Below are 55,018 nucleotides of genomic sequence, written 5' to 3'. Positions count from 1 at the left end.
GTGCTGGCCACCCGTTTCGGCTGGCACGCCGTGGAGGCCGCGCACCGGGGCGAGTTCGGCATGCTGACCGCGCTGCGCGGCACGGACATCGTGATGGTGCCGCTCGCCGAGGCGACCTCGACCCTCAAGACGGTCCCGGCGCAGCGCTACGACGAGGCCCAGACGGTTCTGTGACGCCCTTTCGGGCGCCCGTTTTGCCCTGATGCCGCCCCCGCGCGCAGCTGCGTCCGGGGGCGGCACTACTGTGGTGGGGCACCACGGTCAAGGGAGTGAACAGATGGATCACAGCGGGCACGGCATGGACATGAACATGGACCTGCCGCCCTTCACTCTCGGACGCGGGCTGGAGTTCTCCTTCGACTCCTTCTTCCTGTTCGGCTCGCTGCTCGGGCTCGCCCTGTACGGGTGGGGCGTGCTGCGACTGCGCCGCCGCGGGGACTCCTGGCCGCTCGGGCGGACGATCGCCTTCACGATCGGCGTGCTGACCGTGGTCCTGGTGATGTGCACCAAGTTGAACGACTACGGCATGGTCATGTTCAGCGTGCACATGGTCCAGCACATGGTGATCAGCATGATCACTCCGATCCTGCTGCTGCTCGGGGCGCCGATGACGCTGGCGCTGCGTGCCCTGCCGCCCGCCGCGCGCGGCCACAAGGGTCCGCGCGAGTTGCTGCTGATGCTGCTGCACAGCCGGTACATGCGGATCATCACGCACCCGGCCTTCACGATCCCGATGTTCATCGCGAGCCTTTACGCCCTGTACTTCACCCCGCTCTTCGACTTCCTGATGGGCAGCCGGACCGGGCACATCGCGATGATGGTCCACTTCCTCGCGGTGGGCATCGTCTTCTTCTGGCCGATCATGGGCGTCGACCCGGGCCCGCACCGTCCCGGCTACGTGATGCGGATGCTGGAGCTGTTCGCGGGCATGCCCTTCCACGCCTTCTTCGGCATCGCCCTGATGATGGCGAGCGAGCCGATGATCACGACGTACGCGAACCCGCCGGCCTCGCTCCGGATCGACCCGCTGCTCGACCAGCAGTGGGGCGGCGGCATCGCCTGGGCCTTCAGCGAGATCCCCTCGGTGCTCGTACTGATCGCGCTGATGTACCAGTGGTACCACTCCGAGCAGCGGGCGGCGAAGCGCTCCGATCGGGCCGCCGACCGGGACGGCGATCAGGAGCTGGCGGCGTACAACTCGTATCTCGCCTCGCTTCGCGCGCGTGGCCAGTAGCGCGGGAGCACCTTCGCGCGCCACCATGGGGCATGACCGGATCCGTGAAGGCGATGGCCGTCCTGACCTTCGCCGCCCTGGTGGCCGTCGCCACGTACTCCGTGGCCCTCGGCAGCAATGGTTGGCTGTGGTTCGGCTGGGTGGTGCTGGGGCTGCTGACCGCCGGCATGGCGGCTTCTCGCAACACCTGACGAAGACCGTTTCGATCAAGACAGTGTGCGATCAAGGTGTCCCCGAGCTGCCGCCGCGGCACTGACTGTCCGTACGATGACCATGACAACGGGACATCGACGGGAGCGGCCTGGTGTTCTACCACTTGCTCAAGCACGTCTTGCTCGGCCCACTGCTGAGGCTGCTGTTCCGGCCCCGGATCGAGGGCCTGGAGAACATCCCCACCGAGGGGGCCGCGATCGTCGCGGGCAACCACCTGTCGTTCTCCGACCACTTCCTGATGCCCGCGATCCTCAAGCGGCGGATCACCTTCCTCGCGAAGGCCGAGTACTTCACCGGCCCCGGGGTCAAGGGGCGGCTGACCGCCGCCTTCTTCCGCAGCGCCGGGCAGATCCCGGTGGACCGCTCCGGCAAGGACGCCGGGCAGGCCGCCCTGCGGGAGGGGTTGGGGGTACTGGCCAAGGACGAGCTGCTGGGCATCTACCCGGAGGGCACGCGCTCCCACGACGGGCGGCTCTACAAGGGCAAGGTGGGCGTGGCCGCGATGGCGCTGCGCGCGGGGGTGCCGGTCGTGCCGTGCGCGATGGTGGGCACCTTCGAGATCCAGCCGCCCGGGCAGAAGATCCCGAACATCCGGCGGGTGACGATCCGCTTCGGCCGGCCGCTGGACTTCTCCCGGTACGCGGGGCTGGAGAACGAGCGGGCCGTTCTGCGGGCCGTCACGGACGAGATCATGTACGCGATCCTCGAACTGTCCGGCCAGGAGTACGTCGACCGGTACGCGGCCGAGGTCAAGGCCGAGGAGGAGGAAGCGCGGAAGAAGGCCCGGCGCTCGGGGCGCTGAGCCTTCTCCCACTCACTGCTTCCGGGCCTTAACGGACGGCCGGGAGCTCCTCCGGCGCGGGGAACACCGAGTTCTCCTGCGCGACGTCGGACGAAAGCGACCGCGCGGCAGCGGCGGCCGGGGCGACCGGGGTGGCGTGCGGGGCGCACGTCACGTCCTGGGCGTCGACCTTGCCGGTCAGCAGGTAGGCGTCGACCCGCGTGTTGATGCAGGGGTTCACCAGGCTGGTGACACCGTGCGAGCCGGCGTTCTGCTCGGTGATCAGGCGCGATCCGCCGAGGCGGCGGTGCAGCTCGACCCCGCCCTTGTACGGCGTGGCCGCGTCACGCTCGGCCTGGACGATCAGCACCGGCGGCAGACCGCGCTTGGCGCTCGCGCCGACCTCGATCGGGTTGTGCTGCTTGGACTTCCAGGTCGCGCAGGGCAGGTTCATCCACGCGTTGGACCAGGTCAGGAACGGGTACTTCTCGTGCAGCTTGGTGTTGTCCCGGTCCCACTTGGTCCAGCTGGTGGGCCACTTGGCGTCGGCGCACTCGACCGCGGTGTAGACGGCGTTGCCGTTCTCCGAGGCCGCGTTGCCCGCGATGTCCGTCATGTCCGGGGCGATGGCGTCGATCAGCGCCTGCTCGTCACCGGCCGCCCAGGCGGCGAAGGTCTGGGCGACGGGCACCCACGAGGAGTCGTAGTACGGGGCGCCCTGGAAGAAGCCGATGAGCTCCGCCGGGCCGACGACCCCGCCGAGCGGGTTGGCCTTGGCCTTGGCGCGCAGCTCCTGGTACTTGGCCTCGACCTTGGCGCGCGTGTCGCCGAGGTGGAAGACCGCGTCGTTCTTGGCGACCCAGTCCTGCCAGTCGTTCCAGCGCATCTGGAAGGCGACGTCCTGGCCGAGGTTCGCCTCGTACCAGATGTTGTCCGTCGACGGGTCGACCACGCTGTCGACGATCATGCGGCGCACGTGGGTCGGGAACAGGGTCGCGTAGACCCCGCCGATGTAGGTGCCGTAGGAGACGCCGAGGAAGTTCAGCTTCTTCTCACCGAGGGCGGCGCGGATGACGTCCAGGTCGCGCGCGGTGTTCGGCGTGGTCATGTGCGGCAGCATCTCGCCGCTGCGCTCCTTGCAGCCGTCCGCGTACTCCGCGGCGAGCTTGCGCTGGGCGCTCTTGTCGGCCGCGGTGTCCGGGACCGGGTCGGCCTTGGGGGCCTTCACGAACTCCTGCGGGTCGATGCAGGAGATCGGCGCCGAGTGCCCGACACCGCGCGGGTCGAAGCCCACGAAGTCGTACGCCTTGGCGGTGTTGACCCACAGCGGGCTCTTGGTGGTGGACCGGCGCGGGAAGCGCATGCCCGAACCGCCGGGACCGCCGGGGTTGTAGACGAGCGCGCCCTGACGCTCCTCCTTGGTGCCGGTGCTGACCGCGCGGTCGACCGCGATGTCGATGGTCTTGCCGAAGGGCTTGGCGTAGTCGAGCGGGACCTTGACCCAGCCGCACTGGATCGGGGCCGCGTAGCCCCAGTCGGCGGGACAGTCCTTCCAGTCGATCCCGGTACGGGCGGCGCGGGCGGCGGCGAGCTGAACGCCCAGCGCCTCCGGGACCCCGTTGTCACGGCCGGCGGTGGCCGCCGAGGCCGGCGTGGCCAGCAGCATGCTCGCCGCCAGCGTGCCGGTGATCAGTGTGGCGGCGCTCCCCAGCGCCGCGTTGCGTATCACGTGGTTGATCCCCCTGCGTCAGATACGGCACCGACGACCGGATTCGGCCGTCCGTGTGCAGGGGGATCCTTGCGCCTTACCGGGAGTTGGCGACAGAGCGGGATCAGGTTCTTTGCCAACCCGATAACCGGCGAGGTGTGTACCGCTGAGCGGTGTCTGCTTCGTCCCGTGTTCGCCCCGTGGTCACCAGGCGTAGGACGCTCGGGCCGCGTCGAGCAGCGCACGCAGCGCGAGTGCGTCCGGGGCCAGGGCCGTGACGAGCACGGCGGGGCCGGCCAGCGCGGTCACCGCCGCGAACTCCCCCAGCATCCCGGCCGCGGGCGGCCGCTCCGCGAAATCGGGGTTCACCACGAGGAGTTGACCGAGCGCCCGGTGCCCGGCGAGGCCCGCCGGGCCGTCCCAGCCGCCGGGCGCGCCCGGTCCGCAGGCGAGCTCCTGGTCCAGCAGCGGCCGCCCGCCCCGGGTGACGGTGAGGCGGCTGCGCAGCAGGCCCGGCGCTTCTCCGTGGCGGCCGAGCACCTGCTCCTCCCTCAGCAGCAGCCGGGCGGTGGGGGCCAGTCGGACCCGGGTGCGCACCCGCAGCTCACTGCCGCGTACGGAGACCAGCGGCTCCGGCAGCCAGCGCACCGACGCCCCGTCCTCCAGGGTCAGCCCCACGTCGTACCGCGCGGGCTCGCCGCCCCGGCCGGGCAGTGCCAGGGTGGCCGCCGCCGAGCCCAGCGCGAGGCTCGCCCCGGGCCCGACGGCGGCCTCGACGGTGAGGTGGTCCCCGCCGAGCGGGGCGCTCATCGCGCCGACCAGCATCACGCCGGCCTCGCCTCGGGCGCCCCGGGTGCGGCGCAGCGCGAGCGGCCCTTCCCCGGACAGCAGCGGCAGGGCGGTGCCGCCCCGCCCGTCGGCGGTGGCGCGGATGCGGGCGGTGGCCCGCACGCCCGCTGCGGGCGTGGACACGGCGGGCGGGGAGACGACGCGCGGGGACAAGGCGGGCGCGGAGACTGGGGGCGCGCTGGTCACCGTACGACCCAGGCGGCGATCCGCTCGCGCACCCAGTCGGCCACCGGGGCCACCCCTTCGGGGCCGCGCAGCGACTGGAAGGCGACGGGCAGTTCACCGCGCTGCTCGGCGGCGTCGCGGGCCATCCTGCCCAGGTCGGATCCGACGTGGGGGGCGAGGTCGGTCTTGTTGACGACGAGGAGGTCGGCGGTGGTGACGCCGGGGCCGCCCTTGCGCGGGATGTCGTCGCCGCCGGCCACGTCGATGACGAAGATCTGGGCGTCGACCAGGCCCCGGGAGAAGGTGGCGGTGAGGTTGTCCCCGCCGGACTCGACGAGGATCAGGTCGAGCGGGCCGCTCTCACGGAAGGCTTCCTCCAGTTCCTCGACGGCCTCCAGGTTCGCGGAGATGTCGTCGCGGATGGCGGTGTGCGGGCAGGCTCCGGTCTCGACGGCGGTGATCCGCTCGGGCGGCAGGACGGCCTCGCGGAGCAGGAACTCGGCGTCCTCCCGGGTGTAGATGTCGTTGGTGACGACGGCCATCGAGAGCTCGCCGCGCAGGGCCCGGCAGAGGGCCGCGACGGTGGCCGTCTTGCCGGAGCCGACGGGTCCGCCGAGGCCGATGCGCAGGGCGCGCCGGCTGCCGTCGGGCCGTAGCGGGGCGGCGCCGTGGGTGTGCCGGTGGGGGTAGGTCACGGCGTGGTCGAGGTGCACGGGGTGTCTCCTTGGGGGGTCAGGAAGCGAAGAGGCGTACCGGCCAGTCGGCATGGGCCTGCGCCGAGATGTCCAGCAGCGGTGAGGAGGCGGCGGGCAGCGCGTCCAGGCCCTCAGTGCGGGCCAGCAGTGCGGCTCCGGCCGCCTCGGCGGAGACGGCGTCGAGGTCGGGGGCGAGCCGGGCCAGCACCCCGCTGGCCTCGAAGGGGTCGAGGCCGAGCAGCCGCACGGTCGCGGTGGCCGGACCGCCGACGCTCTCGTACGCCGCCACGTGCGCGGCGTCGAGCGGCCCGAGCCCGGCCGCCCGGGCGGTGACGCCGAGCACCACGGGCTGGTGGGCGCCGCGCGGGAAGGCCGCGGCGAGCGCGTCCAGTTCGGGCGCGGGCCAGGTGGCCCGGGCGGCGCGCAGCAGCTGCCGACCGAGCCGCCGGGCCGCGGTGCGCAGTGCGGGCGCGGGGGTGCGGGCGTCGGCGGCGGCGTCGAGCTCCGCCGGGTCGAGCCCGAGGGCGGCGGCCGCGGCGAGTGCGGCGGCGGTGAGCCCGGAGGTGTGCAGCCGGCCCCGGCAGAAGTCCTCCAGTGTGGCGGCGTCGTGGATCCGGCCCGCCTTGCAGGCGGCCTCGGCCCCGCCGGAGTGGGCATGGCCCCCGGCGGGGAAGCGGCCGTCCGCGAGGACGAGCAGTGCGGCAAGGCTCATCGAGGGACGCCCATCAGAAGAGGAAGTATCTCTGGGCCATGGGCAGTTCGGTCGCGGGCGCCGGTTCCACGGCCTCGCCGTCGATGGTGACGGTGAAGGTGTCGGCGTCGACCTCGACCCTCGGCATGGCGTCGTTGTTGCGCATGTCCGCCTTGCCGACCTTGCGGGTGCTCTCGATGGCCGTGAACTGCTTGCCGAGGCCGAGCCGTTCGGGCAGTCCGTCGTCGAGGGCGGCCTGCGCCGTGAAGTTGAGCGAGTTCAGGGCGGGCGCGCGGCCGTGGCTGCCGAACATCGGGCGCGGCAGGACGGGCTGCGGAGTGGGGATGGAGGCGTTGGCGTCGCCCATCTGCGCGTAGGCGATCTGGCCGCCCTTGATGACCAGTTCGGGCTTGACCCCGAAGAAGGCGGGGTTCCACAGCACGAGGTCGGCGAGCTTGCCGGTCTCGACGGAGCCGATCTCGCGGGCGAGCCCCTGGGCCACGGCGGGGTTGATCGTGTACTTCGCGACGTAGCGGCGGGCCCGGTGGTTGTCGGCGGGTCCGTCGCCGGACAGGAAGCCGCGCCGCTTCTTCATCACGTGGGCGGTCTGCCAGGTGCGCAGCACGACCTCGCCGACCCGCCCCATGGCCTGCGAGTCGGAGGAGATGATGGAGATGGCCCCGAGGTCGTGCAGGACGTCCTCGGCGGCGATGGTCGAGGGCCGGATGCGGGATTCGGCGAAGGCGAGGTCCTCGGGGACGGCCGGGTTGAGGTGGTGGCAGACCATCAGCATGTCGAGGTGCTCCTCGACGGTGTTGACGGTGTGCGGCCGGGTGGGGTTGGTGGAGCTGGGCAGGACGTTCGGCTCGGAGACCACGGTGATGATGTCGGGTGCGTGCCCGCCCCCGGCGCCCTCGGTGTGGTACGAGTGGATGGTCCGCCCGGCGATGGCCGCGAGGGTGTCGGCGACGAAGCCGGCCTCGTTGAGGGTGTCGGTGTGGATGGCGACCTGGGCGCCGGTCTCCTCGCAGACGCCCAGGCAGGCGTCGATGACGGCGGGGGTGGAACCCCAGTCCTCGTGGATCTTGAAACCGAGGGCGCCGCCGCGCAGTTGGGAGTGCATGGCCTCGCGCGAGGTGGTGTTGCCCTTGCCGAGCAGGCCGATGTTGACCGGGTGGGCCTCCAGCGCCGCGAACATCCGGGCCAGGTGCCAGGGTCCGGGGGTGACGGTGGTGGCCTTGGTGCCTTCGGCCGGTCCGGTGCCGCCGCCGACGAGGGTGGTGATCCCGGAAGCGAGCGCCTCGTCCACGATCGTCGGCGAGATGAAGTGCACGTGGGCGTCGATGGCTCCGGCGGTGACGATCTTCCCGTTGCCCGCGATGATCTCGGTCTCGGGGCCGATGACGAGTGCGGGGTCCACCCCGTCCATGGTGTCAGGGTTGCCGGCCTTGCCGATGCCGCAGATCCGGCCGTCGCGGATGCCCACGTCGGCCTTGACGATGCCCCAGTGGTCGAGGACGACGACCCCGGTGATCACCGTGTCGGCGGCGCCCTCGGCCCGGGTGGTGCGGGCCTGGCCCATGGACTCGCGGATCACCTTGCCGCCACCGAAGACGGCCTCGTCGCCGGCCCGCCCGGGTCCGCCGGCGAGGTCCTGCTCGATCTCGACGAAGAGGTCGGTGTCGGCCAGCCGGATCCGGTCACCGGCGGTTGGCCCGAAGAGGTCGGCGTACACCTGCCGGGAGATCTCAGCCATCGAGCGGCCCTCCGGTCTCCCCGCGCAGCCCCGGCACGGTGCGCAGTCCGCCCAGGGGGACGAGGTCCACCGCGACCGGGATGCCCGGCTCGAAGCGGACGGCCGTGCCGGCGGCGATGTCGAGGCGCAGTCCGCGGGCGGCGAGCCGGTCGAATTCGAGGCCGGGGTTGGCCTCGGCGAAGTGGTAGTGGGAGCCGACCTGGACGGGCCGGTCCGCGGCGTTGAGCACGGTGAGGCGGGTGACGGGGCGACCCTCGTTGAGGAGCACCGGTCCGTCCCCGTAGGCGATCTCGCCGGGGATCATGCGGGTAACGCCCCTTCAGACGATCGGGTCGTGGACGGTGACGAGTTTGGTGCCGTCCGGGAAGGTCGCCTCGACCTGGACGTCGTGGATCATCTCGGGGATGCCCTCCATGACCTCCTCGCGACTCAGGACGGTGCGGCCGGAGGCCATCAGCTCGCCCACGGTCCGGCCGTCGCGGGCCCCTTCGAGGATGTGCGACGTGATCAGCGCGATCGCCTCGGGATGGTTGAGACGGACCCCGCGCGCCTTCCGTTTCTCGGCCACGTCGGCGGCGACGTGGATGAGCAGTCTCTCCTGCTCGTGCGGTGTCAGTTGCACACGTATCACCAAGTTTCCGGGACAAGATCAACTTTTGTGCCTGGGCGACCCTAGCGGCCGTCAACACTCTGTTGACCTGCGCGTATCCGTGCCAAGCGTGTCTTGCCCAACGCAGAAGAAGGCTTTCCGTCCCGACCACCACCGCTTTACCGGACCATGGGTGATCTTTGGCGGACGAACCTGACCCCACGCTAGGGGCCCTGCTTTTCCGCTGAGTTAACCCACGTTTCCGGCAGGTACCCGGTTCAATCCGGTTGCCCGCGGATCGCCGTTCCGTATACGGATGAACACTCGGAATGCCCAAAGAGGAGACACATGTTCGTCAACCCCGTCCGGCACATCACCTTCGACGCGCACGACCCCTACAAGGTCGCCGAGTTCTGGTCCGCGGTGACCGGCTTCCCGATCCACCCGGACGACGAGGTGGGTGACGACGAGATCCTGCTGGACCCGGGGCAGCCGAACGTGCCCGGCCTGCTGTTCATCCGGGTGCCGGACGCCAAGACCGTCAAGAACCGGGTGCACCTGGACATCCAGCCGCCCACCGGCACCCGGGACGAGACCGTCGAGCGTCTGGTCGGGCTCGGGGCGCGGATCGTCGACGACCAGCGCGCGCAGGACGGCGTCCTGGGCTGGGTCGTGCTCGCCGACCCGGAGGGCAACGAGCTGTGCATCGAGCGCAGCGCGGCGGAGCGCGCCGTCTCCTGACGCGGACGTCAGCCGCGGGTCACGATCAGCAGCCGGTGGGGGTCTTCGCCTGAGCGCCGGCTCCGATGGTCCACGGCAGGGCGATCCACACCGTCTTGCCGCCGTCCTCGGTGGGGGTGACCGAGAGCCGGCCGCCCGCCTCCGCGGTCAGCCAGCGGATGATGACCATGCCCCGGCCGTTGTCCTGCTGGACGGCGGCCGGGAGGCGCTTGGGCCAGCGCGGGTGGCTGTCGGTCACGCCGACCCGCAGCCACTCCTCCCGTTCCAACCGGACGTCGATGGTGAAGGTGGGCGACTGGCCGAAAGTGTGCTGTACGGCGTTGGTGGCGAGCTCCGACACGATCAGCCGGACGCTGTCGGCGGCGTCCGCGTCATCGGGAAGCCCCCATTCGCTCAGCACCTCCGCGACGTAGCGGCGGGCAGTGGCGACCGAGGCGGGATCGCTCGGCAGAGTGACGGATGCTTCCTGGTGATCTGCCATGGCGACGGTCCCTTTCCCACCGGGGTCGAGCCGCCCCGGATCTGTGCTGGACGCCAGAGTGCCACCCCTCACGCCGCCACATCCGCCGTTCCCCCAAGATATGCATATATCTGTCGCTCGATGCGGTGAACTCTGCTACGGAAGAGCGTATTTGGACGGCAGACTGGTGCGAGCTGTGCCGGTGGAAGGAGGCGGGTGTGCAGCACGGTCCCGCGGTGCGTCGGCGCAAGCTCGGCGAGGAACTGCGTGCCCTTCGTGACCGGTCCGGACTCACCAGTGGTGAGGCGGCCCGGATCGTGGGATGGCACCAGTCGAAAATCAGCCGCATCGAAACAGGCCGCAGCGGTGTGAAGCCCGAGGACATCCGTCTGCTGCTCGACGCCTACGGGGAGATCGTCAGCCCCGAGCAGCGCGCGTTGCTGGAGGCGCTGTCCGTCTCGGCCGCGGGCCCCGGACCGGGCGACGACACCGGGCGGGGCCGTCAGTGGTGGCACGACTACCGGGGGCTGCTGCCGCAGGAGTACCGGGACTTCATCAGCCTGGAGGCGGGCGCCCGGTCGGCCCGCACCGTCGAACTGTCCGTGGTGCCCGGGCTGCTGCAGACCCCCGGGTACGCCCGGGCGGTGACCCGGGCCGCGCTGGGCGGGCTCCCCGAGCCGAAGGTGGACGCGCTGGTCGACGTACGGCTGGCCCGGCAGTCGGTGCTGCGGGCCGATCCGCCGCTGGAGCTGAGCGCCGTACTGGACGAGGCGGTGCTGCGCCGGCAGATCGGTGGGGCCGGGGTGATGGCGCAGCAGCTGCGGCATCTGGTGGAGGTGGCTCGGCTGCCCCAAGTGCGTCTCCAGGTGCTGCCGTTCAGCGTGGGGGGCCATCTCGGCCTCACCGGACCGTTCGTCATTTTCTCATTTCCGAACATCGCCGATCTGGATGTGGTGGTACTCGACCATTTGACGAGTAGCCTCTATCTGGAGCGGAAGGAAGACCTAGAGGCGTACAGCGCCGCGTTCCGCACCATCCAGGCGCACGCCCTCCCGCCCCAGGACTCGTCGGATCTCATCAGCGCCCTCGCTGACGACGCGTAAGGAGGCACCCCCGTGTCCGCAACCCCCTTATCGACCAGCGGACTTCTGAACAGCGCGCGGTGGCGGCGGAGCAGCCGCAGCACCGGAATGAACAACTGCGTGGAAACGGCCGTCCTCGGCGGCGGCCTGCTGGCCGTCCGTGATTCCAAGCGGACGGAAGGCCCGGCCGTGCTCTTCACCGGGCCGGCCTGGGACGGCTTCCTCGCACAGGTACGGGCGGACGTCCCCTCGACGCCCTAGCGGTCCGTGGCTCCGGCCGGAGCGGTCCGCAGGATCGTCCCGACGGCCCGGTCGATCTCGTCCCCCGTGAGATCCGCCCGGGCGGTCAACCGCAGCCGGGAAATACCGTCCGGCACCGACGGCGGTCGGAAGCACCCCACGGACAGACCTGCCTCGCGGCAGTCGGCGGCCCACTGCAGTGCCGCCGAGGCCGACGGGGCCCGAACCGACACCACGGCCGCGTCCGGCCGGGCCGCGGTCAGGCCGGACGCGGTGAGCCGCCCGTACAACTGGGCGGCCACCTCGCGGGCGCGGTCCGCGCGCTCCGGCTCCCGCCGGAGCAGGCGCAGGCTCGCCAGTGCCGCGCCCGCGGCGGCCGGGGCCAGCCCGGTGTCGAAGATGAAGGTGCGCGCGGTGTTGACCAGGTGCCGGATGACCTTGGCCGGGCCGAGTACGGCTCCGCCCTGGCTGCCCAGCGACTTGGAGAGGGTCAGGGTGGCGACCACCCCGGGCGCGCCCGCGAGCCCGGCCGCGTACAGCGCGCCCCGGCCGCCCTCGCCCAGCACGCCGAGCCCGTGGGCGTCGTCCACGACCAGGGCCGCGCCCTCGTCCCGGGCGGCGGCGGCGTAGGCGGCGAGCGGGGCGGCGTCGCCGTCCACCGAGAACACCGAGTCACTGACCAGCAGCGCCCGGCCCTCGTGCGCGGCGAGCGTCTTGCGCGCGGTGTCGGGGTCGGAGTGCGGGATCACCGCGGTCTCGGCCCGCGACAGACGGCAGCCGTCGACGATCGAGGCGTGGTTCCCGGCATCGGAGACGACCAGCGTGCCGCGGTCGCTCAGCGCGGTGACGGCGGCGAGGTTCGCCGCGTATCCGGAGGAGAGGACCAGCGCGGCCTCGAACCCGCAGAAGGCGGCGAGTTCGCTTTCCAGTTCCGCGTGCAGCTCGGTCGTGCCGGTGACGAGCCGGGAGCCGGTGGCGCCGGCGCCCCAGCGCTCGGCCGCCTCCCGGGCGCCGCGGACGGTCTCGGGGTGTCGGGTCAGGCCGAGGTAGTCGTTGCTCGCGAGGTCCAACAGCGGCGACGTCTCCGGCCGCGGGCGCAGCGTCCGGACGAGACCGGCCTGCGCACGGGCGCTCTCCGCGGCGTCGATCCAGGCGAAGACGTCCACGGGGTCGGGTGTGTGCTGGGGCATCGGCACCATCGGCGGCATCGGCAGGTCCTCGCGTTTTGTCGGCAGTCCACAGACCTGCCCGACCCTAGCCGCCGTTACTTGCGGGTCAGGTGTGGCGATACACACACTCTCATCCGGCCATGTTGTGCGATCTCTCCTTGGCCGGGAGTGGTCGTGTAGGCCAGGATCGGCGTCATGGACCTGCTGAACACCCTGGTGGAAAAGGGGCTGCGGCGCGAGCTGCCGACCCGCGAAGAGGCACTCGCCGTTCTGGCGACTTCCGACGACGAACTGCTCGACGTGGTGGCCGCGGCCGGCAAGGTGCGCCGCCAGTGGTTCGGGCGTCGGGTCAAGCTGAACTACCTGGTCAACCTGAAGTCGGGCCTGTGCCCGGAGGACTGCTCGTACTGCTCCCAGCGCCTGGGGTCGAAGGCCGAGATCCTCAAGTACACGTGGCTGAAGCCCGAGGAGGCCTCCCAGGCCGCCGCCGCGGGTGTCGCGGGCGGCGCGAAGCGGGTCTGCCTGGTCGCGAGCGGCCGCGGTCCGACGGACCGGGACGTGGAGCGCGTCGGCAAGACCATCGCGGCGATCAAGGAGCAGAACGAGGGCGTCGAGGTCTGCGCGTGCCTCGGCCTGCTCGCGGACGGCCAGGCCGAGAAGCTGCGGGACGCGGGCGCCGACGCGTACAACCACAACCTGAACACCTCCGAGGCCACCTACGGCGCCATCACCAAGACGCACACCTACGCGGACCGCGTGGACACGGTGCAGAAGGCGCACGCGGCGGGCCTGTCGGCCTGCTCGGGTCTGATCGCGGGCATGGGCGAGAGCGACGAGGACCTGGTCGACGTCGTCTACTCGCTGCGCGAGCTGGACTCGGACTCCGTGCCGGTCAACTTCCTGATCCCCTTCGAGGGCACCCCGCTGGCCAAGGAGTGGAACCTCACCCCGCAGCGCTGCCTGCGGATCCTGGCGATGGTCCGGTTCGTCTGCCCCGACGTGGAGGTCCGGATCGCCGGCGGCCGCGAGGTGCACCTGCGCTCGCTGCAGCCGCTGGCGCTGCACATCGCCAACTCCATCTTCCTCGGCGACTACCTCACCAGTGAGGGCCAGGCCGGCCAGGCCGACCTCGACATGATCGCCGACGCCGGCTTCGAGGTGGAGGGAGCCGGTACCACCACCCTGCCCGCGCACCGCGCCGACGTGGCGGCGGCCGCCTCGGCCGGCGGCTGCGGTTCGCACGGCGGCGCCTCGGTCTGCGGTTCCGCGGGCTCCGCCGACTCCGCCGAGGCCGGCTGCGGTTCGGCGTGCGGCGGCTGCTCCGGGCACTCCGGACACGCGGAGGCGGAAGCGGCGCCCGTACCGGCTCAGGCCGAGGCCGGCGAGGTGCGCTCGGACCTGGTGGCGGTGCGCCGCCGCGGCGCGGGGACGGACATCGCCCCCAATGCCTGATCAGCACCCGCTGTCGGCCGGCGCGGAGCTCCTCGCGCTGGACCGGCAGCACGTCTGGCACCCGTACGGCCCGATGCCCGGGCGACAGGAGCCGTTGGTCATCGCCTCCGCCTCGGGGGTTCGGCTGCGGCTCGCCGTGCCCTCGCAGGGGCAGGGTCACGAGGAGCTCGTCGACGGCATGTCCTCCTGGTGGTCGGCCATCCACGGCTACAACCACCCGGTGCTGAACGAGGCCGCCACCACGCAGCTGGGCCGCATGTCACACGTGATGTTCGGCGGGCTCACCCATGAGCCCGCCGTCCGGCTCGCCGCGAAGCTCGTCGAGATCACCCCGGCGGGGCTGGAGCACGTCTTCCTCTCCGACTCGGGCTCGGTGTCCGTCGAGGTCGCGGTCAAGATGTGCCTGCAGTACTGGCGTTCGCTGGGCCGGACGGGCAAGACCCGGCTGCTGACCTGGCGCGGCGGCTACCACGGGGACACCTGGCAGCCGATGGCCGTGTGCGACCCCGACGGCGGCATGCACGAGCTGTGGCAGGGGCACCTGCCGAGGCAGGTCTTTGCGGACGCTCCGCCCGGCGGTTTCGACACCCCCGTCGACCCGGCGTACGTCGACCACCTGCGCACCCTGATCGCCGCGCACGCCGACGAGCTGGCCGCCGTCATCGTGGAGCCGGTGGTTCAGGGCGCGGGCGGCATGCGCTTCCACAACCCGGGCTACCTGCGGGTGCTGCGCGAGTTGTGCGACGAGTACGGCGTGCTCCTCGTGCTGGACGAGATCGCGACGGGCTTCGGCCGCACGGGCGCGCTGTTCGCCGCCGACCACGCGGGGATCACCCCGGACGTCATGTGCCTGGGCAAGTCGCTGACCGGCGGCTACCTCACCCTCGCCGCGACCCTGTGCACGGAGCGGGTGGCGGACGGAATCTCGCAGGGCGAGGTCCCGGTCCTGGCCCACGGGCCGACCTTCATGGGCAACCCGCTCGCGACGGCCGTGGCGCTGGCCTCCATCGACCTGCTGCTCGGCCAGGACTGGCCGACGGAGGTCAAGCGGATCGAGGCGGGCCTGCGCGAAGGCCTGGCGGACGTGTCCGCGGTGCCCGGGGTGCGTGACGTACGCGTCCTGGGCGCGATCGGCGTGGTCCAGCTGGACCACGAGATCGACATGGCGGCCGCCACCCGGGCGGCCGTGCGGGAGGGCGTGTGGCTGCGCCCGTTCCGGGACCTGATCTACACCATGCCGCCGTTCGTCACGGGCGACGGCGACGTGGCCCGCATCTGCCGTGCGGTGCGCGCGGCGGCCGAGGAAGGCTGAGATGTCCGTACTGGTCGTGTCCGGCACCGGTACCGAGGTCGGAAAGACCGTGGTCACGTCGGCGATCGCGGCCGCCGCGGTGGCGGCCGGCCGCTCGGTGGCGGTGCTCAAGCCCGCGCAGACGGGTGTCGGCCCGCAGGAGCCTGGGGACGCCGCCGAGGCGGTCCGGCTGGCCGGCCCCTCCGTCACGGCGGTGGAACTGGCCCGCTACCCGGAGCCCTTGGCCCCGGACACGGCCGCCCGCCGTGCGGGCCTGCCCACGGTCTCCCCGGAGCGGATCGCGGAGGCCGCTCGTCGGCTGTCCCGCTCCCACGACCTGGTCCTCGTCGAGGGCGCGGGCGGCCTGCTGGTCCGCTTCGACGAGGCGGGCCACACCCTGGCGGACGCCGCCCGCCTCCTCGACGCCCCGGTCCTGGTGGTGGCCGCGGCGGGCCTCGGCACCCTCAACTCCACCACCCTCACCGCGGAGGCCCTGCGGGCGCGGGAGCTGACCGGGCTGGGCGTGGTGGTGGGCAGCTGGCCCGCGACCCCGGACCTCGCCGCCCGCTGCAACCTGGCGGACCTCCCGGCGTCCTCGGCCCTGCCCCTCCTGGGCGCGGTCCCCGAGGGCTCGGGCGGCCTGGCGCCGGAAGAGTTCCGAGCCTCGGCCCCCGGCTGGCTCTCGCCCGCCCTCTCGGGCACGTGGTCGGCCGCGTCGTTCCTGACGGCCTGGCCGGCGTAACGGCTCGCCGGTTTCCCGGCCTACGCGAACGGCTTCACCCAGCGCCGCCAGCGCTCCTGACGGTGGTAGCCGGCCGCGGCCCACACCCGGTGCGCCCTTTCGTTCGCCTCGAGGACCATGGCGTCCCCGCGTCGGCCCCCGACGGCGACGAAGCGCCGTTCGGCCGCTTCGAGGAGCGCGCCGGCGATCCCCTGCCGGCGGTGGGAGGGCAGCACGGCCAGCCGGTACAGGGAGGCGCGCCAGCCGTCCCAGCCCGCGATCACGGAGCCGACGAGGAGCCCGTCGGACTCCGCGAGGATCAGGGCTTCGGGATCCCGCGTGACGAGCCGTGTCACGCCGTCCACGTCGTCCGTGATCGACGTGCCCTCTGCGGCTTCCTTCCAGAAGACGAGCACGTTCTCGGCGTCGGCCGGCACGGCGGCCCGTATGTTCAGCTCGGTCATGATCGGGAGCCAAGCACGCCCGGGCGGTGGCCCGCCACCGAGTTCCGCCCTTCGGGACCCGGCGGGGCTCCACCAAAAGGATGATCCGCTCCCTTTGCCCTTCCTTTACGATGTAGTGCAAGCAATCCCCGCCGAACGACCCTGATTGAAAGGTGTGAGCGTCCGCCCATGGGCGAGCCTCCCAGTCCACGACCCACCCGTTCGCGACATCGCGCGGTCCCCCTCCTCCTGGCCGATCATGGGACGGAGGTGATCGACCGATGACCGAGGTGCTCCTGCTCGTCGTGGCACTGCTGCTCTGCATTGCCTGCGGGGTCTTCGTGGCGGCCGAGTTCTCGCTGACCACCGTCGAGCGCAGCGAACTCGAACGAGCCGTCGAGCGCGGCGAGCGCGGGGCGGACAGCGCCCTGGCCGCCGTGCGGACCCTGACCTTCCAGCTCTCCGGCGCCCAGCTCGGCATCACCGTGACCGGCCTGGTCATCGGCATGATCTCCAAGCCGTCGATCGCGGCCCTGCTCGAGGGCCCGTTCAAGGCCATGGGGCTGTCCGCCGGGGCCGCGTCCTCCACCGCGCTGGTCCTGGGCACCGTGCTGTCGACCGTCGTCCTGATGGTCGTCGGCGAGCTGGTGCCGAAGAACTGGGCGATTTCCTCGCCGCTGGCCATCGCCAAGCGCGTGGCGACCATGCAGCGGGTGTTCAGCCGGGCCTTCAGGCCCCTGATCAGCCATCTGAACACCACCGCGAACCACATGGTCCGCCGCTTCGGCTTGGAGCCGGCCGAGGAGCTGGCCTCCGCGCGCACCCCGCAGGAGCTGGTCGCCCTGGCGCGGCACTCCGCGAGGGCGGGCGCGCTGGAGAAGGACACCGCCGAGCTGTTCGTGCGTACCTTGAACCTCGCCGACCTGACCGCGGAGAACGTGATGACCCCGCGCGTCCAGGTCACCGCCCTCGACGTGCAGACCACCGCCGAGGACGTGGCGAACGCGACGCTGGCCACCGGCCTGTCCCGCTTCCCGGTCTACCAGGGCAGCCTCGACACGGTCGTCGGCACCGTCCACATCAAGGACGTGCTGGCGCTGCCCGCCGAGGAGCGCCACCGCCACCCCGTGTCGCAGCTGCTGCGCGCGCCCCTCCTCGTACCGGAGTCGCTGACGGTGGACCGCCTGCTGGACCGGCTGTCCGGAAAGCAGACGATGGCCGTCGTCATCGACGAGTACGGCGGCACGGCCGGCGTGGCCACGCTGGAGGACATCGTCGAGGAGGTCGTCGGCGAGGTCCGCGACGAGCACGACCCGCACGAGACCCCGGACCTGGCTCCGGCCGGCACGGACGCCGACGGGCGCGCGCTCTACTCCGCCGACGGCGCCGCGCGCACCGACCAGCTCCAGCGGATCGGACTGCGCGTGCCCGAAGGGCCGTACGAGACCCTGGCCGGGCTGATAGCGACCGAGCTGGGCCGGATCCCGATGGTCGGCGACAGCCTGGAGATGGGCGGCTGGCGGCTGGACGTCGTGGACGCCAGCGGGCGACGGGCCGCGCGGGTGCTGCTGCACGTGCCGTCCGAGTCCGACCAGGACAGGGGTGGGGAGGGGGCCCGATGACCGCGATCCAGCTTCTGATCGGCCTGGCGACCCTCGTCGTCAATGCCTTCTTCGTCGGCGCGGAGTTCGCGCTGATCTCGGTGCGGCGCAGCCAGATCGAGCCGTACGTCGAACAGGGCGACCGGCGGGCCCGCGCGGTCCTGTGGGGCCTGGAGCACGTGTCGGCGCTGATGGCGGCGGCCCAGCTGGGCATCACGCTGTGCACCCTGGTGCTGGGTGTGGTGGCCGAACCGGCCATCGCGCACCTGCTGGCCCCGCTGTTCGACCTCGTCGGGGTGCCGGGCGGCGTGACGCACGCGATCTCCTTCGCCGTGGCGCTGGCCCTGGCGACGTACCTGCACATGCTCTTCGGCGAGATGGTGCCGAAGAACGTGGCGCTGGCCGAGCCGGTGCGCACCGCACTGCTCCTGGGGCCCCCGCTGGTGGCCCTCACGCGGGCGCTGCGGCCGGTGATCTTCGCGATCAACGCGTTCGCCAACGCGCTGCTGCGGCTGCTGCGGGTGGAGGTGAAGGGCGAGGTCTCGGCGAGCTTCTCGGACGACGAGCTGGCGCGGATCGTCAAGGACTCCAGTGACGCGGGGCTCATCGACGACCGGGCGAGCGAGCGGCTGCACGACGCCCTGGAACTGGGCCGTCGGCCGGTCACCGACGTGGTGCTGCCCGCGGACCGGGTGGTCCCGGCCCAGGAGGGCATCACGCCGGCCGGGCTGGAGCGGCTGTCGGCGGAGTCCGGCTACTCCCGTTTCCCGATGGTCGACGCCCACCGCCGGATCCTGGGCTACCTGCACGTCAAGGACGCTCTGGACGCCGAGCCGGACCAGCGCGACGAGCCGTTCCCGGTCACGGCTCTGCGGCCGATCGCGCAGATCCGGGCGGAGACCCCGCTGGACGACGTGCTGACCGCGATGCGGCGCAGCCGCACGCACCTGGCGGCGGTGCTCGGGCCGGACGGCGCGATGACGGGCCTGGTGACGATGGAGGACGTGCTGCGCGAGCTGTTCAGCCGCCCGACATCCACATAGGGGCGGCGCGAAGGCGGTTTGCGGATTGCGCTCCCCGGCCCTGCGGGGCCGGGGTACCGCGCGGTAACATCACTCCGCCATGGAGATGAATGCGCGCTACACCAGTTTCGTCGCGGTCGGCGACTCCTTCACCGAGGGCATGTCCGACCTGCTCCCCGACGGCTCCTACCGGGGCTGGGCCGACCTGCTGGCCGCCCGCCTGGCGGCGCGCGAGCCGGGCTTCCGCTACGCCAACCTCGCGGTGCGCGGGAAGCTCATCGGGCAGATCGCCGAGGAGCAGGCTCAGGTGGCGGCCGCGATGGGCGCCGACGTGGTGGCCCTGGTGGGCGGGCTGAACGACACCCTGCGCCCCAAGGTGGACATGGGCCACGTCCGGGCACACCTGGAGGCGGCCGTGGAACTCCTCGCGCCCTCCTGCAAGCACCTGGTCCTCATGCGCTCCCCGGGGCGCAACGGGCCGGTGATGGAGCGCTTCCGCCCCCGCATGGAGGAGCTCTTCGTCATCATCGAGGAGCTCGCGGCGCGGCACGGCGCCCTGGTGGTCGACCTGTACGGGGCTCCCGCGCTCGGCGACCAGCGCATGTGGGACGTGGACCGGCTGCACCTGACCGCCGAGGGCCACCGTCGGGTCGCCGAGGCCGTCTGGCAGACGCTGGGCCTGCCCGCCGAGCACGACTGGCGCGCCGAACTTCCCGCGGCCGCGCCCCCGGGGTGGGCGGTGCGCCGGGCCCAGGACGTGAGCTTCGCCCGGCAGCACCTGCTCCCCTGGATCGGCCGCCGCCTGACGGGCCGCTCCTCCGGGGACGGACGCCCGGCGAAGCGCCCGGAGCTGCTTCCGTACGCGCCGTACGAGGACTCGCCGGTCTCGTAGCAAGGCACAATCCGGAGCGGGGGCCCTACCTGCGTAAACGCACAGCCGGGGCCCAAGTAGAATCCCTACACGTGACAGCCAAGCCCCGCATCCCCAATGTCCTGGCCGGCCGCTACGCCTCCGCGGAGCTCGCCGTCCTGTGGTCCCCCGAGTACAAGGTGACGCTGGAGCGGCGGCTGTGGCTCGCCGTGCTGCGCGCCCAGAAGGACCTCGGCATCGAGGTCCCCGACGCGGCCCTCGCCGACTACGAGCGCGTCCTGGAGACCGTCGACCTCGCCTCCATCGCCGAGCGCGAGAAGGTCACCCGACACGACGTGAAGGCCCGCATCGAGGAGTTCAACGACCTCGCCGGTCACGAGCACGTCCACAAGGGCATGACCTCGCGCGACCTCACCGAGAACGTCGAGCAGCTCCAGATCCGGCTCTCCCTGGAGCTGGCCCGCGACCGCACCGTCGCCGTCCTCGCCCGCCTCGGCAAGCTGGCCGGCGAGCACGCCGAGCTGGTCATGGCCGGCCGCTCGCACAACGTGGCCGCGCAGGCCACCACCCTGGGCAAGCGCTTCGCCACCGCGGCCGACGAACTCCTCGTCGCTTACGACCGCCTGGAGAACCTGCTCGACCGCTACCCGCTGCGCGGCATCAAGGGCCCCGTCGGCACCGCGCAGGACATGCTCGACCTGCTCGGTGGCGACGCCGCCAAGCTGGCCGACCTGGAGCAGCGGATCGCGACCCACCTCGGCTTCGCCCAGGCCTTCACCTCGGTGGGCCAGGTCTACCCGCGCTCGCTCGACTACGACGTGGTCACCGCCTTGGTGCAGCTCGCCGCCGCCCCGTCGTCGATCGCCAAGACGATCCGGCTGATGGCCGGCCACGAGCTGGTGACCGAGGGCTTCAAGCCCGGCCAGGTCGGCTCCTCCGCGATGCCGCACAAGATGAACACCCGCTCCTGCGAGCGCGTGAACGGCCTGATGGTCATCCTGCGCGGTTACGCCTCGATGACCGGCGAGCTGGCCGGCGACCAGTGGAACGAGGGCGACGTCTCCTGCTCCGTGGTCCGCCGCGTGGCCCTGCCGGACGCCTTCTTCGCCTTCGACGGCCTCCTGGAGACCTTCCTGACGGTCCTCGACGAGTTCGGTGCCTTCCCGGCCGTCGTCGCCCGTGAGCTGGACCGCTACCTGCCGTTCCTCGCGACCACCAAGGTCCTGATGGGCGCGGTGCGGGCCGGCGTGGGCCGCGAGGCCGCCCACGAGGTCATCAAGGAGCACGCGGTGGCCTCCGCCCTGGCCATGCGCGAGCAGGGCGCCGAGCGCAACGAGCTCCTCGACAAGCTGGCCGCCGACGAGCGGATGCCGCTGGACCGGGCGCAGCTCGACGCGCTGATGGCCGACAAGCTGTCCTTCACCGGCGCCGCGGGCGACCAGGTGGCGGCGGTGGTGTCGCGTATCGAGGCGATCACCAAGCAGCACCCGGAGGCCGCCGGGTACGCGCCGGGGTCGATCCTCTGACCCCCGACGAGCTGAACGCCGCCCGTGACCGCGTCCTCCCGGACGTGGTCGCGGGCGGTCTGCGTGTCCTGTTCTGCGGAATCAACCCGGGTCTCCTCTCCGCCGCCACGGGCCACCACTTCGCCCGCCCCGGCAACCGCTTCTGGCCCGTCCTTCACCTCTCGGGCTTCACCCCGCGCCGGCTGGCCCCCTCCGAGCAGGAAGAGTTGCTCACCTACCGGCTCGGCATCACCAACGTCGTGGCCCGCGCCACGGCCCGCGCCGACGAGCTCAGCGCCGAGGAGTTCCGCGAAGGCGGCCGCATCCTGACGGCCAAGGTGGAACTCCTCCGCCCCCAGTGGCTCGCCGTGGTCGGCGTCACCGCCTACCGCACCGCCTTCGGCGAGCGGAAGGCGCAGATCGGCCCCCAGGAGCGGACCATCGGCTCCACCCGCGTCTGGGCCCTCCCCAACCCCAGCGGCCTCAACGCCCATTGGACCGCCGAGACCATGGCCCAGGAGTACGCCCGCCTCCGCGCGGCCGCCACAACCTCCGAAGCCTAGGGCGGATCGATGACCGTGACCCCTGCCATCAGCAGGTAGGGGTCGCCCTCGTCCCACTGCGCCACGTAGGACACGAGCCAGTGATCGCCGGCCTTCCACAGGTGCACATGGTCGGTGCTGTTGCTCAACTCGTCCCACGGCTCCGGTATCTCCTCCCCGTCGAACCCGCGGGCCCTCAGCGATCCCAGACTGAAGACCTGCGGGTCTCCCCACCGGCCGGTCAGGGCCTGGGTCAGCGCCCCGTATTCGGCATTGATCTGGTCGGCCGCCTCGCTCCGGCCCGCACCGCCGTCCTCCCAGAAGTCCGCGGTCCGCCCGACCGGGACCAGGTGGTAACCCGGGCCGCTGCTCTGCCCGCCGGACCAGACCGGCTCGGGCGGGAATTCCGTCACCCGGAGCCGGTCGATCGTGTCGAGATGCTCTGCCGTGGTCATACCGTCAGTATCCCGACCCCCACTGACAACTGGCCCGCCGTCACGCGTCCCGGCGGCGCACCGCGATCCAGCCACCGATTACCGCGACCACCGCCCAGAGCGCCATCACACCCAGCCCGGTCCACGGACCGAGGTCACCGTGCGGCTCGATCCGCATCACCATCTGCCCGGCACGGTCCGGCATGAACTGGCCGAGCCCACCCACGGCCTCACCGACGATGAAGGACACCATGAGGACGAACGGTATGAGGAGGCTCAGTACGGCCACCCCGCTGCGCAGCACCGCCGTCAGCCCCGCCGAGAACAGAGCCATGACGGTCAGGTAGAGGCCGCTTCCGACGATCGCCCGCACGGTGCCCGGGGCGCCCAGCTCCAGGGCGTACGGACCCATGAACGCCTGGCCGGCCACGAAGGTCAGGAACCCGGTGATCTGCCCCACGGCGAGGGCGAGTCCGCCCACCATCGAGATCTTCGACAAGTAGAACCGGGTGCGGTGGGGCACAGCGGTGAAGGTGGTGCGCAGGGCGCCGTTGTGGAACTCGGCGGAGAAGGCGGTCGCGCCGAAGGCGATGGCGGCTATCTGACCGAAGTTGAGTCCGTAGAAGGCGGCGAGCAGCGGGTCCTGCCCCATGCTGCTCTCCTCTGCCTGGCCTATCGCCGCGGCCGTCAGGGCCTGGATCGCCACGGTGGCGAGGAGGATGGATATCAAGGACCAGAAGGTGCCCCGGAGGGACCGGATCTTGATCCACTCGGAGTGCAGGACGGGCAGGGTGGGCAGAGCGGTGCTCATGGCGGAGCCTCCTGGAAAGAGGGGGGACGGTCAGTGGGTGGCGGCGAACTGGGCGTGGTCGGCGGTGAGGTCCAGGTAGGCCTGCTCCAGCGAAGCGCGCTCGTCGGAGAGCTCCAGAATGGGAATCCCCTCCCGGGCGGCCATGCTGCCGAGCCGTTCCGCCTGTATGCCGTCGACGGTCCAGCGCCCGCCGTCGGCGCCGACCATCTCGAAGCCGTCCCGTGCGAGGGCGGCCCGCAGCCGGATCGGGTCCGTGGTGCGCAGTCGCACCTTGGGGGTGCTGCGCGCGTCGATGAACTCTTCCATCGAGGTGTCGGCCAGCAGTCTGCCCGCGCCGAGCACGACCAGGTGGTCGGCCAACGTCGACGTCTCGGACATGAGGTGGCTGGAGACCAGGACGGTGCGGCCCTCGGCGGCGAGGCCGCGCATCAGCTCGCGGATCCAGATGATCCCCTCGGGGTCGAGCCCGTTGGTCGGCTCGTCGAGCAGGAGTACTCCGGGATCTCCCAGCAGCGCGGCGGCGATTCCCAGACGCTGACGCATGCCCAGGGAGAAGGTCTTCACCCGGCGCTTGGCCGCAGCGGCCAGCCCGGCCTGCTCCAGTACCTCGTCCACCCGGCTGACCGGTATCCGGTTCGAGGCAGCGAGTACGCGCAAGTGGTCGCGGGCGGTGCGTCCGCCGTGGATGGACTGCGGGTCCAGGAGCGCTCCGACCTGGCGCAGCGGGTCCGTGAAGGTGGTGAACTGCCGGCCGCCGATGGTGGCCGTGCCGGAGGTCGCCCGGTCCAGGCCCAACAGCAGCCGCATCGTGGTCGACTTGCCGGCGCCGTTGGGGCCCAGGAAGCCGGTGACCCCTCCGGGCAGAACGTCGAAGGTGAGGCGGTCCACGGCACGGGTGGCGCCGTATTCCCTGGTCAGTTCTCGGATCTCGATCGTGTTCATGCCTCAAGATTCGCCGTCGCCCCCACCCCCTGCCCTCCCCCACGTGGGGGGACCGTCTCCCCCACGTGGGGGAGACGGTGGCCGGCCGCCGGCTGTCACGATGAGGGCATGTACCGATTGCTTCGTGCTCCCCTCCGTGGGGTCACGTACTCCCGCTGGCTGCATCTGCTCATTCCGATCCTGATCGTCTCCATTTGGATGTTCATAGAGCCCGCGTGGCCGTGGATGCCCGCCCTGATCGTCGCTCCCTTCGGGCTGGTCCCCTGGGTGCGGCTGGCCGAGGGGCTGCAGGCGCAGTTCCTGCTGACCCCGCAGGAGCGTGGCCGGCACGACGGTTCCATCAGCACCGCGCCGTCCGCGCGTTGGGGGGACCGCTGGCGGACGGTCGCCTGGCTGGAGATACGTCTCGTGCTGGCGGGCGCGGCCATGTTGGCGACGGTGTGGCTGCCGGTGATGGCGCTGGAGCTCGCCCTCACCGGCGCCGGGCGCGACCTCGGGTCGGACGACGTGCTCCTGCCCTTCGTCCCGCCGCGCTGGGCGGCCTTGCTCCTCGTGCCGGTGCCGCTGGTCCTGCTGCTGGTGATCGTGGTCCTGCTCGGCGAAGCCGTTACCGCGATAGCCACCAGGCTCCTGGGGCCTTCGGCGGCCGAGCGCCTCAGCGCGTTGGAGGCGCGGACGGAGCAGCTGCTCGAACGGACGCGGATAGCCCGGGAGTTGCACGACTCCATTGGGCACGCACTCACCGTGGCGGTCGTCCAGGCGGGTGCCGCCCGGGCCGCGGGCGATCCGGAGTTCACCGAGCGCGCGCTGTGCGCGATCGAGGAGACCGGCCGGGCCGCGATGGAGGACCTGGAGCGGGTGCTGATGGTGCTCCGGGAGTCCGCGCAGCCTCCCTCCCAGCGGCCCACCCTGGCCGACGCCGACCGGCTGCTGGAGTCCGCTCGCGCTTCCGGTGCCCCGGTGGACGCCGAACTGTCCGGCCCACTGGAGAAGTTGCCGGGGCCGGTGACGCGGGAGGGGTACCGGATCCTGCAGGAGGCCCTGACCAACGTACTGCGGCACAGCGGGCCGGTGCCGGTCCGCGTGCGGATCGAAGTGGCCGTGGGAAGACTGGATTTGGAGGTCACCAACCCGCTCCCGACGGAGCCCACGCTGATGACCGGCCGCGGTTCCGGTCTGCGCGGCATTCGGGAGCGGGCCGCGTTGCTCGGCGGAGAGGCTCAGACCGGGCCGCACGAGGGCAACTGGAGGGTGCGCGCCCGGCTTCCGCTGGAGCGAATACGCTGACCGGATGCCGGTTACCGTACTGCTCGTCGATGACGAACCCCTGGTGCGCGCGGGTCTGCGCGCCGTCCTGGAAGCCCAGCCCGACATCGAGGTGGTGGGCGAAGCGCCCGACGGTGCCTCAGTGGTCCCGCTCGTGCGGCAGCTGCGGCCCGACGTGGTGGCGATGGACGTACGGATGCCGCTGCTCGACGGGATCGAGGCGACCCGCGCGATCCTGAAGACGGTGGACTCCCCACCGAAGATCCTCGTGGTCACCACCTTCGAGAACGACGAGTACGTCTACGAGGCTCTGCGGGCCGGCGCGGACGGGTTCCTGTTGAAGCGGGCCCGTCCTTCGGAGATCGTCCACGCGGTGCGGCTGGTGGCGGAGGGCGAGACGCTGCTCTTCCCCGCTGCCGTGCGGGCCCTGGCCGCGGAGTACGGAAACCGACAGGCCCGGGCCGTGCTGGAGCGGGCGGCCCTGACCGAGCGCGAGGAGGCGGTCCTGCGGCTCATGGCCCAGGGGCTGACCAACGTGGAGATCGCCGGCCGGCTGATCGTCGGAGCGGAGACGGTGAAGTCCCACGTCAGCGCGATTCTGGCGAAGCTGGGGGCGCGGGACCGGACCCAGGCCGTGATCATGGCGTACGAATCGGGGTTCGTCGCCCCGGCCTGAGTGGAGCGATGAGTTCCGGCCGATGAGGGGCTGGTTCTCGCCGCAGCACCGGGCGCGCAGTACGATCCGGCTGACAGGGCCGCTAGCTGGGAGGACACACGTTGGGGCAGCTGACCGGCGGAGATCCCTCTCTGCTCAGGCGGATCAATTCCGCCGTGGTGCTCCGGGCGCTGCGCGCGGCCCAAGCACCTACCCTCACCGACCTCACCCGGGTGACCGGGCTCTCCCGGCCGACCGTCGAGGGGGTCGTGGAAGGGCTGATCGCGACCGGGCTGGTCGTCGAGGCCGATGCCGAGGAAGGCGCCCGCCGGCAGGGGCGACCGGCGAGGCGGTTCCGCTTCCGGGCCGAGGCGGGGCACCTGCTGGGCATCGAGATCGGCTCGCACCGCGTCGCCGTGCTGCTCTCCGGGCTGGACGGACGCGTCATCGGCGCGGGCACGAAGGACGTCGCGGAATCGGCGTCCGCCGACGAGCGGCTGGAGAAGGTCCGCTCCGCCGTGGCGGATCTGCTGCGCCGGGCCGGGGTGCCCCGGGACTCCCTGCGCGCGGTCGGGGTCGGCAGCCCCGGGATCGTGGAAGCGGACGGCACGGTCCGCCTCGGCACCGCCCTGCCCGGCTGGACGGGACTACCGCTGGGGGAACGACTGCAGCGCTCGTTCCGCTGTCCGGTGCAGGTGGAGAACGACGCCAACGCCGCGGCGGTCGCCGAGCATTGGAAGGGGGCCGCGCGGGACACCGACGACATCGTGTTCGTCATGGCGGGGCTCAGCCCCGGCGCCGGCTCACTGATCGGCGGCCGGCTCCACCGGGGCTTCGGCGGAGCGGCCGGCGAGATCGGCGCCCTGCACCTGCTGGGCCGTGAGGTCACGCCCGAGAAGCTGCTGTCGACCACCGGGGAGCCCCTGCATCCGCTGGACGAGCCGGCGGTGGCCGAGGTCTTCGCGATGGCCAAACGGGGCGACGAGCGGGCGGTGGCCGCCGTGGAGCGGTTCCTGCAACGGCTGGTGCACGACGTCGCGGCGCTGGTCCTGGCGATGGATCCGGAGCTGGTGGTGGTCGGCGGCTGGGCAGCCGGGCTGGACGGGGTCCTGGATCCCCTGCGACGGGAACTCGAGCGCTACTGCCTGCGCCCGCCGAAGGTGGCCCTCTCCCTGCTCGGCGAGGCGGCGGTGGCCACCGGGGCGCTTCGCCTCGCGCTGGACCACGTGGAGGAAGAGCTCTTCGCGGTGGAGAAGACGGTCACGGCCCGGCGCCGCTGACCACGCCCCGCGCGGCCGGAACACGCGCCGCACATGCCGGCGCGGCCCGGGCCCGGCGACTGTCGGACCCGGGCCGCACCCGGAACTCGAAGCTCGGCACCGACGGCCGAGCGGCCGGTCGGTGGATCGGCCGGCTGCTGGATCGGCCGGTCGGGGATCGGCCGGTCGGGGATCGGCCGGTGGATCGGCCGGTCGCGTCAGGAGGCGACGCGCGGCTCGTGGGTGATCTCGACGTCGCCGGAGTCCCCGAAGGTGAGCCGGCAGGTGTCGGCGCGGTAGGTGGCCACCGAGACCGCCGCGGTCCCCGCGGCGGTGAAGTAGCGCGTGGTGACGAGGAGTACGGGCGCGCCGGGCAGCCGGTCCAGTTCCTTGGCGTCGTCGGCGCGCGCGGAGCCGAGCTCCACCGAGCGGTCCTGGCCGTCGAGGACCAGCCGCTGCAGCTCGCGCAGGACGGCGCGGGCACGGGTAGGGCCGGCCGAGGCCTCGATGGCGGTGAGACCGGGCACCGAGGCGGCCGGGACGTAGAGCAGTTCGGCGGCGACGGCCTGACCCTGGGTGACGCGGGTCCGGCGCACGGTGTGGACCGGCTCGTCGGCGGCGAAGGCCCCGCCGGTACCCAGCAGCTTCAACACGGCGGCGGACGGCAGGGTCTCGGCCGCGTCCACCGGTTCCCAGCCGTCGACGTGCTCGCCGGGCCAGCTGTGCCCGGCGGTGCCCACGGCGACACCGACGCGCGGCGGGGCAACGGTGGTTCCGACCCCGCGGCGGCGCTGCAGCCGGCCTTCGAGCTCCAGCTGTTCGAGTGCCTGGCGCAGGGTCGCGCGGGCGACGCCGAAACGGGCGGCGAGCTCACGCTCGTTCGGCAGGACCTCGCCGACGGCGAAGTCCTGGTCGAGCGCTTCGCTGAGGACGGTCTTGAGGTGCCAGTACTTCGGCTCCGGCACCGTTTCGAGCTGCGTGGTCCCCACCCTGACTCCTCCTGCCATCGCCGCACTCGCCGTGTGTTCCAGCGGCAGTTCCGCGCCTTTGTTTATTAAAGGTTCCTGCACTATCCCTGCGACGATAGGACGGCGCACCCCCTTGGTCAAGACCAATGCTCACCCCTGCACCGGGCAGATCGGGCATACGCATCAAGCCGTTCACGGGATGTTCTCGTATGAGCCGAAGGCTTGTAGTCAAGGGCTACCGGACGGTAATCATGACGGTGGCACTACTGACAGCCTGTCTCACACGCGTCCAACCGACGAGGAGCAGCATGACCGCCACGGTCTCCTTCACGATCGATTCGCCGCTCGGCCCCCGCACCGCCACCGTCGCCTACGAGCGCAAGGGCGCGGGCGAACCACTTCTCCTGCTGCACGGCATCGGCCACCACCTCCAGGCCTGGCACCCGGTGATCGACGTCCTGGCCGCCGAGCACGATGTGATCGCCGTCGACCTGCCCGGCTTCGGCGCCTCGGAGCCGCTGCCCGAAGGGGTTCCCTACGACCTGGCCACCGTGCCCCCGGCGCTCGGGGCGCTCTGTGCGGCCCTCGGTGTCGAGCGCCCGCACGTCGCGGGCAACTCCCTCGGCGGACTGCTCGCGCTCGAAATGGGTCGGACCGGTCTGGCCCGCTCGGTCACCGCCCTCTCCCCCGCCGGGTTCTGGACGGAGGGCGAACGCCGCTACGCCTTCGCCACCCTCCTCGCGATGCGCGCCGGCGCCAAGGCACTACCCCGCCCCGCGCTGGAGCGGCTCTCGCGCGGCGCCACGGGCCGGGCCGCACTCACCGGCACCATCTACGCCCGCCCGGCCCGCCGTTCGCCCGAGGCCGTGGTCGCCGAGACCCTCGCCCTGCGCGAGGCCACCGGCTTCGAGGCGACCCTGGCCGCCGGTGGGTCCGTACGGTTCACCGAAGACGTTCCCGGCCTGCCGGTCACCATCGCCTGGGGCACTCGCGACCGGCTGCTGCTGCGCCGCCAGGGCGTACGGGCCAAGCACACCATCCCCGACGCCCGACTGGTCCGGCTCCCGGGCTGCGGCCACGTCCCGATGAACGACGATCCGGCGCTCGTCTCCCGGGTGATCCTGGACACCGCCCGCAGCCGCCACCTCGTGGCAGCCTGACCGCGGCCCGCCGACGCGGAGCGGAGCCGCCGAAGCGTTGAACGTTCAAAGCGGCGAAGGAGCGGAGGGCTGACGGACCGGAGGGCTGACGGACCGGAGGGCTGAACGGCTGAGCGGCCGGCGGCTGTTCATCCCCGGTTCGCGTGGGCGATGCGGCCGGGCCGGGGTGCGGCGGCACGCTGGTCCGACCCACCCCCGCCCGCCCCTGGAGACGCACCGATGGCACCGATGCCGCGCACCCGACGGTCCCTGATCGGCGGTTCCCTCGCCCTGTCCTCCGCACTGTTCGCCGCTCCGGCGCTCGCCGCCCCCGCCTTCGCCCGCTCCGGCCGGCCGAACGCGCTCTGGGGCGTGCAATCCGGCGAGATCACCGCCCACTCGGCCACCGTGTGGACCCGCTCCGACCGCCCGGCGCGGATGTACGTGGAGACCTCCCCGAGCGAGGCGTTCCGCTACGCCGTACGCCGCCACCGCGGGCCGCTGCTCGGCCCCTCCGGTGACTTCACCGGGACGACCGTCCTGCGCGACCTCCCACCCGGGCAGCAGATCCACTACCGGGTGGTGCTGGCCGACCCCGACGACCCTCGCCGCACCTCCGAGCCGGTCCACGGAAGCTTCCGCACCACCCCCGTCTCCCGCCGCCACGACGTGCGCTTCCTGTGGTCGGGGGACCTGGCCGGTCAGGGCTGGGGCATCAATCCCGACCTCGGCGGCTACCGCGTCTTCGAGGAGATGCGCCTGCGCAACCCCGACTTCTTCCTCTTCAGCGGGGACACGATCTACGCCGACGGCCCGATCAAGCCCTCCGTACCCCTCCGCGACGGCACGACGTGGCGCAATGTCACCACCGAGGAGAAGTCGAAGGTCGCCGAGACCCTCGCCGAGTTCCGCGGGAACTTCCGCTACAACCTGCTCGATCGCAATCTGCGCGACTTCAACGCCCGGGTCCCCGTCCTCGCCCAGTGGGACGACCACGAGGTGCGCAACAACTGGTACCCGGGTCAGCTGATCGACGACCCCCGCTACACGGTGCGCGAAGCCGACACCCTCGCCGCCCGCGCCCGCCAGGCATTCGGCGAGTACTTCCCCGTCACCGACCTGCGCGGCGGCCGCGCCGAGGGCCGGATGTACCGCGTGATGCGTTACGGCCCGCTCCTCGACGTCTTCGTCCTCGACATGCGCACGTACCGGAACGCCAACTCCCCCGGCACCCGGACCGAGGACCCGATCGGAATCCTCGGCCCCGAGCAGCTGGCCTGGCTGCGGCGCGAGCTCACCCGCTCCCGGGCCACCTGGAAGGTCATCGCGGCCGACATGCCGCTCGGCATCGTCGTCCCCGACGGGGCGACCGACTTCGAGGCCGTGGCCCAGGGCGACCCCGGCGCCCCGCTGGGCCGCGAGCTCCAGATCGCCGAACTGCTGCGCCACATCAAGCACCAGCGCATCACCGGCACCCTCTGGCTCACCGCCGACGTGCACTACACCGCCGCCAACCACTACGCGCCGGAGCGGGCCGCGTTCGCCGACTTCGCGCCGTTCTGGGAGTTCGTCTCCGGCCCGATCGGCGCGGGCGGCTTCCCGGCCGGGCGGCTCGACGCCACCTTCGGCCCGGAGACGGCCTTCGTCCAGTCGGCGCCGTTCGCCAACATGTCCCCGTCCGAAAACCCTCCGTACTACGGCGAGGTCGACATCGACGGCGGCAGCGGGGAACTCACCGTCCGTCTGCGGCGCCAGGGAGGCGGCGTACTGTTCACCAAAACCCTCCAGCCCGGGCGCGTGGGCCAGTAGCCGAAAATACCCAGTAAAACTGGATGAAATCGACCAGATGGACACTTAACCAGTCGGTCACAGAGCGTTCGCGATCACGCAACACCCTTGCGCCACAGTGGTGTGCATGACTGACCGTGATCTTGCCTCCGCCCAGCGTCCCCACCGTCACCACTGGCGCCGTGACGTCGTCGAACTCGCCGCGCTCTTCTGCGCCGTCGCGGTCGCCGACGCCATCGCCAATCTCGTCGTGCACGGCCCCAGGGGCCCCGTCCTGCTCGTGGCCTCGGCCGTCGCGCTCCTCGTCACCGCCGCCTTCCACACCTGGTGGGCACGGCGCCACAGCCATGCGCCGCCGCCGGACACCACCCCGGCGGCGGCCCCGGCGGCCCTGGCGGGGGTCGCGAGCAGGAACGCGGGCACCGTGGCGGGTGCGAGCACGGCCCCCACCGCGGGCGCGCCGTCCGCCGCCCTCTGGCGGATGCGCACGACCGTACGGGACGAGCCCGGCTCGCTGGCCGCCCTCTGCACCGCCCTCGCCCGCAACGGCGTCGACATCCTGACCCTCCAGACGCACCCGCTCCCCGAGGGCGGCACCGTCGACGAGTTCCTGCTGCGCGCCCCGCAGCAGTTGGCCTCCGCCGACCTGACCCGCGCCGTCTCCCTGGCCGGCGGCCACAGCACCTGGATCGAACGCGCCGACGCCCACGACCTGGTCGACACCCCGACCCGCGTCCTGGGTCTGGCCACCCGCACCGCCCTGGACGCCGCCGAGCTGCCCCTCGCACTGCGCCAGCTGCTCGGCCGCTGCACCATCCACTCGATCCCGGCGACCACCCTCTCCGGCCGCCCCAACGCGGGCGCCGACGCCCCAGTCGAAGGGGTCCTGGAGGCCACGGTCATGCGGCTGCGCGACCCCTCGGGCGGCGCGATCACCGTGGAGCGGCCCTACCTGCCCTTCACCCCGACCGAGTTCGCCCGCGCCCGCGCCCTCGTCGAGCTCGACGCCCGCCTCGGCCCCCGCGTCCCGCGCGCCCTGGACGTACTGACCCTGCCCGAGGGCAACGAGATCACCGTCCGCCGCGCCGACGGCTCCGACCTGGCGGCGGCCCGCGCGATGCACGATCGCTGCTCCGAGCGCACCCTGTCGTTGCGCTACCACGGCCCCGTCGCCGACGCCGACCGCTATCTCGGCCACCTGCTCAGCCCCCGGTTCGGCCGCACCCTGGCCGCCACCACCGCCTCCGGCAAGCTCGTGGCCCTCGGCCACCTCCTGTGGGACGGCGACGAGACCGAGGTCGCGCTGCTCATCGAGGACGACTGGCAGCGCCGCGGCATCGGCTCCGAGCTGCTGCGCCGACTCGTCGCGATGGCCGTCGAGGCCGGGTGCGACAGCGTGTACGCCGTCACCCAGGCCGCCAACACCGGAATGGTCGCCGCCATGCGCGGGCTGGGCCTCCCCCTCGACTACCAGATCGAGGAGGGCACCCTGGTGATCACGGCCCGGCTGGACGCGACCCCCGTCAGCTCTCGGCTCCCGTACGACGTCACCCACGAGGGTGCCCACGAGCTCCCGCGGCGCGAACCGCGGCCTCCGCGCCACCACCACTGACCGGGCGCCCCGTCGTCCCGTGCCACGACCCGTACCGCGCCGAACACCGCGTGCGGGTCGTGGGCGTGACCGCGCTGCGGCCCGAGTCAGCAGACTGACGTCATACGGTGATGACGTGGGCCCGTTTCACGTACGAAGATGGCCGCATGTCAGAGATCCTCCACAACGGCAGCGCTTCCCGGCTGCCCCGCCAGGTGGCCGACCAGTACGTCGACGACCTCATCGTCCTCGATCCGATCACGGGCACCTACCTCGGTGTCGCCGAGAGCTCTTCCAAACTCCCGGACTTCTCCCCGGCCGGCCGCGCGGCCGTCGCCGAACTCGCCCGGACCACCCTCGCCCGCCTCGACGCCGCCGAGCGGCTGCCCGGCGCCGACAGCGATGCCGAGCGACGCTGCGCCCGTCTGCTGCGGGAGCGCCTGACCGCCGAACTCGCGGTCCACGAGGCCGACGAGGACCTGTGCGCGGTCAGCAACATCCACAGCCCGGTGCACTCCGTCCGCGAGGTCTTCACCCTGACCCCCTCCGAGACCGACGAGGACTGGGCGGCCATCGCCAAGCGGCTGCGCGCCGTACCCGCCGCCCTCGCCGGCTACCGCGAGAGCCTCGCCCTCGGCCTGGAGCGCGGCCTGTACGCCGGCCCCCGCGCCACCGCCACCATGATCGGCCAGCTCACCACCTGGGCCGGCCAGGAGGGCAACGAGCCCGCCTTCTTCGAGGACTTCGCCGCCGGCGGCCCCGACCCCCTGCGCGCCGCACTGGCCGCAGCGGCCGCCGCCGCGACCGCCACCGTCGTCGAACTGCGCGACTGGATGCGCGACGTGTACGCCCCGGCCGTCGAGGGCAAGCCGGACACCGTGGGCCGCGAGCGCTACGCCCGCTGGTCGCGCTACTTCAACGGCACCGATCTGGACCTGGACGAGGCGTACGCCTACGGCTGGTCGGAGTACCACCGCCTGCTCGCCGAGATGAAGGCGGAGGCGGCCAAGATCCTCCCCGGCGCCGGCCCCTGGGAGGCGCTGAAGCACCTGGACGAGCACGGCACCCACATCGAGGGCGTCGACCAGGTCCAGGCCTGGCTCCAGGGCATCATGGACGAGGCCATCGAGAACCTCGACGGCACCCACTTCGAACTCGCCGAGCGGGTCCGGAAGGTGGAGTCGCGGATCGCCCCGCCGGGCGGCGCCGCGGCCCCGTACTACACCTCCCCCTCGGAGGACTTCACCCGCCCGGGCCGCACCTGGCTGCCCACCATGGGTCAGACCCGCTTCCCGGTCTACGACCTGGTCTCCACCTGGTACCACGAGGGCGTTCCCGGCCACCACCTGCAGCTCGCGCAGTGGACGCACGTCGCCGACCAGCTCTCCCGCTACCAGGCCGGCGTCGGCCTCGTCAGCGCCAACGCCGAGGGCTGGGCGCTGTACGCGGAGCGGCTCATGGACGAGCTGGGCTACCTCAAGGACGCGGAGCAGCGCCTGGGTTACCTGGACTGCCAGATGATGCGCGCGGCGCGGGTCATCGTGGACATCGGCATGCACCTGGGCCTGGAGATCCCGGCGGACTCGCCGTTCCACCCGGGCGAGCGGTGGACGGTGGACCTGGCGCAGGAGTTCTTCGGCCTGCACAGCGGCCGGCCCGGGGACTTCGTCGAGAGCGAGCTGACCCGCTACCTGTCGATGCCGGGCCAGGCGATCGGGTACAAGCTGGGCGAGCGGGCCTGGCTGCTGGGCCGCGACAACGCGCGGGCCGCGCGCGGCGATGCCTTCGACCTGAAGGCCTGGCACATGGCGGCGCTGTCGCAGGGTTCGCTGGGTCTGGACGACCTGGTGGACGAGCTGTCCAAGCTCTGAGGGCACCGGAGCCCGCCGGAGACGGCGAACGGGCCGCTCATCTCCCGCTGGAGTGAGCGGCCCGTCCGCGCCGGCCTCGTGCGTCGCGTGCGCCACGTATACCTCGGGCGCCGCCCGGGCCGCGCACGGCTCGTAAGTCACACACCTCAGCAGCCGCAGTCGTCCGAGTCGGTGGGCGCGGTCAGCGGGTCGGCCTCCGGGCGCTGCCGGCTGCCCTCCCAGGTCTCGACCTCGAAGCCCTCGCGGATCCAGTACTCGATGCCGCCGAGCATCTCCTTGACCTGGAAGCCGAGTTCGGCCAGGGCCAGGGCGGAGCGGGTGCCGCCGTTGCAGCCGGGGCCCCAGCAGTACGTCACCACGGGCACGTTCTTGTCGAGGAGCCGCTCGGCCTGCTCGGGGATGAGGGCGGTGGGCAGGTGGATGGCGCCGGGCACGTGGGCCTGGTCCCAGGACGGGGTGGAGCGGGAGTCGATCAACTGGAAGCCGAGCTCGGCACCCTGCTCGCGGTGGGCCTTGAAGGCGGCGGCGACGTCCGAGACGTCCGCGTGGAAGGCCAGGCTGGCGCCGAAGTACGCGGCGGCCGCGGCCGGGGAGGCCGGGGGCACCCGGAGCACGGGGTTGGTGGCGGCGGGGGAAGTGGTGTTCTGCGTCGTCGTCATGACTGGAAATCTATGATTTGTTGATCAACCTCGGAAGTGGTTTTCCCCGGCCTTTTCCTTGTCCGACCGGGGAATCCCCTGCTAGACCTGGGCCATGACCGACTATTCCCCTGACGCCACGGACTGGCGGATCCTCGAAGCCCTCCAGCGGGACGGCCGTGCCAGCTTCACGGAGCTCGCCCGCTCCGTGTCCATGTCCGCGAGCGCCGTCACCGAGCGGGTCCGCCGGCTGGAGGAGGCCGGGATCATCACCGGCTACACGGCGGTGGTGGACCCGGAGAAGCTCGGCAAGACGATCCTCGCCCTGGTGCGGCTGCGCTATCCGCACGGCAACTACAAGCCGTTCCACGACCTCCTGGAGACCACCACCGAGATCCTGGAGGCCCACCACGTCACCGGCGACGACTGCTTCGTGCTCAAGGTCGCCGCCCGCTCGATGGGACACCTGGAGGAGGTCACGGGCCGCATCTCCGGACTCGGTTCGGTGACGACGAGCATCGTCTACTCGTCCCCGCTCCCTCGCAGGCCGCTCAGTCCGTGAGCGACGCCGTGCGGTGGCGCACCACGGAGCCGCCGCGTTGCTTGACGATCTCCAGCTGGGCCTGGACCCGGGTGCGCAGGTCGGCGACGTGGCTGACGATGCCGACGCTGCGGTCCCGCTCGCGCAGCGAGTCCAGTACGTCGAGCACCTCGTCCAGCGCCTGGTCATCGAGGCTGCCGAAGCCCTCGTCGATGAAGAGGGTGTCGAGGCGCATGCCGCCCGCCTCGTCGGTGACCACGTCGGCGAGGCCGAGCGCGAGCGCCAATGAGGCGAAGAAGGTCTCGCCGCCGGACAGCGTGGCGGTGTCCCGTTCGCTGCCGGTCCACGCGTCGACGACGTGCAGGCCGAGCCCGGAGCGCCCCCGTCCGCTCGCCCGCGCGTCGGAGTGCACCAGGGTGTAGCGGCCGCCGGACATGCGCAGCAGCCGTACGGTCGCAGCGGCGGCGACCTGTTCCAGGCGGGCGGCCAGCACATAGGCCTCGAGCCGCATCTTGCGTTCGTTGTCGGCGGAGGTGCCCGCGGTGAGTCCGGCGAGCCGGGCCACCCGGTCGTAGGCCTCGCGCAGCGGGCCCAGAGCGCGCAGTTCCTGCTCCGCCTGCCGGGAGAGCCGGTCGAGCTCCTCGCAGCGGACCCGGGCGGCGTCGAAGGCCGATCCCGCGGTACGAAGCTTCGCCGCGGCCTGCGCCGCGTACGCCTCGGCCTCCTCCGGTGCGGCCGGAGGCAGGGCTGCGGCCGCGGCGGTGTCGGTCTCGGCGAGGCGGTCCGCCAGCATGGCTTCTTCGGCCTGCCAGGCGTCCGACCGGTGTTGGAGCGCGGTGCGTTCGTACTCGGGCAGGACGGCGTCGGCCGCCTCCTCGATGGTGTCGAAGCCGGCCTTGAAGGCCGCGTCGGCGAGCTGGTCGTCGGCCTCCTTCAGCCGGGCGGCCGTGGTCTCCGCGCGGCGCAGCGCGGCGGCGGCCCCGGAGACGATCCGGACCCGGTCCTCCAGGGTGCGGGCGCGGGCGGCGACCGTGGGCGCCCCGTCCCGCACGAGGGCCAGCGCCGCCTCCAGCGAGGCCTGCTCCCGGTCCAGTGCCTCGCGGCGCGACGCCCTGGCGGCGGCCCGTGTCTCGGCGCCCTGCCAGTCGGCGCTGCGCGCGGCGTGCTCCCGTTCGGCGCGGTCGAGCTGCTCCCGGGCGGCGCGCCATCCGGCGGCCGCGGCATGTGCGGCGGCGTGCCCCGTACTCAGCTCCGAGGTCAGGGCGAGGAGTTCTTCGGTGGTGGCCTCCCCGGCGGCGACCGAGACCTCGGCGCGGGTCTCCCGGGCGGCGGCGAGCCTGCGCTCGACGGCGGCCCGGGCCTGCTCCGCCCGCTCGAAGAGGGCGTGGGCGGCGTCCTCGGCCGCGCGGTCCACGTGGCCGGCGGCCGGGCGGGCCGGAGCCGGGTGCTCCGCGGACCCGCACACCGTGCAGGCCTCCCCCGCCACCAGTGCCTCGGCCAGCTCGGCGGCGATCCCGCGCAGCCGGGCCTCCTTGAGCTCCAGCCAGCGTTCCCGGGCGGCGGCCGAATCGTCGCGCAGGACGAGCAGTTCGGCTGCGGCGCGCTCCTCCTCGGCGGCCAACTCGTCCCGTCGGCGGGCGGCGTTCAACTGCATCCTGGCCGGTTCCAGCCGACCCGCGAAGTGCTCCGCCTCGGTGGCGGCCTGCTGGGCGGCGTCCACCCGCTCCTGGAGCGCGGCCCGGGTCCCCTCCCAGCGCTCCAGCCACTCGGCGGACTCCAGGTGGGCCTCCTCGGCGGCCCGGGACTCCCGTTCCAGGTCGGCCCGTTCGCGGCCGATCTCGGCGCTGCGCTGCTCGTCCCGGCGGGCCGCCCCCAGCGCGCCCAGTGCCTCGCGCAGCTCCTGCTCGACGCCGGCCAGCTGTTCGGCACCCGCTTCCCTGAACATCGGCGGGAGTTCGGCCCGGGCGGCCGTCTCCGCGTGCGCGGCGGCCAGGTGCGCGGCCGAGGCCGCTCCGCGCAGCTCCAGCGCCGGGGCGACCAGGGCGCCGCGCCGGGCGCGGTCCAGGAGGGCGCGCACCCGCTCCCGCTCGGGCGCGGCCTCGGCGAGCAGGGCGGACCGGCGGGTGGTCTCCGCGTGGCGGCGCTGCAACCGGTCGAGCTCCCGGGCCTCCTCGGCGGCCCGCCGGGCGGCGGCGTGCCGGCCTTCGACGGCGGCCAGCGCGTATTCGGCGACGGTGCGCCGCTCGCGGGCGGCGCACCGGGCGACGGCGGCCCAGGCGCGGACGGCCTCGGCGAGCCCCGGGTCGCCCGGCTGGTGCCCCGGCATGGGCCAGGCCCGCAGGTCGGCGCCGTTCCCCGCGGCCTGGGCGAGCCGCTGGGCGGTGTGCAGCACCTTCTCGTCGCCGGCCCGGACCTTGGCCTCGGCGGCCCGTCGGCGCTCGCCGAGCAGGGTCTCGACCGCGGCGAAGCGGCGGGTGTCGAAGAGCCGTCCGAGCAGTCGGCCGCGCGCGGCCTCGTCGGCGCGCAGGAACTTGGCGAACTCCCCCTGCGGCAACAGCACCACCTGGCAGAACTGTTCGCGGCTCATGCCGAGGAGCTGTTCGATCTCCTCGCCGATCTCCTGGTGGGAACGGCTCAGCGGCTCCCAGCCCTCGCCCGTGTGCTCGCGCAGCCAACTCTGCGCCTTGTCCTTGGTCGTCCCCTTGCCGCGCTTCTTCGGCCGGTCCTGCTCCGGGCGCCGGGTGATCTCCAGGCGGCGCCCGCCCGCCGTGAGTTCGAGGGTGACCTCGGTCGGGGTCTCGGCGGAGGCGTGGTCGCTGCGCAGGCTGGTGCCGGGGGCCTGGCGGGGGCCGGGCACGGAGCCGTAGAGCGCGTAGCAGACGGCGTCGAGGACGGAGGTCTTGCCCGCGCCGGTGGGTCCGTGCAGCAGGAAGATCCCGGCGCCGGAGAGGGCGTCGAAGTCGATCTGCTGGGGCTCGGCGAAGGGACCGAAGGCGGTGACCGCCAGGCGGTGCAGCCTCATCGATGGGTCTCCTGGCGGCTGTCGTCGGTCCGTACGTCGTCGAAGGCGCTCCGCAGCACGGCCCGTTCGGCCTCGTCCGCGTGGCCGCCGCCGCGTACGTGGGAGACGAAGTCCTCGGCGATCTCCTGGTCGCTGCGGCCGCGCAGCCGCTGGGCGTACGAGGTGCCGGTCTCCTCCTCGCGGCCCTCGGGGTCGAAGGCGAGGCTGAGGGTGTGCGGGAAGCGGGCGACGAGCCGCGCCATGGGGTCGTCGGGCCGGACCGGGTCGGTCAGCGTCGCCTCGACCCAGGCGTCTTGGTGCACCGCGTACGCGGGCTCCTCCAGCAGCTCGTCCAGTCTCCCCCGCAACCGCGCGAGGGCCCGTGGCACGGGCGTGTCGATCCGCTCGGCGGCGACGATCTTCCCCTCCGCGCCCAGCTCGACCAGCCACATGGTCTTGCGGTGGTCGACTTCGGAGAAGGAGTAGGCGAGCGGGGAACCGGAGTAGCGGACCCGTTCGTTGATCGTCTGGCAGCCGTGCAGGTGGCCGAGCGCGGCGTAGTCCACCCCGTCGAAGACGGAGGCGGGCACGGCCTCGACCCCGCCCACGGTGATGTCGCGCTCGCTGTCGCTGGCCTGTCCGCCGGTGACGAAGGCGTGCGCGAGCACCACGGACCGGGTCCCGGCCGGTCGGGTGGCCAGGTCGGCACGGATCCGCTCCATCGCGGCACCCAGCACCGCCTCGTGGCTGACCTTGTCCGCGCCGAACTGGTCCTTGACCAGGGCCGGTTCCAGGTAAGGCAGCCCGTACAGCGCCACGTCACCGTGTACGTCGGCCAGCACCACGGGGTCGGCGCAGCCGGCCGGGTCGGTCCTGAGGTGGATCCCGGCCCGGTCGATCAGCCCGGCCCCGACCCCGAGGCGGCGGGCGGAGTCGTGGTTCCCGGAGATCATCACGGTGGGCACGCCGAGCTCGGCGAGCCGGTGCAGGGCCCGGTCGTACAGTTCGACGGCCGGCAGCGGGGGCACGGCCCGGTCGTAGATGTCACCGGCGACGAGGACGGCGTCGACCTCATGCGCGCGGACGGTCTCGACCAGGTGGTCGACGAAGGCCGCCTGGGCTCCGAGCAGGTTCACGCGGTGGAAGGACCGGCCGAGGTGCCAGTCGGAGGTGTGCAGGAACTTCACTCGTCGGTCCCGCCGCACATGCCGTGTCCCCCTGGTCGTCTCCCGCTCGCCGAACCCCTCTACGCTAACCCGTCCCCGGGGCGCTCAGGGCGCGTATGTCTCACCGCCGAGCGTGAGGGTGGCGCTGCCCGCCGTACTGTCGGCGAGCCATGCCTCGAAGCCGGGCAGGTCCGCCTCCGGCAGGGCGACCTCTATCTCCACCGCGGCCCCGTAGCGCAGGTCCACGACGGTCCGGCCGGTGGAGCGCAGGTCGTTCTGGGTCTTTCCGGCCCGCTGGTGGTCGACGGTGACGGTGGCCAGCCGGTAGCGCCGCCGGGTGACGGTGCCGAGCGCGTCGAGCGCCTCGCCGACGACTCCGCCGTACGCCCTGATCAGACCGCCCGCACCGAGCTTGACCCCGCCGTAGTAGCGGGTGACCACGGCGACCGCGTACCGGATGTCCCGGCGCGTGAGCATCTGCAGCATCGGCAAGCCGGCGGTGCCGCCGGGCTCGCCGTCGTCACTGGCCTTCTGCACGGAGGCGTCGGCGCCGATCACGTAGGCGAAGCAGTTGTGCGTGGCGGTGGGGTGCTCCTTGCGGATCCGCGCGACGAAGTCCTGCGCCTCCTGCTCGGTCGCGGCGGGCGCGAGCGAACACAGGAAGCGCGAGCGGTTGATCTCCGCCTCGTGCACGCCCTCGCGGGCCACCGTCACGTACTGGTCTGCCTTCACCTCTCCACCCTAATCCGTGGTTAAGAGCGGTCCGGCCGGAAGAGAACCGGGGGCTGTTCGAGGGCCAGGACTGTCACGTCTGTCTCCACCCAGGCTTTCGAGGCCTTCCCGTAGATCGGTGGACGGGTCCTGGCTCTGTTGGGTGTGGCGGTCGCATGGACGCCGAACGGATGCCTATCGTCAGCCGGGCACTTGATGCCTTCGGTTAGAAAGCGCGGCGTTCGGCGTTCTTACGGCCGCCACCACCAGCCGGTGCACTCGCTCGTTGATGTTCGTGGTGCGAGCCCGCCGCACGGTGACCTCTCGTAACGCCCGAGCCGCCTGAGCTCTCGCATAGACCGAGGCCCTTGGGGTGAGCTGGTGCCACGAACGGCTACTGAGGTGGCGGACCGACCCTCGCGTCGAGTCCTGGGATTAGGTCGCTGCGTGGTCCCGCATGAGCTCGTTACCAGAACGAACAGCAGAGCCTTGGGAGGGGAAAGATCTTGATCTACTGCGGTATCGACTGGGCGGAACGTACGCACGACGTCGCCCTGGTCGACGACAGCGGCCAGTTACTGGCCAAGCGGCACATCACAGATGACGCTGCCGGCTACAAAATCCTGCTGGATCTGCTCGCCGAGTACGGCGACACGGAGGAATCCCCGATCCCAGTTGCGATCGAGACGTCCCGCGGCCTGCTGGTCGCCGTGCTGCGGACCGGCAAGCGCCAGGTCTTCGCGATCAACCCGATGGCCGCTGCCCGATACCGAGACCGGCACTCCGTCTCCCGCAAGAAGTCCGACCCCGGCGACGCCCTCGTCCTTGCCAATGTGCTCCGCACCGACATGCACGCCCATCGGCCGCTTCCCCGGGACAGCGACCTGGCCCGAGCTGTCGCCGTCCTCGCACGGGCCCAGCAGGACGCCACCTGGAACCGCCAGCAGATCTCCAACCAGCTCCGATCCCTGCTGCGTGAGTACTACCCGGCCGCTCTCGCGGCCTTCGAACCTTGGAAGAACGGCCTCTGCCGCCCCGAGGCCCACCAGCTCCTCAAGCTGGCCCCGACGCCGACCAAGGCTGCTCACGTAACGCGAGCGCAGCTCCAGGCCGCGCTCAAGCGGGCCGGCCGGCAGCGGGGTATTACCGCCGAGGCCGAGCGGCTCCGCGAGGTCTTCCGAGCGGACTGGGCCCACCAGCCGCAGCTGGTCGAGGACGCACTGGGCAAGCAGATGCTCGCTCTCCTGGTCCAGCTGGAGGCGGCATGCACCGCAGCCGACAACCTCGCCGAAGCGGTCGAGGAAGCATTCCCTCAGCACCCTGACGCCGAGATCATCCTCAGCTTTCCCGGCCTCGGCATCCAGCTCGGCGCCCGGGTGCTCGCCGAGGTCGGTGACGACCGGCAGCGGTTCGCCGACGCCCGCGGCCTGAAGGCATACGCCGGTGCTTCGCCCATCACCAGGGCCTCGGGGAAGAAGTCGAGCATCACCCGACGCTGGGTGAAGAACGACCGTCTCAACCACGCTGGCTACCTCTGGGCGTTCTCCGCGATTACCGCCTCGCCCGGCGCCAAAGCCCACTACCGGCGGCGACGCGACGACCACGCAGACTGGCACGCCGCCGCCCAGCGCAACCTCTTCAACCGCATGATCGGCCAGCTCTACCACTGCCTCCAGCAGGACCAGCAGTATGACGAGGAGCTGGCCTTCCCAGCCCCACCTGCCGAGATGGGCACAGCGGCCGCCTAGCCAGAGGTTGCTTGCTGGTCCGGGGACCGCACCCAGGGGGCGAAGCGCTGATCCGGGTCTGCGTCCTCGCGCCAGTACCGCAGGACCGATTCCTGGACGACCTCGAACCGCTCGGCTGCGATCAGGCACGAGACCGGCTCCTGCCCGCCCGCGTCGGCCTCGAAGGCGACCACGACGGGCGGCCTTTCGCCGACCTGACGCGTGACTCTGAGGACCTCGTCCGCGGTCGGTGCACGGAAGATCGGATCGGAGAACATCGCCGGGCAGCAGACGAAGAACGGATCGCCGAAGACCAGTTCCAGGCCGTGGTGGTAAGCCAGGTCGTGGCTGGCAGCAAGCTTGAGCTGCCCGCTGTTCCAGGCGACCACGTCCCAGTCCCACCAGTTCCCTTCGGGGAGCTGGATCGCGGCATGCGTTCCTTCGATGTCCACCCGCGTCCCCCCTTGCTTGTTCGAACAGATCGACAGGCTACACAGCGGTTATGACCGGTCGCCTTGACGAGTTGGAGCCCTGAGGTGTCTACGGGGAATCCGACATGCGTCTTTTCCGTTGAGAAGTCGAACGAGGCAACGCTCGGAACAATCGGAGCAACAGGAGGCGGCACACGTGTACGGCGATCCGGCAACCATCCGCAAGATCCTCACCGAACTCGGCGACACCTGGGCCGTGGTGGGCCTGTCCAACAACCAGGACCGGGCGGCCTACGGGGTGGCCCGGGTGCTCAAGCAGTTCGGCAAGCGCGTGGTCCCCGTACATCCGAAGGCCGAGACGGTGCACGGGGAGCCGGGGTACGCCTCGCTGGAGGCCATCCCGTTCAAGGTGGACGTCGTGGACGTCTTCGTGAACAGCGCCCTGGCCGGGGAGGTCGCCGACTCCGCGGTCGCCGCCGGCGCGGATGCCGTCTGGTTCCAGCTGAACGTGGTCGACGAGGCGACCTTCGCCCGCACCCGTGAGGCCGGGCTGGACATGGTCATGGACCGCTGCCCGGCGATCGAGATCCCCGCCCTCTGATCCGCCCCGGGGGGCAGGGGCTGCGGGCGGATGGTCAGCGCTGCGGCCCATCCGCCCGGACCGGCCCGGCGGCGTGCGCGGGAGCCGGTACCGGAGCCGACACCGGCGGGATCGACACGGCGAGGGTCATCTCCAACGGCACGGAACCGTCGTTGCGGTAGGAGTGCGGGAGGTTGGCCTCGAACGTGGCCGCGGCCCCGGCCGGTACCCGGAACTCCCCCTCGCCGACCACCAGCGTCAGATCCCCCGCGGTGACGTGGAGCATCTCGATGGTGCCGGAGGGATGCGGGGCGGATTCCGTCCCCTCGCCGGGCACCAGGTGCCAGGTCCACAGCTCCATCGGCCCGCGCTCGTCGGTGCCGATGAGCATGGTCGTCGAGCTGCCCGCCTCACTCGACCAGAGCCGTACGGCCTGGTCGGGCAGCACGATCCGGACCTGCGGGCCCCGGTCGTAGTCGAGCAGCGTGGAGATGCTGATGCCGAGCGCGTCGGCCAGTTTCACCGTCGTGCCGACGCTCGGGTTCGTACGGGCCTGCTCGATCTGGATGATCATCCCCCGGCTGACCCCCGACCGGGTCGCCAGAGAGTCCAGGGTGAACCCGCGCTCGCCTCGCCAGCGCTTGAGGTTCCGGGCCAGTGCCTGGGTGAGCTGTTCGAGATCCGACACATTCCGTCCAATATTTTGGATGACACAGTCCAGTGGATTGAACTACCGTGCAGAGTGTTCGATGCTGCACCCCACCGTTCATCACACTGTACTGCGAGGCCCGCCATGACCGCCTTCTTCGCCTTGGCCACAGCCGTGCCGTGGGGTCTGGCCGACTTCGGCGGCGGCCTGCTGACCCGCCGGATACCGGCGCTCACGGTGGTCGTGGTCTCGCAGGTCGTCGCCGTCGCCGTGCTCGGCGCCGTGGTCCTCGGCACCGGCGCCTGGCGCGAGGCCGGCCCGCAGCTGTGGTTCGCGGTCGGCGCGGGGCTCGTCGGGCCGGTGGCCATGCTCAGCTTCTACAAGGCGCTCGCCCTCGGTCCCATGGGCGTGGTCTCCCCGCTCGGCTCCCTCGGCGTGGTCGTGCCCGTCACCGCGGGGCTGATGCTGGGCGAGCGGCCCGGCCCGGGCCAGTTCGCGGGGATCGCGGTGGCCGTCGTCGGCATCGTCCTCGCGGGCGGCCCGGAACTGCGCGGCGCCCCCGTCCAGCGTCAGGCCGTGGTCCTGACCCTGGTCGCGGCCTTCGGGTTCGGCGCGGTGATGGCGCTGATCGCGCAGGCCTCCACCACCATCACCGGGCTGTTCCTCGCGCTGTTCGTGCAGCGGGTCACCAATGTCGCCGTCGGCGGCACCGCCCTGTGGGCCCAGACCCGGCGCGGCACCCCGGCCCTGCCGGAGGGCGCCGGCCCGCGGATCCTGTGGGGGCTGCTGCCCGCGCTCGCCTTCGTCGGCCTCGCCAACGTCGCGGCGAACGGCACCTATTCCATCGCCGCCCAGAACGGCCCCGTCACGCTGGCCGCCGTACTCTCCTCGCTCTACCCGGTGATCACCGCGCTCGCCGCCTTCGCGGTACTCAAGGAACGACTGCGCACCGTACAGGCGGCGGGCGCCGGCCTCGCCCTCGCCGGAACGGTTCTCCTCGCGGCGGGCTGACCCACCACTACGACTGCTCGGCCTCCGCCAGTTGCGCCAAGCCGCGCAGCTGCTCCGGGGTCATCCCGTCCGGGATCGGCACCGGCGCCGGCGTGCGCAGCGGCGGCTGCCAGCCGGTCTCGGGCTGCCACCTGCGTACGATGCGCGCCGGCGCCCCCGCCACCACGGCATGGTCCGGCACCTCGCCCCGTACGACGGCACCCGCGGCCACGACGACGTTGCGGCCGAGCCGGGCGCCCGGCAGGATCACCGCGCCCGTGCCGAGCCAGCAGCCCGGGCCTATCTCCACCGGGGCGCTGCGCGGCCACTGCTTGCCCACGGGCTCGTGCGGATCGTCGTAGCTGTGGTTCGTGGACGTGATGTAGACCCCGGGACCGCAGAACGTGTTGGACCCGATGCCGATCCGGGCGTCGGCGATGACGTGGCTGCCCCGGCCGATGACGACCCCGTCGCCGAGCACCAGCATCGGCTCCGCGCCCAGGTCGAGGTCCGGCATCATCCCGGCGGTGAGGGTGACCTGCTCGCCGATGATGCAGTGCTCGCCGAGGCGGATCCACCGCTCGCCGAAGACCGTGCCCTGCGGGAAGGCGAGCCGCGTGCCGTGCCCGATCGCACCGAACCGCAGCCGCCCCGGGGTCTGCGCGGTGACCGCGCCGGCCTGCTGCATCCAGCGCCAGCCGGCGTGGACCGCGCGGTTCGCCAGCCGGCGTCGCAGGGCCGTCAGCGATGAGAACGTGTTCTGGTTCTTCGGCACCCGGCCACGGTAGTGCGCCGGACGGCGGTCGTCCGGGCCACGATCCTGTGATCTTCACCCCATCGCGGGTGCGGGCCCCGCGTGCCCTACGGTGCTGTGAGCGCGGCAGCGGCATCCGGAGAGACGAAGGAAGAGAACATGACGTACCAGGCGACCCAGGCACTCGTGGCGGGCGTCGGCGGCAAGAACCCCGACATCGACCCGACGGCCTTCACCGCGCCCACCTCGGTCGTGGTCGGCGACGTCACCCTCGCCGCCGGCGCGAGCATCTGGTACTCGGCGGTGCTGCGCGCCGACTGCGGCCCGATCACCCTCGGCGCGGACAGCAACGTTCAGGACAACTGCACCATCCACGTGGACCCGGGCTTCCCCGTGTCGATCGGCGAGCGCGTGTCCATCGGCCACAACGCGGTCGTCCACGGCTGCACGGTCGAGGACGACTGCCTGATCGGCATGGGCGCGACCGTCCTGAACGGCGCGGTGATCGGCGCGGGTTCCCTGGTCGCCGCCCAGGCGTTGGTCCCGCAGGGCATGGTGGTCCCGCCCGGTTCGCTGGTCGCGGGAGTGCCCGCCAAGGTGCGCCGCGAGCTGACCGAGGAGGAGCGCGAGCACATCAGGATCAACGCCCAGATGTACGTGGAGCTCGCCAAGCAGCACCGCGCCTCGGTGACCCCGGGCGCGTAGCGGGCCTCGGGGCCGGGTCAGTCGCGGGCGGCCGCAGGAGCGGGCGCCTCGGCCGGCCCGGCCGGCGCGGGCACGGAGACCGCCTGCGCCGCCTTCTTCATCCGGCTGCGCACCACCAGCGTGACCACGAGCCCGAACACCACGGCGAGCGCGAGCGCCGCCCAGGAGAACCGCTTCAGCCACGGCTCCGCGACGACCCCGACCGAGTAGATGACGGCCGTGGTGCCGCCGGCCCAGAGGATCCCGCCGAAGATGTTCGCGATCAGGAAGCGCCAGTACGGCATGTGCAGCACGCCCGCCAGCGGTCCGGCGAAGATCCGCAGCAGGGCCACGAACCGCCCGAAGAAGACGGCCCACATGCCCCACTTCTCGAAGGAGCGTTCCGCCACGGCCACGTGCTCGGGCCCGAAGTGCTTGGGGAAGCGCCGGCCCAGTTTCTCCAGCAGTGGCTTGCCGCCGCGGCGGCCGATCGCGTAGCCGATCGAGTCGCCGACGATCGCGCCGGTGGTCGCGCAGATGCCCAGCACCACCGGGTCGATGTCCCCGTGCTGGGAGGCCAGCAGGGCCGAGCTGACCAGGATGATCTCTCCGGGCAGCGGGATGCCGAGGCTCTCCAGTCCGATGACCAGACCCACCAGGAGATAGATGCTGACCGCCGGAATCGTCTCCAGCCATTCCTGGATGTGCACCGGTACGTCCTCCCGAGTCGTCGCCGGCGCGACCCCTGTGACACGCCGAACGCGCAGCCTATCGGCTCCTCACCACGACCTTCGCCCGCAGTGGCAGTTCACGGGAGGAACGACCGGCGAACACGACGCGCCGGCCGGAACCCAGCACCCAGGTCCGCTGCTCCGGATCCCATGACGACAGCGCCCGGGCGTCCACGTCGACGGTGACCCGCTGCGCCGCACCCGGCGCGAGGGTGAGCCGCCGGTAGCCGGCCAGTGCGCGCACCGGCTGGTCGAGCCTCAGCTCCGGGGACGGGCCGACGTACACCTGGGCCACCTCGGTGCCCTTGCGGCGGCCGGTGTTGCGGACGGTGAACTCCACGCGCAGGCCGCCGGCGTGCCCGTGAGCACCGCCCGGCGCGACGGTCAGCTTCTCGTACTGCCACGTGGTGTACGAGAGCCCGTGCCCGAAGGGGAACAGCGGGGCCACCTGCTGCGCGTCGTACCAGCGGTGGCCGACATGGACGCCCTCGGTGTACTCCTGCCGGCCGCCCACCCCCGGGTAGCGCACCGGGTCCCCGCCGACCGGGCCGACCTGCTCGTCGGCCGGGAAGGTCTGGGTGAGCCGGCCTCCCGGGTCCACGTCCCCGAAGAGGACGTCGGCGGTGGCGCCCGCGCCCTCCTGGCCCGGGTAGTACATCTGCAGCACCGCTCCGGTGTGCGGGAGCCACGGCATGGTCGTACCGGAGGAGGTGTTGAGGACGACGGCCGTGCGCGGGTTCGCGGCGGCGACGGCCTCGATCAGCCGGGCCTGTCCGCCCGGGAGCGCCAGGGAGGTGCGGTCGCTGCCCTCGGTGGCGTCCTCGTAGGCGAAGAGGACCACGCCGCGGGCCGCCTTCGCGATCCGTACCGCCTCGGCAAGATCGGCGGCGCGGGTCGCCTTCGTGGTGTGCCGGAGCCGGAAGCGCTGGCCCTTGGCCCCGCCGCGTGCGGTGACGGCGAGCCGGTGGGTGCCCGCCTTGAGGGCGAGGGTGCGGCGGCGGACGCTCATCCCGTCGGGCGCGGAGCCGAGCAGTCCGCCCGCATAGTGTTCGGCCACCCCCTGCCGCGGCGGGAACAGTTCCTCGCCGTCGAGGCGTACGCCCGGTCGCTGTCCGGTGTAGTGGACGAGCAGGGTCCACTCGTCGTCCTCGGCGAGGCGGAACTCGCCCTCGTGGCTCCAGCTCCGCCCGGCCTCCACGTTTCGGTCGTCCAGGTCGGCGGCCGGGGTGAGCAGCTTCGCGGGGAGCGGGCGTCCGTACAGGTCCTCGCCGAGGGCGTGGCGGACGGTGGCGCCGTTCCCGGCGCGCCGCTTGATGGCGGTGAGCGGGGCGGTCGCCCCGTCGGGGACCACGTGCGCGCTGCCGCCGCCCCCGACGAAGGGGACCTGGCCGGTGGGCCCGATCACCGCGATGGAGCGGGCGGCGGCGCCGGTCAGGGGCAGGGTGCCGTGCTCGTTGCGCAGCAGCACCGCGCCGGCGGTCGCCACCTTGCGGGCGAGGCGGGCCCCGGCCGCCGCGTCGCGCGCGGGGCGCGCGGCGGGCTTGGCCGCGAGCAGCCCGAAGCGGTCCATGGTGGTCAGGATCCGGTGCACGGCGAGGTCGACGAAGGCCTCCGGGACGGAGCCGCCGCGCACGGCCTGGCGCAAGGGGCCACCGAAGTGGGTGCCGCCGGGCATCTCCATGTCGAGCCCGGCGCCGATGGCGGCGACGGTGCTGTGGGTGGCGCCCCAGTCGGACATCACCCAGCCGTCGAACCCCCAGGTGCCGCGCAGCAGTTCGTCGAGCAGCGGCTTGTTCTCGCAGGCGTAGACCCCGTTGACCTTGTTGTACGCGCCCAGCACGGCGCCCGCGCCGGCGGCGACGGCGGCCTCGAAGCCCCGTAGCTCGGTCTCGTGCAGGGTCCGGTCGTCGGCGATCACGTCGACGGTGTCGCGGCCGCGCTCCTGGTTGTTGAGGGCGAAGTGCTTGACGGCGGCGATGAGCCCCTCGTCCTGGATCCCGCGGACGAGCTCGCCGACCAGGTCGGCGGTCAGCCGGGGGTCCTCGGCGAAGGTCTCGAAGTTCCGGCCCGCGTACGGGGTGCGGATGAGGTTGGCCATGGGCGACAGCAGTACGTCCTGGCCGAGCGCCCTGCCCTCGCGGCCGAGGACCCTGCCGTACTCGCGGGCCAGCGCGGGATCGAAGGCGGACGCCAGCATGACGGGCGCGGGCAGCGCGGTGGCGGGTTCGTCGACCCGTACGCCGGCGGGTCCGTCGGCGAGGCGCAGTGCGGGGATGCCCAGGCGGGGTACGCCGGGCACGTAGCCGGCCTGGCCGAGGGGGGCCGGGTCGCGGGCGCCGTGCAGCAGCGCGGTCTTCTCGTCGAGGGTGAGCCGCTCCAGCAGGGCGTCGATCCTGGCGGCGCCGCCGGGTTCCGCGGCGGGTGCGGCGGGTGCGGGCGAGGCCTTGCGGAGCCCCGCGCCCGGGGGCACGGTGGCCACGCAGCCGCCCGCTCCGAGGGACGAGCCGGCGGCGCCCACCGCGCCGAGCAGCCGCATCGCCGTACGTCTGGACACGGCCTCGCTCATGGGCGCTCCCTGCGGCTGGGCGCACCCCCGGGCGGAGCCCGGGGGTGGGTCGGCGGGAGCGGCCCGCGCCGGGCCGCTCCCCCGCCCACTGTGCGCCGGGCCCGGGCGGGCCCGGCCGAGACGCGCCACCGCGCCCGCCGAGGTTCAGCCCTGCGGCGGCGGAGGCAGGCTGTCGCGGCTGCGCCCGGGCTCGTCCCGGAGCTGCACCCGGGCCTCGGTGCGGTGCCCGCGCGCGATGTAGTCCCGTACGACGGCCTCCACGGCGTCCTGCGGCGACCCGACCCCGGCGAGGACCATCACCTCCACCACGAGCTCTGCGTCGAGGCTGATGTCCACCTTGGCCACGGGCACTCCCTCCGTCGTCTTGCGAGGGACTCTAGCGCCGGCGGGTGTACTACGCCGTGGTGTTGGGACGGAGCGTCCAGACGACGGTCATCTCGCCCGTCACGGCCTCGTCCTCGCGCTGGATGGCGATGGTCACCGGGAATTCGGGGCGGCCGCCCGCGTCGAGTTCGGCGATGACCTCCGCGGCCGGGCGGCCGAGGGTGGCGGTGGCGGTGACGACGCCCTTGGCGAGCTTCTTGTAGCCGATCTCGGCCTTCACCGCGAGGGGGACGGCGCGCGAGAGCTGGTCGCCGAAGGCGGCCAGGACGATGGCGCCGCTCGCCGACTCGGCGAGGGTGAACATGGCTCCGGCGTGCGGGCCGCCGACGTGGTTGTGGTAGTCGGGCTGGTCCGGGAGGCGAACGACCGCGCGCTCGGGGGTGGTCTCCAGGAACTGGAGGTTCAGGGTCCGGGCCATCGGCACGGTCGCGGCGAGCAGTTCGCCCACGTTCATCTGATCTGCGCTCATGAAAAGCAATGTTACCCGCGAGTAGGCGTGATTGGCCAGACCCCGGGCAGGGGGCGGCCGTGGCCCCTGCGGCCCGCTCCCACTATCGTTACCGGCCATGTGGCCAGGACAGCAGCAGCCGCCCGGGGGCGAACAGAACCCCCAGGGCGCGCAACAGAACCCGTACCAGCAGCAGCCGGGGCAGCCGAACCCGTATCAGCAGCAGCCCGGTTACGGATACCCGCAGCAGCCCGGGTACGAGCAGCCCCCGACCGTTCCCGGCCAGCACTGGGGCCCGCCTCAGCAGCCCGCACAGCCCCAGCGCGGCGGCGGGAGCCCCTACCAGACCAAGACGGTGGCCATCGTTTCCGCGGCCGCGGTCATCGTGGCGGCCGCGGCGACCGGTGCGTTCGTCCTCACGCGGGACGACAAGAAGACCGACGAGGCCGACAACAAGCCCGCCACCGCCTCCTCGGCGCCCGCCACCACCGAGCCGGCCCCGGCCGGCAGCAGCCCGAACCCGCGCGCCGGCGGCGAGCTCCAGCCGACCGTCCCCGGCTGGAAGGTCGTGGTCAACCCCAAGTACGGCACCGCCTTCGACGTCCCGCCGGAGTGGAACGTGCTGGGCGCCGGCATGTCCATCGGCTTCGGGGACGAGGAGAAGAACGACGGGTCCGCGGCCGTGATGATGTCGGGGCCCGCGTACCTCAAGGAAGACTGGTGCAAGGTCGACGCCGACAAGAACGGCAGCGAGGAGACCACCGCGCTGGCCGGCACCGGCAGCAAGGGCGGCCAGGGCGCCAAGGACACCGCCGAGGCCGTGCGCAACGAGGCCGGGAACTGGGCGTGGGCCGGATACGCGCAGAAGGCCCCGAAGGGCACCACCAAGGTCTCCGAGCCGAAGGAGTACACGACCGCCTCGGGACTCAAGGGCCACATGGCCACGGCGAGCGTGACCGGCGTGCCGAAGGCGAACAAGTGCTCCTCCGACGGCAAGTCCATCGCCTTCAGCTTCAAGACCGCCAACAATGACTTCTCCTCCTGGATCCTCTACAGCGCCGCGGGCGTCCCGGACGAGGTCAAGCAGGAAACGATGGAGAAGATCCTCAGCACGATCCGCCTGACCGCGAGCTGACCTTCCGCACCGCCGGCCCGGGCCGACAATCCGTTTGGATTCTCGGCCCGGGGCGGAGATAGTCCCGTAGTGAGTTCTCCCCGCGCCACCTCCTCGGACACGCCTGCCCGCCGCCGTCGGCCCGACTGGGCGGGCCGCAACTACACGTTGCTGACCAGCGCGGCGGTCGTCACGAACCTCGGCAGCCACGGAGCGCTCATCGCGGCCGCCTTCGCCGTGCAGGATGCGGGCGGAAGCGCCGGCGACCTCGGTCTGGTGGCCGCCGCCCGTACGTTGCCGCTCGTCCTCTTCCTCCTCATCGGCGGCGTGATCGCCGACCGGCTGCCCCGCCACCGCGTGATGGTCGCGGCCAACACCCTCAACTGCCTCTCGCAGGCCGCCTTCGCCGTCCTCGTCCTCACCGGGGACCCCCAGCTGTGGCAGATGATGCTGCTGACCGCCCTGTGCGGCACGGGCACGGCCTTCTTCAACCCGGCGGCCGAGGGCATGCTGCTGGCCACCGTCTCCGGCGAGCACTCCAACCGCGCCTTCGCGCTGTTCCGCATGGCGATGAACGGCGCCGGCATCGGCGGCGCGGCCCTCGGCGGGGCGATGATCGCCGTACTGGGCGCGGGCTGGGTCCTGGCCGTGGACGCGGCCGCCTTCGCGATCGCTGGGGCGCTGCGCGCCTTCCTCGACGTCGCCCCCACCGCCGACCGGGTCTCCCGGGGCGGCCTGCTGACCGATCTGCGCGAGGGCTGGGTGGAGGTCCGCACCCGCCCCTGGTTGTGGGGCATCGTGCTCCAGTTCTCCGTGGTCGTGGCCGTCGTCGGCGCCGCGGACGCGGTGTACGGTCCCCTGGTCGCCCGGGACGAGCTCGGCGGCCCGGCGCCGTGGGGACTGGCGCTGGCCTGCTTCGGGGTGGGGACCATCGCCGGAGCGTTCCTGATGATGGTGTGGAAGCCGCGCAGACTGCTGCTGGTCGGCACCCTGTGCGTGTTCCCGCTGGCGCTGCCGTCGGCCGGGCTGGCCGTGCCGGTGCCGGTGTGGGGGCTGTGCGTGCTGATGTTCGTGAGTGGTGCGGCCATCGAGGTGTTCGGCGTGAACTGGATGTCGGCCCTGCACCAGGAGATACCGGAGGAGAAGTTCTCCCGGGTGTCGGCCTACGACTGGTTCGGCTCGGTGTCGATGCTCCCCGTGGCCACCGCCCTGGCAGGACCGGCCGAAGCGGCCTTCGGCCGCACCGACGCCCTGTGGGGTTGCGCGACCCTGGTGGTCCTGGCCACCGCGCTGGTCCTCCTGATCCCGGACGTGCGCCGGCTGACACGCCGGGACCGCAAGATCTACGGGCCGCGCCCAGCCGCCGGGGCCCCGCCCCAGACCCCGCGCCTCAAACGCCGCCGAGGCTGAAATTGCGCACCGCACCCGGTTCCGCTGCGCGCACTCACAGACCGGCGTCGGCCACATCCGGCCCCGCCGGCGTTTGAGGCGCCGGGATCCGGGGCGGAGCCCCAGGACGCGGCGCGGCAGCCGACCGCTCACCCCAGGCTGAACGCACCCTCCGGCGGCTCCGGCGACGCCACCGCATCCACGTCGGCCACCGGCCGGGCCCCCCGCATGAACCGGGCCGTCCCGTCCCCGAACTCCACCCGCGCGGGAAACGCGTCGGCCGCGCACCGCCGGGCCAGCAGGGCCACGGGAAGCTCGGCATCCGACGCCAACAACACGGCGTTCCCGAACCGCCGCCCCCGCAACACCGCCGGCTCCGCGATCAGCGCCAGCTCCGCGAAGGCCTCGCCGAAGTTGGCCAGTTGGGCCCGCAGGAAGTCGAAGGGCGCCCCGTCGGCCAGGTTCGCCGCGTACAGCCCCCCGGGCCTCAGCACCCGCGCCGCCTCCCGCGCGTACTCCACGGAGGTCAGCTGCGCCGGTACCCGCGAGCCGCCGAACACATCGGCCACCACCACGTCCGCGCTCCGCGCCGGCGCCGCCTCCAGCCAGGCCCGCGCATCGGCGGCGTGCACCGTGACCCCGGCTCCCGCCGGCAGCGGCAGGTGCTCGGCGACCAGCTCCACCAGGCCCGCGTCGAACTCGACGACCGTCTGCCGGGAGCCCGCCCGGGTCGCCGCCGCGTAGCGCGGCAGGGTCAGCGCGCCGCCGCCGAGGTGCAGGAGGTCCAGCCCGAGGCCCGGCTCCGCCGCGCAGTCCAGGACGTGCGCGAGGCGGCGTACGTACTCGAATTCCAGGTGCAGCGGATCATCGAGGTCCACGTACGACTGCGGCGCCCCGTCGACGGTCAGCAGCCAGGCCCGCTCCCGGTCCACGTCCGGCATCAGTTTGGCGGTGCCCTGGCCCACTTTCCGGATCACCGGGATCTGTTCGTCGCTCACCTCACCATTGTCGGGCCGGGCTCAGCCCGTCCAGACCGCCGCCGCCTCGGCTGCGTGCTCGGCGGCCTGTGCCAGGCCCGCCCGAGCCGCCGGGTCGCGCCGGGCGGGGTCCAGTACGTTGCGCCCGAAGACCTTGCGGGCCGCCGCCGAGGGGGTGATCACCAACACCCGCGCCCCCGCCGCCCGCAGCCGCTGGGCCTGTGCGGCGGGTGAGGGGACGAGCCCGGAGCCGAGCGAGATCGGCGCGAGGATCACCACGCGTGCGTAGCCGCCCGCCAGGTCGGCGTTGGTGGCGGACCGGACGCCGCCGTCGATGAACCGCCGTCCGCCGACCGTCACCGGCGGCCACACGCCCGGCACCGCGCAGCTCGCCGAGACCGCGTCGACGAGCCCGGCGCCGCTCTCCTTGTCGAAGTCGGCGGGCTCTCCGGTGAGCGCGTCCACGGCGGTGACCACGAAGCGTCGCTCGGGCCATTCGTGGGAGACCAGCCGGGCGGCCAGCACCTCGCGCCGCGCCGCCTCCGCCCCCGTGTCGGCGGCCAGGGCCAGCTCGCCGACCCGCTGCCGGTAGGCGGTCGAGTTTCGCGAGCGCACCATCGCGAGGGCGTACCGCGCGATGACGCCCGCGCCCAGCTTCGCGGGCAGCTCGCCGGTGGCGGCGCCGAGCTGGCGCTCGTACAGCTCCTTCGGGGAGAGCAGTCCGGAGGTGAGCTGGGCGCCGACCACCGAACCGGCGGAGGTGCCGACGACGAGGTCGGCTGTGGTGAGGTCGACTCCCGCGCGGGCGAGCCCGTACAAGATCCCGCACTCCCAGCCGACGCCGGTCAGTCCTCCGCCGCCGAGCACCAGTGCCGTGTCGCCGCCCATCGCCGCCCACCCCTCCGCTCATGCCTGTGGTGACGGCAGTCTGCCGCAGCGGGTCCACCGTCACCACAGGGGGTCCGGTCGGCCGGGCCGGGTCACACCGGCCC

56 protein-coding genes (1 of these 56 cut by a window edge) are annotated in these 55,018 nt (G+C 72.5%); 29 read left to right on the top strand and 27 right to left on the bottom strand.

All coding sequences use genetic code 11. The annotated features are described in order from the left end of the window. From ACFV9H_RS27265 to ACFV9H_RS27250, 4 genes are all read left to right on the top strand, one after another. Window positions 1-174 carry the 3' end of a 6-phosphofructokinase gene (locus tag ACFV9H_RS27265; RefSeq protein WP_385403028.1) on the top strand. 852 nt of this gene lie to the left of the window's left edge, so only the last 174 of its 1,026 coding nucleotides appear in the window; the start codon falls outside the window, past its left edge; the stop codon is at window positions 172-174. 103 nt (window positions 175-277) lie between these two features. After that, window positions 278-1,234 carry a cytochrome c oxidase assembly protein gene (locus tag ACFV9H_RS27260; RefSeq protein ID WP_385403026.1) on the top strand — a complete coding sequence of 319 codons (957 nt, stop codon included), beginning with the start codon at window positions 278-280 and terminating at the stop codon, window positions 1,232-1,234. Between the two features lie 32 nt (window positions 1,235-1,266). Next, window positions 1,267-1,425, top strand: coding sequence for a hypothetical protein (locus ACFV9H_RS27255; RefSeq protein WP_385403024.1), 159 nt, complete (start codon window positions 1,267-1,269; stop codon window positions 1,423-1,425). 113 nt (window positions 1,426-1,538) lie between these two features. Then, window positions 1,539-2,249 (top strand): lysophospholipid acyltransferase family protein, encoded by a 711-nt coding sequence (locus tag ACFV9H_RS27250; RefSeq protein ID WP_385403021.1) that lies wholly within the window; start codon window positions 1,539-1,541, stop codon window positions 2,247-2,249. A 28-nt stretch (window positions 2,250-2,277) separates the two neighbouring features. On the opposite strand, the gene ACFV9H_RS27245 is transcribed toward ACFV9H_RS27250, so the two are convergent. The 7 genes from ACFV9H_RS27245 to ACFV9H_RS27215 all read right to left on the bottom strand — a co-directional run bounded on the left by ACFV9H_RS27245 (window position 2,278) and on the right by ACFV9H_RS27215 (window position 8,714). Then, complete coding sequence (locus tag ACFV9H_RS27245) at window positions 2,278-3,894, bottom strand: alpha/beta hydrolase (RefSeq protein ID WP_385403046.1); 1,617 nt, start codon at window positions 3,892-3,894, stop codon at window positions 2,278-2,280. Window positions 3,895-4,140: 246 nt separating this feature from the next. After that, on the bottom strand, window positions 4,141-4,908 hold the full coding sequence (locus ACFV9H_RS27240; RefSeq protein ID WP_385403018.1) for an urease accessory protein UreD: 768 nt from the start codon (window positions 4,906-4,908) through the stop codon (window positions 4,141-4,143). Window positions 4,909-4,967: 59 nt separating this feature from the next. Next, complete coding sequence (ureG, locus tag ACFV9H_RS27235; RefSeq protein WP_385403016.1) at window positions 4,968-5,663, bottom strand: urease accessory protein UreG; 696 nt, start codon at window positions 5,661-5,663, stop codon at window positions 4,968-4,970. A gap of 19 nt (window positions 5,664-5,682) precedes the next feature. Continuing rightward, the gene (locus tag ACFV9H_RS27230; protein ID WP_385403013.1) at window positions 5,683-6,357 is read right to left on the bottom strand and encodes an urease accessory protein UreF; all 675 of its coding nucleotides are present in this window, start codon (window positions 6,355-6,357) and stop codon (window positions 5,683-5,685) included. Between the two features lie 13 nt (window positions 6,358-6,370). Further along, window positions 6,371-8,092 (bottom strand): urease subunit alpha, encoded by a 1,722-nt coding sequence (locus ACFV9H_RS27225; RefSeq protein ID WP_385403010.1) that lies wholly within the window; start codon window positions 8,090-8,092, stop codon window positions 6,371-6,373. Then, window positions 8,085-8,396, bottom strand: a complete 312-nt coding sequence (locus tag ACFV9H_RS27220; protein WP_385403008.1) for an urease subunit beta — start codon at window positions 8,394-8,396, stop codon at window positions 8,085-8,087. The genes ACFV9H_RS27225 and ACFV9H_RS27220 overlap by 8 nt, the downstream gene beginning before the upstream one ends. A 15-nt stretch (window positions 8,397-8,411) precedes the next feature. Then, the gene (locus tag ACFV9H_RS27215) at window positions 8,412-8,714 is read right to left on the bottom strand and encodes an urease subunit gamma (RefSeq protein WP_385403005.1); all 303 of its coding nucleotides are present in this window, start codon (window positions 8,712-8,714) and stop codon (window positions 8,412-8,414) included. A gap of 315 nt (window positions 8,715-9,029) precedes the next feature. Between ACFV9H_RS27215 and ACFV9H_RS27210 the strand changes: the two genes are divergently transcribed. After that, window positions 9,030-9,422 carry a VOC family protein gene (locus ACFV9H_RS27210; protein ID WP_385403003.1) on the top strand — a complete coding sequence of 131 codons (393 nt, stop codon included), beginning with the start codon at window positions 9,030-9,032 and terminating at the stop codon, window positions 9,420-9,422. A 25-nt stretch (window positions 9,423-9,447) separates the two neighbouring features. Here ACFV9H_RS27210 and ACFV9H_RS27205 read toward each other — a convergent pair whose 3' ends face one another. Further along, window positions 9,448-9,903 carry an ATP-binding protein gene (locus tag ACFV9H_RS27205; protein ID WP_385403000.1) on the bottom strand — a complete coding sequence of 152 codons (456 nt, stop codon included), beginning with the start codon at window positions 9,901-9,903 and terminating at the stop codon, window positions 9,448-9,450. Between the two features lie 197 nt (window positions 9,904-10,100). Here ACFV9H_RS27205 and ACFV9H_RS27200 point away from each other — a divergent pair, with 197 nt between their 5' ends. Together ACFV9H_RS27200 and ACFV9H_RS27195 are read left to right on the top strand one after the other, a co-directional pair. Then, on the top strand, window positions 10,101-10,985 hold the full coding sequence (locus ACFV9H_RS27200; RefSeq protein WP_385402998.1) for a helix-turn-helix domain-containing protein: 885 nt from the start codon (window positions 10,101-10,103) through the stop codon (window positions 10,983-10,985). 12 nt (window positions 10,986-10,997) lie between these two features. Next, a complete protein-coding gene (locus ACFV9H_RS27195) occupies window positions 10,998-11,225 on the top strand; it encodes a DUF397 domain-containing protein (RefSeq protein WP_385402995.1) in 228 nt (75 codons plus the stop codon). Here ACFV9H_RS27195 and ACFV9H_RS27190 read toward each other — a convergent pair. After that, window positions 11,222-12,394, bottom strand: a complete 1,173-nt coding sequence (locus tag ACFV9H_RS27190; RefSeq protein ID WP_385402993.1) for an 8-amino-7-oxononanoate synthase — start codon at window positions 12,392-12,394, stop codon at window positions 11,222-11,224. The two genes, ACFV9H_RS27195 and ACFV9H_RS27190, sit on opposite strands and share 4 nt — an antisense overlap. A 174-nt stretch (window positions 12,395-12,568) precedes the next feature. On the opposite strand from ACFV9H_RS27190, the gene bioB reads away from it, so the two are divergent. From bioB to bioD, 3 genes are read left to right on the top strand one after another with little or no spacing between them, the layout of a single operon-like run. Further along, window positions 12,569-13,825 carry a biotin synthase BioB gene (gene bioB, locus ACFV9H_RS27185; RefSeq protein ID WP_385402991.1) on the top strand — a complete coding sequence of 419 codons (1,257 nt, stop codon included), beginning with the start codon at window positions 12,569-12,571 and terminating at the stop codon, window positions 13,823-13,825. Continuing rightward, a complete protein-coding gene (locus ACFV9H_RS27180) occupies window positions 13,818-15,137 on the top strand; it encodes an adenosylmethionine--8-amino-7-oxononanoate transaminase (RefSeq protein ID WP_385402989.1) in 1,320 nt (439 codons plus the stop codon). Before bioB ends, ACFV9H_RS27180 begins: the two co-directional genes overlap by 8 nt. 1 nt (window position 15,138) lies before the next feature. Further along, window positions 15,139-15,858 (top strand): dethiobiotin synthase, encoded by a 720-nt coding sequence (gene bioD / locus ACFV9H_RS27175; protein ID WP_385402986.1) that lies wholly within the window; start codon window positions 15,139-15,141, stop codon window positions 15,856-15,858. 20 nt (window positions 15,859-15,878) lie between these two features. On the opposite strand, the gene ACFV9H_RS27170 is transcribed toward bioD, so the two are convergent. After that, window positions 15,879-16,301 carry a GNAT family N-acetyltransferase gene (locus ACFV9H_RS27170; protein ID WP_385402984.1) on the bottom strand — a complete coding sequence of 141 codons (423 nt, stop codon included), beginning with the start codon at window positions 16,299-16,301 and terminating at the stop codon, window positions 15,879-15,881. Window positions 16,302-16,561: 260 nt separating this feature from the next. On the opposite strand from ACFV9H_RS27170, the gene ACFV9H_RS27165 reads away from it, so the two are divergent. The 5 genes from ACFV9H_RS27165 (at window position 16,562) to mug (ending at window position 21,842) form a co-directional block, all read left to right on the top strand. Further along, entirely contained in the window at window positions 16,562-17,902 is a 1,341-nt protein-coding gene (locus ACFV9H_RS27165; RefSeq protein WP_385402982.1) for a hemolysin family protein, read from the top strand. After that, a complete protein-coding gene (locus tag ACFV9H_RS27160; protein ID WP_385402979.1) occupies window positions 17,899-18,924 on the top strand; it encodes a hemolysin family protein in 1,026 nt (341 codons plus the stop codon). The genes ACFV9H_RS27165 and ACFV9H_RS27160 overlap by 4 nt, the downstream gene beginning before the upstream one ends. A gap of 79 nt (window positions 18,925-19,003) precedes the next feature. Next, window positions 19,004-19,795: an SGNH/GDSL hydrolase family protein gene (locus tag ACFV9H_RS27155; protein ID WP_385402976.1), complete on the top strand. Its 792-nt coding sequence runs from the start codon at window positions 19,004-19,006 to the stop codon at window positions 19,793-19,795. A 71-nt stretch (window positions 19,796-19,866) separates the two neighbouring features. Further along, window positions 19,867-21,300 carry an adenylosuccinate lyase gene (gene purB / locus ACFV9H_RS27150; RefSeq protein WP_385402973.1) on the top strand — a complete coding sequence of 478 codons (1,434 nt, stop codon included), beginning with the start codon at window positions 19,867-19,869 and terminating at the stop codon, window positions 21,298-21,300. After that, complete coding sequence (gene mug / locus ACFV9H_RS27145) at window positions 21,297-21,842, top strand: G/U mismatch-specific DNA glycosylase (protein ID WP_385403044.1); 546 nt, start codon at window positions 21,297-21,299, stop codon at window positions 21,840-21,842. Before purB ends, mug begins: the two co-directional genes overlap by 4 nt. Here mug and ACFV9H_RS27140 read toward each other — a convergent pair. The 3 genes from ACFV9H_RS27140 to ACFV9H_RS27130 are packed head-to-tail and all read right to left on the bottom strand — an operon-like array spanning window position 21,839 to window position 24,008. After that, window positions 21,839-22,276, bottom strand: coding sequence for a hypothetical protein (locus ACFV9H_RS27140; protein WP_385402970.1), 438 nt, complete (start codon window positions 22,274-22,276; stop codon window positions 21,839-21,841). The genes mug and ACFV9H_RS27140 overlap by 4 nt on opposite strands. Window positions 22,277-22,316: 40 nt before the next feature. After that, window positions 22,317-23,066 (bottom strand): ABC transporter permease, encoded by a 750-nt coding sequence (locus ACFV9H_RS27135; protein WP_385402968.1) that lies wholly within the window; start codon window positions 23,064-23,066, stop codon window positions 22,317-22,319. A gap of 30 nt (window positions 23,067-23,096) precedes the next feature. Next, window positions 23,097-24,008, bottom strand: a complete 912-nt coding sequence (locus ACFV9H_RS27130) for an ATP-binding cassette domain-containing protein (RefSeq protein ID WP_385402965.1) — start codon at window positions 24,006-24,008, stop codon at window positions 23,097-23,099. A gap of 108 nt (window positions 24,009-24,116) precedes the next feature. Here ACFV9H_RS27130 and ACFV9H_RS27125 point away from each other — a divergent pair, with 108 nt between their 5' ends. From ACFV9H_RS27125 to ACFV9H_RS27115, 3 genes are all read left to right on the top strand, one after another. Beyond that, on the top strand, window positions 24,117-25,295 hold the full coding sequence (locus tag ACFV9H_RS27125) for a sensor histidine kinase (RefSeq protein ID WP_385402962.1): 1,179 nt from the start codon (window positions 24,117-24,119) through the stop codon (window positions 25,293-25,295). Window positions 25,296-25,299: 4 nt separating this feature from the next. Continuing rightward, a complete protein-coding gene (locus ACFV9H_RS27120; RefSeq protein ID WP_385402960.1) occupies window positions 25,300-25,950 on the top strand; it encodes a response regulator in 651 nt (216 codons plus the stop codon). 101 nt (window positions 25,951-26,051) lie between these two features. Continuing rightward, entirely contained in the window at window positions 26,052-27,209 is a 1,158-nt protein-coding gene (locus ACFV9H_RS27115) for an ROK family transcriptional regulator (protein WP_385402958.1), read from the top strand. 197 nt (window positions 27,210-27,406) lie between these two features. Here the strand turns inward: ACFV9H_RS27115 and ACFV9H_RS27110 are convergent, their stop codons facing one another. After that, window positions 27,407-28,177, bottom strand: coding sequence for a GntR family transcriptional regulator (locus ACFV9H_RS27110; protein ID WP_385402956.1), 771 nt, complete (start codon window positions 28,175-28,177; stop codon window positions 27,407-27,409). A gap of 287 nt (window positions 28,178-28,464) precedes the next feature. Here ACFV9H_RS27110 and ACFV9H_RS27105 point away from each other — a divergent pair, with 287 nt between their 5' ends. The 4 genes from ACFV9H_RS27105 (at window position 28,465) to ACFV9H_RS27090 (ending at window position 34,545) form a co-directional block, all read left to right on the top strand. Next, on the top strand, window positions 28,465-29,316 hold the full coding sequence (locus ACFV9H_RS27105) for an alpha/beta fold hydrolase (protein ID WP_385402953.1): 852 nt from the start codon (window positions 28,465-28,467) through the stop codon (window positions 29,314-29,316). 219 nt (window positions 29,317-29,535) lie between these two features. Next, window positions 29,536-31,104, top strand: a complete 1,569-nt coding sequence (locus tag ACFV9H_RS27100; protein ID WP_385402951.1) for an alkaline phosphatase D family protein — start codon at window positions 29,536-29,538, stop codon at window positions 31,102-31,104. A gap of 106 nt (window positions 31,105-31,210) precedes the next feature. After that, complete coding sequence (locus tag ACFV9H_RS27095; protein ID WP_385402948.1) at window positions 31,211-32,695, top strand: GNAT family N-acetyltransferase; 1,485 nt, start codon at window positions 31,211-31,213, stop codon at window positions 32,693-32,695. A gap of 146 nt (window positions 32,696-32,841) precedes the next feature. Then, the gene (locus ACFV9H_RS27090) at window positions 32,842-34,545 is read left to right on the top strand and encodes a DUF885 domain-containing protein (RefSeq protein WP_385402946.1); all 1,704 of its coding nucleotides are present in this window, start codon (window positions 32,842-32,844) and stop codon (window positions 34,543-34,545) included. 146 nt (window positions 34,546-34,691) lie between these two features. On the opposite strand, the gene ACFV9H_RS27085 is transcribed toward ACFV9H_RS27090, so the two are convergent. Continuing rightward, window positions 34,692-35,204 (bottom strand): rhodanese-like domain-containing protein, encoded by a 513-nt coding sequence (locus ACFV9H_RS27085; RefSeq protein ID WP_385402944.1) that lies wholly within the window; start codon window positions 35,202-35,204, stop codon window positions 34,692-34,694. 94 nt (window positions 35,205-35,298) lie between these two features. On the opposite strand from ACFV9H_RS27085, the gene ACFV9H_RS27080 reads away from it, so the two are divergent. Next, complete coding sequence (locus ACFV9H_RS27080; protein ID WP_385402941.1) at window positions 35,299-35,745, top strand: Lrp/AsnC family transcriptional regulator; 447 nt, start codon at window positions 35,299-35,301, stop codon at window positions 35,743-35,745. Here the strand turns inward: ACFV9H_RS27080 and ACFV9H_RS27075 are convergent. The 3 genes from ACFV9H_RS27075 to ACFV9H_RS27065 form a co-directional block, all read right to left on the bottom strand. Beyond that, window positions 35,735-38,746 carry an AAA family ATPase gene (locus tag ACFV9H_RS27075; protein WP_385402938.1) on the bottom strand — a complete coding sequence of 1,004 codons (3,012 nt, stop codon included), beginning with the start codon at window positions 38,744-38,746 and terminating at the stop codon, window positions 35,735-35,737. The genes ACFV9H_RS27080 and ACFV9H_RS27075 overlap by 11 nt on opposite strands. Continuing rightward, complete coding sequence (locus tag ACFV9H_RS27070) at window positions 38,743-39,912, bottom strand: exonuclease SbcCD subunit D (protein WP_385402936.1); 1,170 nt, start codon at window positions 39,910-39,912, stop codon at window positions 38,743-38,745. The genes ACFV9H_RS27075 and ACFV9H_RS27070 overlap by 4 nt, the downstream gene beginning before the upstream one ends. A gap of 84 nt (window positions 39,913-39,996) precedes the next feature. After that, complete coding sequence (locus ACFV9H_RS27065; protein ID WP_385402934.1) at window positions 39,997-40,623, bottom strand: YigZ family protein; 627 nt, start codon at window positions 40,621-40,623, stop codon at window positions 39,997-39,999. A 482-nt stretch (window positions 40,624-41,105) separates the two neighbouring features. Between ACFV9H_RS27065 and ACFV9H_RS27060 the strand changes: the two genes are divergently transcribed. Next, window positions 41,106-42,350: an IS110 family transposase gene (locus ACFV9H_RS27060; RefSeq protein WP_385403041.1), complete on the top strand. Its 1,245-nt coding sequence runs from the start codon at window positions 41,106-41,108 to the stop codon at window positions 42,348-42,350. Here the strand turns inward: ACFV9H_RS27060 and ACFV9H_RS27055 are convergent. Further along, window positions 42,347-42,781 carry a hypothetical protein gene (locus tag ACFV9H_RS27055; RefSeq protein WP_385402931.1) on the bottom strand — a complete coding sequence of 145 codons (435 nt, stop codon included), beginning with the start codon at window positions 42,779-42,781 and terminating at the stop codon, window positions 42,347-42,349. The two genes, ACFV9H_RS27060 and ACFV9H_RS27055, sit on opposite strands and share 4 nt — an antisense overlap. Before the next feature lie 175 nt (window positions 42,782-42,956). On the opposite strand from ACFV9H_RS27055, the gene ACFV9H_RS27050 reads away from it, so the two are divergent. Further along, complete coding sequence (locus tag ACFV9H_RS27050) at window positions 42,957-43,361, top strand: CoA-binding protein (RefSeq protein WP_385402928.1); 405 nt, start codon at window positions 42,957-42,959, stop codon at window positions 43,359-43,361. A gap of 34 nt (window positions 43,362-43,395) precedes the next feature. Here the strand turns inward: ACFV9H_RS27050 and ACFV9H_RS27045 are convergent, their stop codons facing one another. Then, the gene (locus ACFV9H_RS27045; protein ID WP_385402926.1) at window positions 43,396-44,028 is read right to left on the bottom strand and encodes a helix-turn-helix domain-containing protein; all 633 of its coding nucleotides are present in this window, start codon (window positions 44,026-44,028) and stop codon (window positions 43,396-43,398) included. A gap of 105 nt (window positions 44,029-44,133) precedes the next feature. On the opposite strand from ACFV9H_RS27045, the gene ACFV9H_RS27040 reads away from it, so the two are divergent. Further along, a complete protein-coding gene (locus ACFV9H_RS27040) occupies window positions 44,134-45,000 on the top strand; it encodes an EamA family transporter (protein ID WP_385402924.1) in 867 nt (288 codons plus the stop codon). A 7-nt stretch (window positions 45,001-45,007) separates the two neighbouring features. Here the strand turns inward: ACFV9H_RS27040 and ACFV9H_RS27035 are convergent, their stop codons facing one another. Further along, a complete protein-coding gene (locus ACFV9H_RS27035) occupies window positions 45,008-45,754 on the bottom strand; it encodes an acyltransferase (RefSeq protein WP_385402922.1) in 747 nt (248 codons plus the stop codon). Window positions 45,755-45,892: 138 nt separating this feature from the next. Between ACFV9H_RS27035 and ACFV9H_RS27030 the strand changes: the two genes are divergently transcribed. Next, window positions 45,893-46,438, top strand: a complete 546-nt coding sequence (locus ACFV9H_RS27030) for a gamma carbonic anhydrase family protein (protein ID WP_385402920.1) — start codon at window positions 45,893-45,895, stop codon at window positions 46,436-46,438. A 17-nt stretch (window positions 46,439-46,455) separates the two neighbouring features. Here ACFV9H_RS27030 and ACFV9H_RS27025 read toward each other — a convergent pair whose 3' ends face one another. The 4 genes from ACFV9H_RS27025 to ACFV9H_RS27010 all read right to left on the bottom strand — a co-directional run bounded on the left by ACFV9H_RS27025 (window position 46,456) and on the right by ACFV9H_RS27010 (window position 50,567). Further along, window positions 46,456-47,127 carry a DedA family protein gene (locus ACFV9H_RS27025; protein WP_385402918.1) on the bottom strand — a complete coding sequence of 224 codons (672 nt, stop codon included), beginning with the start codon at window positions 47,125-47,127 and terminating at the stop codon, window positions 46,456-46,458. A 58-nt stretch (window positions 47,128-47,185) separates the two neighbouring features. Beyond that, complete coding sequence (locus ACFV9H_RS27020) at window positions 47,186-49,714, bottom strand: glycoside hydrolase family 3 C-terminal domain-containing protein (protein WP_385402915.1); 2,529 nt, start codon at window positions 49,712-49,714, stop codon at window positions 47,186-47,188. Between the two features lie 144 nt (window positions 49,715-49,858). After that, window positions 49,859-50,059, bottom strand: coding sequence for a DUF2191 domain-containing protein (locus ACFV9H_RS27015; protein ID WP_385402913.1), 201 nt, complete (start codon window positions 50,057-50,059; stop codon window positions 49,859-49,861). A 49-nt stretch (window positions 50,060-50,108) separates the two neighbouring features. Continuing rightward, window positions 50,109-50,567 (bottom strand): DUF4442 domain-containing protein, encoded by a 459-nt coding sequence (locus ACFV9H_RS27010; RefSeq protein ID WP_385402911.1) that lies wholly within the window; start codon window positions 50,565-50,567, stop codon window positions 50,109-50,111. A 97-nt stretch (window positions 50,568-50,664) separates the two neighbouring features. On the opposite strand from ACFV9H_RS27010, the gene ACFV9H_RS27005 reads away from it, so the two are divergent. Both ACFV9H_RS27005 and ACFV9H_RS27000 read left to right on the top strand, forming a co-directional pair. Next, on the top strand, window positions 50,665-51,681 hold the full coding sequence (locus ACFV9H_RS27005; RefSeq protein ID WP_385402908.1) for a hypothetical protein: 1,017 nt from the start codon (window positions 50,665-50,667) through the stop codon (window positions 51,679-51,681). A gap of 69 nt (window positions 51,682-51,750) precedes the next feature. Beyond that, entirely contained in the window at window positions 51,751-53,070 is a 1,320-nt protein-coding gene (locus ACFV9H_RS27000; protein WP_385402905.1) for an MFS transporter, read from the top strand. A gap of 128 nt (window positions 53,071-53,198) precedes the next feature. On the opposite strand, the gene ACFV9H_RS26995 is transcribed toward ACFV9H_RS27000, so the two are convergent. Together ACFV9H_RS26995 and ACFV9H_RS26990 are read right to left on the bottom strand one after the other, a co-directional pair. After that, window positions 53,199-53,990, bottom strand: coding sequence for a spermidine synthase (locus ACFV9H_RS26995; RefSeq protein ID WP_385403038.1), 792 nt, complete (start codon window positions 53,988-53,990; stop codon window positions 53,199-53,201). A gap of 78 nt (window positions 53,991-54,068) precedes the next feature. Further along, the gene (locus tag ACFV9H_RS26990; protein ID WP_385402903.1) at window positions 54,069-54,914 is read right to left on the bottom strand and encodes a patatin-like phospholipase family protein; all 846 of its coding nucleotides are present in this window, start codon (window positions 54,912-54,914) and stop codon (window positions 54,069-54,071) included. Between the last annotated feature and the right edge of the window lie 104 nt (window positions 54,915-55,018).

Origin of the sequence: Streptomyces sp. NPDC059874, from assembly GCF_042731135.1 — a bacterium.
Taxonomy (GTDB): Bacteria; Actinomycetota; Actinomycetes; order Streptomycetales; family Streptomycetaceae; genus Streptomyces.
The sequence above is the reverse complement of the archived record's forward strand: the minus strand, read 5'-3'. Positions and strand labels throughout refer to the sequence as shown.

Bases quoted from the DNA above. Each gene is read 5' to 3' on its own strand.
- ACFV9H_RS27165 (WP_385402982.1), top strand. From the start codon at position 16,562: ATGACCGAGGTGCTCCTGCTCGTCGTGGCACTGCTGCTCTGCATTGCC.
- ACFV9H_RS27120 (WP_385402960.1), top strand. From the start codon at position 25,300: ATGCCGGTTACCGTACTGCTCGTCGATGACGAACCCCTGGTGCGCGCG.
- ACFV9H_RS27105 (WP_385402953.1), top strand. From the start codon at position 28,465: ATGACCGCCACGGTCTCCTTCACGATCGATTCGCCGCTCGGCCCCCGC.
- ACFV9H_RS27255 (WP_385403024.1), top strand. From the start codon at position 1,267: ATGACCGGATCCGTGAAGGCGATGGCCGTCCTGACCTTCGCCGCCCTG.
- ACFV9H_RS26990 (WP_385402903.1), bottom strand. From the start codon at position 54,914: ATGGGCGGCGACACGGCACTGGTGCTCGGCGGCGGAGGACTGACCGGC.
- ACFV9H_RS27040 (WP_385402924.1), top strand. From the start codon at position 44,134: ATGACCGCCTTCTTCGCCTTGGCCACAGCCGTGCCGTGGGGTCTGGCC.
- bioD (WP_385402986.1), top strand. From the start codon at position 15,139: ATGTCCGTACTGGTCGTGTCCGGCACCGGTACCGAGGTCGGAAAGACC.
- ACFV9H_RS27190 (WP_385402993.1), bottom strand. From the start codon at position 12,394: ATGCCCCAGCACACACCCGACCCCGTGGACGTCTTCGCCTGGATCGAC.
- ACFV9H_RS27180 (WP_385402989.1), top strand. From the start codon at position 13,818: ATGCCTGATCAGCACCCGCTGTCGGCCGGCGCGGAGCTCCTCGCGCTG.
- ACFV9H_RS27080 (WP_385402941.1), top strand. From the start codon at position 35,299: ATGACCGACTATTCCCCTGACGCCACGGACTGGCGGATCCTCGAAGCC.
- ACFV9H_RS27100 (WP_385402951.1), top strand. From the start codon at position 29,536: ATGGCACCGATGCCGCGCACCCGACGGTCCCTGATCGGCGGTTCCCTC.
- ACFV9H_RS27260 (WP_385403026.1), top strand. From the start codon at position 278: ATGGATCACAGCGGGCACGGCATGGACATGAACATGGACCTGCCGCCC.
- ACFV9H_RS27030 (WP_385402920.1), top strand. From the start codon at position 45,893: ATGACGTACCAGGCGACCCAGGCACTCGTGGCGGGCGTCGGCGGCAAG.
- ACFV9H_RS27140 (WP_385402970.1), bottom strand. From the start codon at position 22,276: ATGACCACGGCAGAGCATCTCGACACGATCGACCGGCTCCGGGTGACG.
- ACFV9H_RS27090 (WP_385402946.1), top strand. From the start codon at position 32,842: ATGTCAGAGATCCTCCACAACGGCAGCGCTTCCCGGCTGCCCCGCCAG.
- ACFV9H_RS27225 (WP_385403010.1), bottom strand. From the start codon at position 8,092: ATGGCTGAGATCTCCCGGCAGGTGTACGCCGACCTCTTCGGGCCAACC.
- ACFV9H_RS27075 (WP_385402938.1), bottom strand. From the start codon at position 38,746: ATGAGGCTGCACCGCCTGGCGGTCACCGCCTTCGGTCCCTTCGCCGAG.
- ACFV9H_RS27130 (WP_385402965.1), bottom strand. From the start codon at position 24,008: ATGAACACGATCGAGATCCGAGAACTGACCAGGGAATACGGCGCCACC.
- ACFV9H_RS27210 (WP_385403003.1), top strand. From the start codon at position 9,030: ATGTTCGTCAACCCCGTCCGGCACATCACCTTCGACGCGCACGACCCC.
- ACFV9H_RS27125 (WP_385402962.1), top strand. From the start codon at position 24,117: ATGTACCGATTGCTTCGTGCTCCCCTCCGTGGGGTCACGTACTCCCGC.
- ACFV9H_RS27155 (WP_385402976.1), top strand. From the start codon at position 19,004: ATGGAGATGAATGCGCGCTACACCAGTTTCGTCGCGGTCGGCGACTCC.
- ACFV9H_RS27245 (WP_385403046.1), bottom strand. From the start codon at position 3,894: ATGCTGCTGGCCACGCCGGCCTCGGCGGCCACCGCCGGCCGTGACAAC.
- ACFV9H_RS27010 (WP_385402911.1), bottom strand. From the start codon at position 50,567: ATGAGCGCAGATCAGATGAACGTGGGCGAACTGCTCGCCGCGACCGTG.
- ACFV9H_RS27085 (WP_385402944.1), bottom strand. From the start codon at position 35,204: ATGACGACGACGCAGAACACCACTTCCCCCGCCGCCACCAACCCCGTG.
- ACFV9H_RS27135 (WP_385402968.1), bottom strand. From the start codon at position 23,066: ATGAGCACCGCTCTGCCCACCCTGCCCGTCCTGCACTCCGAGTGGATC.
- ACFV9H_RS27205 (WP_385403000.1), bottom strand. From the start codon at position 9,903: ATGGCAGATCACCAGGAAGCATCCGTCACTCTGCCGAGCGATCCCGCC.
- ACFV9H_RS27020 (WP_385402915.1), bottom strand. From the start codon at position 49,714: ATGAGCGAGGCCGTGTCCAGACGTACGGCGATGCGGCTGCTCGGCGCG.
- ACFV9H_RS27160 (WP_385402979.1), top strand. From the start codon at position 17,899: ATGACCGCGATCCAGCTTCTGATCGGCCTGGCGACCCTCGTCGTCAAT.
- ACFV9H_RS27005 (WP_385402908.1), top strand. From the start codon at position 50,665: ATGTGGCCAGGACAGCAGCAGCCGCCCGGGGGCGAACAGAACCCCCAG.
- bioB (WP_385402991.1), top strand. From the start codon at position 12,569: ATGGACCTGCTGAACACCCTGGTGGAAAAGGGGCTGCGGCGCGAGCTG.
- ACFV9H_RS26995 (WP_385403038.1), bottom strand. From the start codon at position 53,990: ATGCCGGACGTGGACCGGGAGCGGGCCTGGCTGCTGACCGTCGACGGG.
- ACFV9H_RS27220 (WP_385403008.1), bottom strand. From the start codon at position 8,396: ATGATCCCCGGCGAGATCGCCTACGGGGACGGACCGGTGCTCCTCAAC.
- ACFV9H_RS27095 (WP_385402948.1), top strand. From the start codon at position 31,211: ATGACTGACCGTGATCTTGCCTCCGCCCAGCGTCCCCACCGTCACCAC.
- ACFV9H_RS27170 (WP_385402984.1), bottom strand. From the start codon at position 16,301: ATGACCGAGCTGAACATACGGGCCGCCGTGCCGGCCGACGCCGAGAAC.
- ACFV9H_RS27230 (WP_385403013.1), bottom strand. From the start codon at position 6,357: ATGAGCCTTGCCGCACTGCTCGTCCTCGCGGACGGCCGCTTCCCCGCC.